The sequence below is a fragment of the Salipiger sp. ABF4_146 genome (genome assembly GCF_056161345.1).
Map to the genome: position 1 here is coordinate 54,076 of NZ_JBSWYX010000001.1, position 56,376 is coordinate 110,451.

The following is a 56,376-nucleotide window of genomic DNA, read 5'->3' on the forward strand; positions in this document are numbered from 1 at the left end:
GCTCTATGCGCGCATCTTGAAGGAGGTAGAGGCGCCTTTGATCGAGATTGCCCTAGAGGCAACCGGCGGGAATCAGGCGAAATGTGCCGATTTGCTTGGCATCAACCGCAATACCTTGCGTAAGAAGATCACTGATCTGGATATTCGCGTGACACGGCGCCGCAAACTGATGTAAAAGCGTCACAGGCATGTGGCCGCATTGCGCCGCCCTCCGGGGCGGCGTTTTCACTAGAAGCCACAGTCTTTGGCGGAGCTGCCACGAGCAGCGTATCAGTGTGAGGTGAATCTGTGGCCACCCGGGCACGGAGTTCGACGTGGGCGCGGCTGAGCAGGCTGCGACGGCAAAGGCGCGTTCAGAACGTGGCGACCCTTGGGCTTGTCCTGTTGGGGCCGGTTCTGGCGGTGATGACGTTCCTTGTGCTTGGCCCACTTGGCGGCGGCGGTCGCGCGACGCAGATGAGCCTGCGGCTCGTGCTGCTGGCGGATATGGTCTATGTGCTGCTGATCGCCACGCTGGTGCTGGCGCGGCTGGGGCGGATGATCGCCGACCGCCGCGCGCAATCGGCGGGCTCGCGGCTGCACCTACGGCTGACCGGGGTGTTCGCGCTGATGGCGCTGCTGCCCACCGTGACGGTCGCGGTCTTCGCCGTTCTCACCATCAACATCGGTCTTGAGACTTGGTTCTCCAGCCGCGTGCAGAACGTGGTCGGGGCATCGCTGGCCGCCGCCGAGGCCTATGAGGCGGAGCAGCGCGAGGGCCTTACCGAAGACGTACAGGCGCTGGCACGGTTCATCGACGGCGCGCGGCGGGCCAATTTTGCGCTCGACGATGGCGACGTGCGGCAGGTGCTGGGGCAGGGGCAGGGCCAGATTCAGCGCGGCCTGCGCGAAGCCTATGTGATCGACGGCGGTGGCGAGATCCGCGCCCGCGGCGATCGCTCTTACCTCTTTTACTACGAAGAGCCGACGCGCGAGCAGTTCAATCGCGCCCGCGCCGAGGGGCTGGTGCTGATCCCCGATTGGGACAATCACGAGCTGCGCGCGCTGGTGCCGCTTTCGGCCTTTGCCGATCGGTTTCTCTATGTCAGCCGCGCGGTGGACGGCAACCTTCTGAACCTGCTTGACGAAACGCAGGAAACCGCGCGCTTCTACCAGCAGCAGGAAAGCGAGCGGGGGCGTCGGCTCTTTGATTTTGCGCTGCTTTATCTGGGCTTTGCGCTGCTGCTGATCCTCGCCGCCACATGGCTTGGTCTGTGGTTCGCCGAACGGCTGGCGCGCCCCGTGGGCCGCCTGACCGGCGCGGCGCAGCGGGTCGGCGCGGGCGACCTCGACGTGCAGGTGATCGAGGGCGAGGGCGACGACGAGATCGCCATGCTGGGCCGCTACTTCAACCAGATGACCCGCCAGTTGAAGGGCCAGCGCGAGACGCTGCTGGAAAACACCCGCCAGATCGAACGCCGCCAACGGCTGTTCGATTCCGTACTGTCGTCGATCACCTCGGGTGTGGTCGGGCTCGACGCCGAGGGCAAGGTGACCTTCGTCAACCGTCCCGCCGAGCGGTTGCTTGGCTGGGAGACCCCGCGCGCCGATGTGCCGCTGACCGTGGCGGTGCCAGAGTTCGGCCCGCTCTATGATCGGCTGCGCGAGAACGGGTTGGAGATGGCGCAGGACGAGGTGAAGGTCAGCCGCGATGGCCGGCTCGAGCATCTGCTGGTCCGGCTCTCACCCCGGCGGCGCGAGGATGGCACGCTCGAGGGTTATGTGATTGCCTTTGACGATGTGACCGACCTTGTCAGCGCGCAGCGCATGGCCGCATGGGGCGACGTGGCGCGGCGCATCGCGCATGAGATCAAGAACCCGCTCACGCCGATCCGCCTGTCTGCGGAGCGCATCAAGCGCAAGTTCGCGCGGCAACTGGCCGAAGAGGATGCGCAGAAGCTCGACCAGATGACCGAGGTGATCGTGCGCCAGACCGAGGATCTGCGCCGCATCGTCGACGAATTCAGCAAGTTCGCCCGCATGCCCGAGCCCGAGCGCAAGCCCGAGGACGTGGTGGCGCTGTTGCGCGGCGCGGTGCTGCTGCAGGAGACCGGCCAGCCCGACATCCGCTTCGTCAGCGATCTGCCGGCGCATGAGATGCCCGCCGAACTGGATGCGACCATGGTCGGACAGGCGCTGACCAACCTGATCAAGAACGCCGGTGAGGCAATCGAGAGCCTGCGCGAGAAGGGCGCACCAGAGGGTCACCGGCCCGAGATCCGGGTCAGCCTCGTGGCAGAGGACGGGCGCGCGCTCATCCACATCATGGACAACGGCATCGGCCTTCCCGAAGACCGGGCGCGGCTGTTCGAGCCTTACGTGACCACCCGCGACAAGGGCACTGGCCTTGGCCTGCCCATCGTCAAGAAGATCATCGAAGAGCACGGCGGCACGCTGTCTCTCGAAGACGCACCGCTGTTTGGCGGTGCCACCCATGCCGGGGCCATGGCGGTGATCCGCCTGCCGCTCGGCACAACCGGCGCACTGCCGGAGAATTCGGAAAAGAACATTTCGGAACTGGAGAGGCAGATATGAGCGACATCCTGATCGTCGACGACGAGCGCGACATCCGCGAACTGATCGGGGACATCCTCGAGGATGAGGGTTACACGACGCGGTTGGCGGGCAACTCCACCGAAGCGATGAACGAGGTCAACTCCGAGCCTCCGGCGCTGATGATCCTCGATATCTGGCTGAAAGACAGCAAGATGGACGGGATCGACATCCTCAAGACCGTCAAGAGCGACAACCCCGATATCCCGATCATCATCATCTCGGGCCACGGCAATATCGAGATCGCCGTCGCGGCGATCAAGCAGGGCGCTTATGACTTCATCGAGAAGCCGTTCAACATCGACCAGTTGTTGGTGGTGATCCGCCGCGCGATGGAAACCTCGCGCCTGCGCCGCGAGAACAACCAGCTGCGCCGCCGCGAGACCGAAGTGGCTCAGATGATCGGCGACAGCGCCATGTTCCGCGGCCTCGTCAGCCAACTCGACAAGGTCACCAAATCCAATGGGCGTGTGATGCTGACCGGCCCGGCGGGCTCGGGCAAGGAAGTCGCCGCGCGCTTCATCCACGCCAATTCCGGGCGCGCCTCGGCGCCCTTCGTCACCGTCAACTGCGCCGGTGTCGCCCCGGAGAACATGGAGCAGATGCTGTTCGGCCGCGAAAGCGCCGAGCGCGGCATCGAGCCCGGGCTGCTGGAGCAGGCGCACGGCGGCGTGGTCTACTTCGACGAAGTGGCCGACATGCCGCTGGGGACCCAGTCGAAAATCCTGCGCGTGCTGGTCGATCAGAGCTTCACCCGTGTCGGCGGCGCCGACAAGGTGCGCGTCGATCTGCGGGTCATCTCCTCGACCAACCGCGACCTCGAGGCGGAAATCGCCGCCGGCAGCTTCCGTCAGGAACTGTATCACCGGCTCAACGTGGTGCCGATCGCCGTGCCGTCGCTGGAAGATCGCCGCGAAGATATCCCGATGCTGGCGCGGCATTTCATCGAGGGGTTCAACCGCGGGCAGGGCCTGCCGAAGCGCGAACTGTCGGACGACGCGGTGGCGCTGCTGCAGACCATGGTCTGGCCGGGCAACGTGCGCCAGCTGAAGAACCTGATCGAGCGGGTGCTGATCCTCGGCGACGGCACCGGTCCGATCGAGGCGCGCGAACTGCCGCAGGACGGACCGGCGGGCGAGGCCGAAGAGGGCCGCGTTGTGCTCTCGGGCACGCTGGCGACCTTGCCACTGCGCGAAGCGCGCGAAGCGTTCGAGCGTGAATACCTGCTGACCCAGATCAACCGTTTCGGTGGGAACATCTCGCGCACCGCGGCCTTCGTCGGTATGGAGCGCTCGGCGCTGCACCGCAAGCTGAAGTCGCTTGGCGTGGTCACCGGGGCCAAATCCGGCGGGCGCATCGCCTATGTGGAAGACGAGCAGGTGTCGAAGGTTTCCTGAGCACTCTGCCTGCGGGCCGGACAGGATGGCAACGCGCGCCGGGTGTCCGGCGCGCGCATTCATGCCCGCGGATTGACCGTTAGCGCCCGGCATGTCATGCCAGACGCAAACCCGGCCTCGGGCCAGCAGATTAGGCAGACGACATGAAGGTCATCATTTGCGGCGCCGGCCAGGTTGGCTGGCAGATCGCCCGCCATCTTTCGGGCGAGCGCAACGACGTCACCGTGGTGGACAACAACCCCGATCTGGTGCGCCGCGCCACGGATTCGCTCGACGTGCAGGGCATCGCGGGCTTTGCCTCTTACCCCGATGTGCTCGACAAGGCCGGCGCACGCGATGCCGACATGATCATCGCGGCCACCTATTCGGACGAGGTGAATATGGTCACCTGTCAGGTGGCGCATTCGATCTTCGCCATCCCGCGCAAGATCGCCCGCCTGCGCTCGCAGAGCTACCTGACCGCGATCTACTCCGACCTCTACCGCCGCGACCACCTGCCGATCGACGTGGTGATCTCACCCGAGAAAGAGGTGGCCGAGGCCGCGCTGCAGCGCCTGTCGGCGCCTGCCGCCTTCGACACCGAGCGCTTTCTGGAGGGCGGGGCACAGCTCTTGGGTCTGACTATCGAGGCCGATTGCCCGATCATCAACACGCCGCTGCGGCAACTGTCGGACCTGTTCTCGACGCTGCGCTCGGTTGTGGTTGGCATCCGCCGCGAAGGCACGCTCTTCGCGCCAGAGCCGCGCGACCAGATTTTTGCCGGCGACTCGTGTTACGTTCTGGTCCACGCCGAGGACATCCAGCGCACGCTGGAGATCTTTGGCAAGGCGCAGCGCAAGCAGGAGCGCATCGTGGTTCTGGGCGGTGGCAACGTCGGTCTGGCCGTGGCGCGGGCCCTCGAAAGCCGTCCCGAGCGCATCCGCGCCAAGGTGATCGAAAAGGACCGCCGTTCGGCCGAGCGCGCCGCCGACGCGCTGGAGCGGACCATCGTCCTGCACGGCGATGCGCTCGACACAGCGCTGCTGCGCGAAGCGGGGATCGGGCGGGCCGATGCGGTGCTGTGCGTGACCGACGACGAAAAGACCAACATGCTGGCCGCCGTGCGCGCCAAGGCCGAGGGCTGCCCCATGGCCATCACGCTGATCAACGATCCCACGCTGGTGCCGCTGATGGAGCCGATGGGCGTGGACGCGCACATCAACCCGCGCGCCACCACCGTCAGCTCGATCCTGCGTCATATCCGCCATGGCCGCGTGCGCTCGGTCTATTCCATCGGCGACGCCGAGGCCGAGGTGATCGAGGCCGAGGTGCTTTCGACCTCGTCGATCGCCGGACGGGTGATCCGCGAGATCGACTTCCCCGAGGGGGTGCTTGTCGGCGCGGTGATGAAGGATGGCGAGGTGGTGAAGATCACCGGCAACCTGCGCATCGAAGAAGGCGACCGCATCGTCATGTTCGCGCTGGCCAAGGACGTGCCGGAGGTCGAACGGCTTCTGCAGGTCTCGATCGATTTCTTCTGAGCCATGATCTCGCTCGCCCGCACGCCTCTTTTGCTGCTTCTGGCGGGGATCGCCAGCGCCTCGATGATCATCCCTGCGGGAGTGGCGCTGGCGGCGGAAGAATTCCACGACGCGCGCAGCTTCTTTTATGCCGGGGTCGTCGGCCTCGTGGTGACCAGCCTGATCACCATCGCGCAGTCGACGCGGACGCACTACCGCAGCGCCTCGCGGCAGTTGCTGGCGCTTCTTGGCGCGTTTCTGCTGCTGCCCGCGGTGCTGGCGGTGCCGTTCCACGAGGCGGTGCGCACCACGACCTTCCTCAACGCCTACGTCGAGATGGTGTCGAGCTTCACCACCACCGGCGCCACGCTTTTCGCGCCCGAGCGGCTTTCCATCGCCGAGCACCTGTGGCGGGCGCAGGTGGGCTGGCTTGGCGGGCTGCTGATCTGGGTTACCTCTGCGGCTCTGCTGGCGCCGCTGACGCTGGGCGGCTTCGAGGTGACCGCCTCGGGCGAGCCGGGTCAGAGCGTCGACGCCGGTGCGGCGCGGCGCGACACGTCGGACCCGGCGCAGCGCCTGTCGGCCTCGGCGCGGGTGCTGGTGCCGATCTACGCCGGTCTGACGCTGGCGCTGTGGATCATGCTGATGATGGCGGGCGATCAGCCAATCGTGGCGCTGAGCCACGCCATGTCGACGCTGTCGACCTCGGGCATCTCGCCGGTGGGCGGGCCGGAGCAGGCGCAGAGCGGCATGGCGGGCGAAATGCTCGTTTTCCTCTTCCTCTTCTTCGCGCTGTCGCGACTGACGTTTTCCGGCGACACCAAAGGGCTCGCCGGTTCGCGGCTGCAGAACGATCCAGAGTTCCGGCTGGGGCTGTTGATCATCTTCCTGCTGCCCGTGGCGCTGTTTTTCCGGCATTGGATCGGCGCCTTCGACATTGGCGCCGAAACTGATCTCACCGCGGGCGTGCGGGCGCTTTGGGGAGGCCTCTTCACCGCGCTGTCGTTCCTGTCGACCACCGGGTTTCAAAGCGCCGACTGGGCCGCGGTGCGCGGCTGGTCGGGGCTGCAGACGCCGGGGGTGATCCTGATGGGGCTGGCGATCATGGGCGGCGGCGTGGCGACCACCGCTGGCGGGGTAAAGCTGCTGCGAATCTATGCGCTCTACCTCGCGGGCGTGCGCGAGATGGAGCGGTTGGTGCACCCGCATTCGCTGGGGCGCTCGGGCGTCATGGCGCGGCGCATCCGGCGGCAGGGGGCGTTCGTGGCTTGGGTGTTCTTCATGCTCTTTGCCATGACCATCGCGGCCTTTTCCCTGCTCTTCGCGCTGTCGGGGTTGGATTTCGAAAACGCGATGGTAACCACCGTGGCCGCGCTGACCAACTGCGGGCCGCTGATCCGCGCCGCCGCCGAACAGCCGGTGCCGCTGAGCGAGATGGGCGATGCGGCCAAGGGGCTGTTCGTGGCGGCCATGGTGTTGGGGCGACTGGAAGTCTTGGGCATCATCGTGCTGCTGACGCCGGATATCTGGCGCGACTGACGCCACGATCACAAGCGTTTGCGCGGGGCTTGCGGGGGGGCTTGCGGGGGGCTGCCGAAAAGGCGAAATTTTTGCTCTGGAAGTTCCGGCACTTGCACTCCATACTCGCCCGGAACGAGGGAGTGCCCCAGAGCGGCAAAGGCAAGAAAAAAAGGCTAATTTAATGGCTTCGGACAGACAAAATCTACAGGACGCATTTCTTAATCACGTTCGGAAAACCAAGGTTCCGGTCACGGTTTTCCTTATCAACGGTGTGAAATTGCAGGGTGTTATCACCTGGTTTGACAATTTCTGCGTCCTTCTGCGCCGGGATGGCCAATCGCAGCTTGTCTACAAGCACGCGATCTCGACCATCATGCCGTCGCAGCCGATCAACCTCTATGATGGCGACGATAACGCTTGAACGAACATGACACGCATGTGACCCGCGCCTGGGTCCTGCACCCCGACATCAAGTCAGACCGCGATCGCCGCGATGCGGAGATGGCGCTTGAAGAAGGTGTGGCCCTGGCCGCCGCTCTCCCCGACCTGGAGGTCGTGGGGGGCGAAGTCGTGCCTTTGCGCGACCCGCACCCCGGCACGCTTTTCGGCTCCGGCAAGATCGCCGAACTGAAAGAGCGGATCAAAGAGGCCGAGGTCGAGCTGGTGCTCGTCGACGGCCCGGTGACGCCGGTGCAGCAACGCAATCTGGAAAAAGAGTGGAAGGTAAAGCTGCTCGACCGGACCGGGCTGATCCTCGAGATCTTCTCGGACCGTGCGGCCACCCGTGAAGGTGTGCTGCAGGTTGAGATGGCGGCGCTGAGCTATCAGCGCACCCGCCTCGTGCGCGCCTGGACCCACCTTGAACGGCAGCGCGGCGGGCTCGGCTTCGTCGGCGGCCCCGGCGAAACCCAGATCGAGGCTGACCGCCGCGCCATCGACGAGCAGCTGGTGCGCCTGCGCCGGCAGCTCGACAAGGTGGTGAAAACCCGCGCTCTGCACCGCAAGGCGCGTGCCAAGGTGCCGTATCCGATTGTCGCGCTGGTGGGCTATACCAACGCGGGCAAGTCGACGATCTTCAACCGCCTGACCGGCGCCGAGGTGATGGCGAAGGACATGCTCTTTGCCACGCTCGACCCGACCATGCGCGCGGTCAAGCTGCCGACCGGCATCGACGTGATCCTCTCGGACACGGTGGGTTTCATCTCTGACCTGCCGACGGAACTGGTCGCGGCCTTCCGCGCCACGCTCGAAGAGGTGCTGGCCGCGGACATCGTCCTGCACGTGCGCGACATCTCGCACCCGGGCACCGAAGAGCAGGCCGAGGACGTGCACGCGATCCTGCGCTCGCTTGGCGTGGCCGAGGACGTGGCGCAGATCGAGGTTTGGAACAAGATCGACCGGCTGGAGGCCGAAGAGCATGACGCCGCGCTGGCGCGGGCGTCACGCGACGAGGGCATCTTTGCCGTCTCGGCGCTGACCGGCGAGGGGCTTCAGGAGCTTCTCGAAGCGGTGACCGAAAAGCTGCAGGGCGCCTCGGTGGACGAGGACGTGCGGCTTGGCTTCAACGAGGGCAAGCGCCGTGCGTGGCTGTTCGACAAGGGGCTGGTGCTGGGCGAAGAGCAGGACGAGGATGGCTATCTTCTGCACCTGCGCTGGTCGGCCAAGGAGCGCGCTCAGTTCGAGACGATCTAGGGCCGCCCTCTTGCAGACATGTCGCGACGTCCTGCGAAGGACGTTGCTTCCTTCAAAGCAACGGTGTGTCGGCGGCGAGGATCATCTTCGCCGCCTCAAGGCGTGCGCGCTGATGCTGTGACGGCTCGACGGGCGTGCGGCACCACACCCCCAGAGCATAGGCGCGCTGCAGGAAAAGCCGCGCCAGCGGATCGGTGACGCTGTCGCCATAGCCGCGCGCCAGCGCCGCGCCAAAGCGCCGCGGATCGGGCGCCGGGCTGCGCGCCAGCGCGTCGACCAGCAGGCCCACCAGATCGCGATAGGGCTGGTCGGGCTGGTCGTTTTCAAGGTCCAGCCCCCAGAGCGCGCCCTCTGCGCTCACCAGATTTGACAGGTGCAGATCGCGGTGGGTGACAGCGCGGGTGGCCATGCGCCCGCGGGCCTGTGGAAACAGGTCCTGCAGGGACCCGAGGGCAAAGGCGAAATTCTCGCACTCCGCAAACCCGGTATCGGACTCGCGCGCGGCCTGAAGCTGCGCCTCCAGCCAGTTGACTTGGCCACGCGGGCGCAGCTTGCGGGGCACAAGCGTGGGCCGGTGCAAGGCTGCAAGCCAGCAGCCGGCGGCCACAAGGGGCACCTCGCGCTTGGCCAGAGGGATACGGGGCCACAGCTCGGCAAGGTTGGGTCCCGGCGCGTAACGCATCCCCAGAACCAGCCGCGCCTCGTCGAAGAACAGCACTTCCGGGCAGCGCCACGGCCCGGTCTGCATCTGCGCGGCGACGGCGCGCTGCCGGGTGGCCTGCGCGCGGGCTGTCTCGTGCTGCGCCGGGGCGTAGACTTTCACCACCAGGTGTTCGTCGGGGTGCGCCGCGCAGAACACCTGCGCGCGCATTGGCCGGTCCTTGTTCTTCAGGCAGCCAAGCCCGTACGCGAAACCCGGTCGCTGCTCGGCCAGTGCGGCGCGGGCCAGCGCCTGCGCCTCGGGCCGTGTGAGCCGGCTGCCACCGGTCACGGTTTGACCAGATGCGTCACCCCAACCGATGCGGCGCGGGCAAGCTCCTCGTCCAGCGACATCGGCAGGTACTCGCCGCGCCGCCACAGCGTGCCCATGTCGTCATAGTGGCGCGACAGCAGGTGGCCCGACTCGCCGGTGGCGATGATGAAGACCGAACTGTCGGGATCGGCGAAATCGTACACCCCGCGATAGGTGGCGCCATGCACATTGGCGAAGGGATCGGCACCATTGCCCGCCGTGACGCCACGCTGCAGGGTGAAATCGCCGCCCGAGGTGGTCTGGCGGATGTTCACGAAATAATTCAGCAGCGGCACGTCGCCCAGAACGCTGTGCTTGTGGGTGGCTTGGTGCGCATCGCCCCAGCGCAGGCTTTCCAACTGCGTGCCGTAGCGCTCGTCGATCCACACCAGCGCGTCATCAAGCGCCATGCGGGCGATGTCGGTGCAGGTTTCGATCGGGGCAGAGCGCAGCACGTCGCACCATCGTCCGGCCCCGTCGATGTCGCGGAAGACGCGCTCGATGAACAGCGGATCGACATGGGTGTAGGCATCCGCCAGCGGTCCGATCTCGTCGCGGATCAGACGGTCCTGCAGGGCGCGCAGCCACGCGGCGTAGATCAGCGGCTCGGGCAGGTGCTCGTTCATCTCACCGTTCCAGTTGGCCAGTAGATCGAGCGCGCGTTCGCGCTGGCGCAGCGGCGTGCCCTCGGGGGCGGCTTCGCCGGTGAACCACAGATCGCGACCGATCAGCGGCAGCAACGTGCGCGCGGCGGGCGAGACGGTGTCGAGCTGCGCCTCGATGAAGCTGTCCCGGGTGTGCACCTCGCGGCCCTGCATCAGCGCCCTCCAGCGCATCACCCGCTGGCTATCGCCCCAAGTGAAGCTGACATGCTCGGGGAAGGGGCGGTCGATGATCTTGTTGTTGGTGTTGCCGAGAATGCCGCCCCTTGGATCCTTGAACACGGGGTTCTGCGAGGCGGGGAACATGCCCTGCCAGCGGTTCGCCTCGATCCAGCCGGGGCTGGGCATGCGACCTTCGGTCTGGTGGTTCGGATCGCGTTCGGGCATGGCACCGATCAGCTTCATCGCGACGTGTTCATCGTCGATCAGCGTCAGCATCTGCGACGGTGCGACGAAGGCCTCGCTGGCCGCAAGTGCCTCGTCCACGCTCTGCGCCCGCATCAGGCCCATGGCGGCGGTCATCGAACTGTCTTCGTTGCTGAGCGCGGTCCAGCTGAGCGAGACCACGTCGCCGCGCGGGGTGATCTGGTCGAGATCAAAGGCGCGGCGCGGCAGCACGGGGCCGTTGTCGGTCCAGCGCAGGGTCAGCGTGACCGGGGCTTCGTCCTTGATGTTGATGATCGAGCGGCGGGTGCGGAAACTCTTGAAGCCATTGGGCGTGCGGTAGCGCTCGGAGTTCTCGGGGTCGAGCTCTTCGATGTGCAGGTCCTGATCGTCGAGGTACGACGAGGTCAGGCCCCACGCGACATGCTCGGAGCGGCCCAGCATGACGGCGGGCACCCCGGGGATCGTGGCGCCGATCACGTCGCCCGACGCCAGTTGCAGCCGCGCCAGATACCACGTCGACGGGGCGGTGAAGCCAAGGTGCGGATCGTTGGCCAGCAGCGTGCCACCCCCGGCGGAGCGGTCGGGGGCTGCGGCCCAGGCGTTCGAGGCCCCGGCAAGGCCGGGCTCGGCCACGGGCATCAGCGCCGGGCGCGGGGGCGAGGCGCTGGCATATTGCGGCAGGGCCTTGCCGGGAAAGAGCGCGGCATAGGCTGGCAGTTCGGCCACGCCCGGCCCGGGAATATCGGGCAGGATGTCGCGGATCATCTCGGGATCGGGCAGGGCGAGCGACGTTCGGGCGCGCAGGATCTCGTCGCGGAACTGTCCCGAAAGCTGCAGCGCCATCAGCTTGACCACCGCCAGCGAGTCAGCCGGCTGCCACGGCGCGATCGGTGCGTTGAAGATGAAGAACTCTGGCGCGCCGCGCCCAAGGCTTTCGGCGTTGATCTCCTGAATGCGCGCGTTGACCCCGGCGGCATAGGCTTCGAGCGCGTCGCGGGTCTCGGCGTCCTGCGCCTCCACCGAGCGGACGGCGTGGGTGTAGAGATCGAGCCGGCGCATCAGCGTATCGGTCTCCACGGTGCGGCGACCGAACAGCTCTGACAGCCGGCCCTGCACCGTGCGGCGCAGCAGCGTCATCTGCCACAGCCGGTCTTGCGCGTGGGCATAGCCCAGACCGAAGAACACGTCGCGATCCACCGGGGCAAAGATATGCGGCACGCCCGCGTTGTCGCGCACGATCTCGATGTCGCCGGTGGTGCCCGAGACCGCCAGCGTCTTGTCGTAGTCGGGCAGCGAGCGCGAGGCGAGGTAATAGACCAGCGCCACGGCAATCACCGCCAACAGGATCGCCGTGCTGACGAGCCTGAGGAGCCATCGGAAGATAAGTGCCATGATCTGTCCCGCGTCTTTCGGCTTTCGACGGGCTTACCCAAGACCCGCCCCCTTGCCAAGGGCCGGGTGAGGCGCGACAACTCCCGCAACAACAATCGTAACAGGAGGTTGATCCATGGCGAAATGCGCATTTCTGGGTCTGGGTGTGATGGGCTACCCGATGGCCGGGCATATGGCCAAGGGCGGTCATGAGGTGACGGTCTACAACCGAACCGCGGCCAAGGCCGAAAAATGGGTCGCCGAGTTTGGCGGTGCCAGCGCTGCCACCCCGCGCGAGGCCGCCGAAGGCGCCGATTTCATCATGTCCTGCGTTGGCAACGACGACGATCTGCGCGCCGTCTGCACCGGGGAAGACGGCGCGTTTGCCGGAATGAAAGAGGGCGCGATCTTTGTCGATCACACCACGGTGTCTTCGATGGTGACGACCGAGCTTTCGGCCATCGCCAAGGATCAGGGCTTTGGCTTCATCGACGCGCCGGTCTCCGGCGGGCAGGCGGGAGCCGAGAACGGCCAACTTGTGGTGATGTGCGGCGGTGATCAGGCGCAATACGATGCCGCGGCGCCGGTGATCGACGCCTATGCCAAGCTGTGCAAGCGCCTTGGCGAGAGCGGCGCGGGCCAGCTGTGCAAGATGGTCAATCAGATCTGCATCGCTGGTCTGGTGCAGGGCCTGTCGGAAGGTCTGGCTTTCGCCGAGAAGGCGGGCATCGACGGGCGCGAGGTTGTCGAGGTGATCGGCGGCGGTGCGGCCGGTTCGTGGCAGATGGTGAACCGCTTCGAGACTATGTTGGACGACAAGTTCGACCATGGCTTCGCGGTCGACTGGATGCGCAAGGACCTTGGCATCTGCCTTGCCACCGGCGACGAGATCGGCGCCTCGCTGCCGGTGACGGCGCTTGTGGATCAGTTCTACAAGGACGTTCAGGCGATGGGCGGCGGCCGTTGGGACACCTCCGCCCTGATCAAGCGTCTGAAGGCCTTCGACTGATCAGTAAGACGGCAGCGGGGCGGCTTCTGCGGTCTCCTCGCCCAGCTCTTTGGCGGCCTGCGCCTTGGCGGCGCGGGCGGCCCCGGCCAGCAGGCCGACGTCATTCGGCCCGACGATAAAGCCATAGCCCGCCTCGCGCAGTTCCGAATAGCTGCGGCCCGGCCCGGCGACGCCGGTGATCGTGCCCAGCATCAGCCCATTGGCGGTGGCGGTGCGCTCGACCTCTTCGATCTTTGCGCGGACCTCGGGGTGATCCATGTCTTCAAGGTGGTTCATCGAGGCGGCAAAGTCGTTGGGACCGACGAAGGCCATGTCGATGCCTTCGATGCTGGCGATCTCGGCGACCTCGGCCACAGTGTCGACGTGTTCGACCTGCGCCATGATCAGCAGTTCCTCATGCGCCATCGCGGCATAGCCGGGCAGGTTGCCCCAGTTTGTGGCGCGCACGATGGGCGCGGCATAGCCGCGGCGGCCGCGCGGGGCGTAAAGGCAGAAAGACGCGATCTCGCGCGCCATCTCGGCGCTGTGCACCATCGGCACCATGATCGAGCGCGCGCCACGGTCCAGCGCGCGCTTCAGCGTCGCCTCCGAAGAGTCTGGCACGCGGATCACCGCCTCGCCGCCAGCGCCTTCGACCGCGCGCAGCAGGTTCAGCCCCGCCTCAAGCCCGGCGCTGCCATGCTCGCAGTCGATCACCAGCACGTCCCAGCCACTGTAGACCAGCAGCTCCGCCACCTCGGGCGAGCCCAGCTCGAACCATGCCGCGGTGACCGTTTCACCGGCCTTGAGCCGCGCCTTGAGCCTGTTTCTTCCTGTCATCATATCCTCCTCGTCCTGGCGCGAGCCTGCGTGCCCGGGCCACCCGGACGAGTTGAATACCCTGCACGACGCGAGGTCAATATGAATGGTATACCAAATACTGAGTGGGGCCCGCAGCGATGGCCGTGCTTCGCGCAAGGTGCCAGCGGATGGGCCGCAGGAGTATTTGTGGAAAGATGAAAGGTGGGAGGAAGATCGCCCGGGAGGCATTCCGCAGGCATCGGGCAGGGCGCCCGAGAATTAAGGCCCGAAAATTAAGGCCGGGGAATTCATGCGCGCGTCATATTGGATATTGTCATTGGGGCCGCGATGCCCCTATGCTACCTGTCAGGCAATTGCGTTTCGCACATGGTTATCCACAGCCGGTAACCGCACTGCAGTTTCGCCAAAAGCCAAAGAGTTTCGCTGCTCCGGAGCCGTCCGTACAGGGACCCCGGGCAGACCGATCAGGCCGCAAGGCCGAGTACACCGTCCGGACATCCAACGCTCCGGGCCGCAACAAGGCACCCCGACGCGCACTGCGGCGGGGGTGTCGGAGAAGAAACGCGATGACGCGCGCGACGCAAGTGAGGCACCCGGGCGAAGACAGATTGTCTTCCCGTGCCTGCGCGCCGCTCAGCGCCCAGACAAGCCACGCCACATCCCCACGCAGCCCGGCGCCGCCCGGGCCCTTGGCGCATGTGCCGTGCATACGGAAAACATGGCAAAGAAAATGCTCATCGATGCCACCCACGCGGAAGAGACCCGCGTTGTGGTGGTCGACGGAAACAAGGTCGAGGAATTCGACTTTGAATCGGAAAACAAGCGCCAGCTAGCAGGCAATATCTATCTCGCGAAAGTCACGCGGGTCGAGCCGTCGCTTCAGGCCGCCTTTGTGGACTACGGCGGAAACCGCCACGGGTTCCTCGCGTTCTCCGAGATTCACCCCGACTATTACCAGATCCCCGTCGCCGACCGTCAGGCGCTGATGGAGGAAGAGGCGGCGCTCGCCGCAGAGGATGACGACGACGACAAGGAAAAGTCGCGCTCGAAATCCTCGCGTTCGCGCACCCGCCGCTCGCGCTCGCGCAGCAAGGCCGAGAAGGCCAGCACCGACGACAAGACGGTGACCGGCGAAGTGTCGGAAGTGTCCTCGGACATTACGGGCATGGAAACCATCGACCTTGGCGACGACACCGTCGAGCCGAGCGAAGGCGAAGGCCTGTCGCCGATGGAGACCGTGGCCGAGACCCCGGTCGAAGAGCCGAGCGACGCGGCTGATGCTGCGCCGGAGGCCGATCTGGTAGCGACCCCCGAGCAATCGAGCGCCGAGCCCGCGGCCGAAACCGAGGCGAAGGCCCCGGGTGACGAGGGCGACGACGACAGCGATGACGATCAGGCCGCGTCGAAATCCGACGACAGCATCGAGTCCGTTGCCGACGACGACACCGAAGAAGACATTCGCCCGGCGCGCAAACCGCGCCCGCGCAAGTACAAGATTCAAGAGGTCATCAAGGTCCGCCAGATCCTGCTGGTGCAGGTCGTCAAGGAAGAGCGCGGCAACAAGGGCGCAGCGCTGACCACCTATCTGTCGCTCGCCGGTCGCTATTGCGTGCTGATGCCGAACACCGCCCGTGGCGGTGGCATCTCGCGCAAGATCACCAATGCCGCCGACCGCTCGAAGTTGAAAGAGATCGCGCAGACCATCGACGTGCCGAAGGGCGCCGGTCTGATCATCCGCACGGCGGGCGCCAAGCGCACCAAGACCGAGATCAAGCGCGACTACGAATACCTGCAGCGCCTGTGGGAGCAGATCCGCGAACTGACGCTGCAATCGGTGGCGCCGGCGAAGATCTACGAAGAGGGCGACCTCATCAAGCGCTCGATCCGCGACCTCTACAATCGCGAGATCGACGAGGTTCACGTGGAAGGCGAGCGCGGCTACCGCATCGCCAAGGACTTCATGAAGATGATCATGCCGTCCCACGCGAAGAACGTGAAACACTACCTCGACCCGATGCCGCTGTTTGCGCGCTATCAAGTCGAAAGCTACCTCGGCGGCATGTTCAACCCGACCGTGCAGCTGAAATCCGGCGGTTACATCGTGATCGGCGTCACCGAGGCGCTGGTGGCGATCGACGTCAACTCGGGCCGGGCCACCAAGGAAGGCTCGATTGAGGACACCGCGCTGAAGACCAACCTGGAGGCCGCCGAAGAGGTGGCGCGCCAGCTGCGGCTGCGCGACCTTGCCGGTCTCATCGTCATCGACTTCATCGACATGGAAGAGCGCAAGAACAACGCCGCCGTCGAGAAGAAGCTGAAAGACAAGCTGAAGACCGACCGTGCCCGCATTCAGGTTGGCCGCATCTCGGGCTTTGGCCTGCTGGAGATGTCGCGCCAGCGTCTGCGTCCGGGCATGATCGAGGCCACCACGCAGCCGTGCCCGGCCTGCCACGGCACCGGTCTGATCCGCTCCGATGACAACATGGCGCTGAACATCCTGCGTCAGATCGAGGAAGAGGGCGTGCGCCGCCGCTCGCGCGAGGTGCTGGTGAAATGCCCGGTGGGCATCGCCAACTACCTGATGAACCAAAAGCGCGAGCATGTGGCTCAGATCGAGGCGCGCTACGGCATGGCCGTGCGCATCGAAGGCGATCTGCACCTCATCAGCCCCGACTTCACCATGGACAAGTTCAAGACAGCCACCCGCAATGTGCCCGAAGTGGTCGCGCCGGTGGTCTCGGCCACCGCCTCGCTGATGGATCAGGTCGACGAAGACGTGGCCGCCGAAGACGAAGAGGACGCGCCCGAACCCCAGACCCAGACCGGAGATCAGGACACGGGTGGCACGTCGGACGAGTCCGCTGCCGAAAGTGGCGGTGACAATGGCGCCGACGCTGGCAACGGGTCCGACGATGGCGACGCCAAGCCGAAGAAGCGCCGCCGCCGCCGCCGTCGTTCGCGGTCGAAGAACAAGGACGCGCAGAACGGCGAGAACGGAGAGACGTCCGACGCTGACGGCACCTCCGGCGGGCAGTCGCCGGCAGAGGCCGCAGAGGCTCCTGAGGCCGCCGCAGCAGAGACTGTCAGCGAAGCACCGGCGCAGGTGTCCGAAGATGCCGCGCCCGCAGAGGCCGAAGCGCCCGCTGCCGAGGAAGCGCCGGCCGAGAAGCCCAAGCGCACTCGCCGCTCGCGCAGCCGCAAAAAGGTCGAGCCCGAAGTGACCGAGGCCCCCGCCGCCGAAGCTCCGGCTGAGGCTCCTACGGGTGCCTCGGCATCGGAGGACGCGCCTGCAGGAGCGGCGTCTGAGAACGTGCAAGAGCCCGCACCCGTGGCCGAAACGGCGGCAGCGGAAGTGGCGGAAGAGCCCGCGCCCGCTGCCAAGGCTGCCGCAGAGCCCGTGACCGAGGCGGCGCCGGAAGTGCCCGCTGCCGAAGACGCCCCTGCAGATTCTGCGCCCGCCGAAGGCGCGCCTGCTGCAGAGGAGACCCCGGTGGAGCCCGAGCCGCAGCCGGAAGCCCAGCCGGAACCCCAGCCTGAGCCCGTGGCCGCAGAGCCGGTGCAGGACGAAGCGCCGAAGCCCAAGCGCCGGGGCTGGTGGAGCCGCTAAGCTCCACAAGCCGCCAAGCTCCACAAGATGTGAAACCCAAGGAAACGCCCCGGCAACGCGCCGGGGCGTTTTGCTTTTGCCGCAGCGGCATGCGGCGCCGAGGGCCGGACAGACGGGCGGCCGGGCCGTGGCGCTGTAACATCAGGCGGCATCTGGCAACGCAGACGTGACAAGCTGTCTGATGACGCGGCAGGCGTGATCGCCTATTCGGAAAGCATGTTCGGAATCGAGATCATCGACGCTAGCCTGCTCCCCGCCATGCTCGTGGCGCTTCTCGGGGGGGTGATTTCATTCCTCAGCCCCTGCGTGCTGCCCATCGTGCCGCCGTATCTGGCCTTTATGTCCGGCGTCAGCCTGCAAGAGATGCAGGCTGGTGGCAGCGCCCGCTGGCGCGCCTTCATCGCCGCGCTGTTCTTTGTGCTGGGGCTGTCGACGGTCTTCATCCTGCTTGGGTTCACGGCGTCCTGGCTGGGCACGTTCTTTTTGCAGAACCAGATCTTACTGGCGCGCATCTCGGGCGTGGTGGTGATCATCTTCGGGCTGCACTTTCTGCATGTCTTCCGCATTCCTTTTCTCGACCGCGAGGCGCGGATCGACGCGGGCGAGGCGGGCGGCTCGGCGTTTGGCGCCTATCTTCTGGGCCTTGCCTTCGCCTTCGGTTGGACGCCCTGCATCGGCCCGCAACTGGGCGCGATCCTGTCGCTGGCGGCCACCGAAAGCTCTGTGGCCCGCGGTACGGCGTTGCTGGGTGTCTACGCGCTGGGGCTGGGGCTGCCGTTCCTGCTGGCCGCGATGTTCCTAAGCCGCGCCATGGGCCTGATGAACCGCATGAAGCGCCACATGCGGACCATCGAGCGGATCATGGGCGTGCTGCTCGTCGCCGTGGGGCTTGCACTGCTCACCGGCGCCTTCTCGGCCTTCTCCTTTTGGCTGCTGGAAACCTTCCCGGCGCTGGGGCAACTCGGCTAAGCGCTTCTTTGTTCGTCAAATACGCATGGCGTTGCCGTTCGGGCCGCGCCGAACCGCCCGTCTGAAAAGCCATGAGGGGTGCCTTGCGATGGCCTCACTCTTGCCCTCGGGGCGTGCTAGAGGCATCGTCGCGACAGGCATGGGGGCAGGGGTATGAGTGCATTGCAGCCAGAGGTACGGCGCAGGCGGGTGTTCTATATACCCGGCTACGATCCCATTCATCCCCGGCGCTACCGCGAGCTCTACCGCAAGGAAGGGGCCGCGCAGGGCGCGATCTCGGGCTATGCGCTGGGGCTGACAGCCAAGACCAGCAAAGGCCCCTACGGCTGGCACGTCGCGGCCGAGATGGACGGTGCCCGCGTTGCCGCCGATGTCGATGTGCTGGTCTGGTCCGACATCGTGCGCGGCAGCATGTCGCGTTCCATCCCCGCGACCTACTGGCAGTTGCTGCGGACCGCGTGGACCTACATTTCGACCGGCGCGCTGTTTCGGCTGATGCGGCTGCGCAAGGGGCCAGTGATCGCGGCGCTTTATCCGGTGGGCGTGTTGCTGTTGCAGTTGGCGCTGGCCGTGCTTGCGGCTTGGGCGGTCTATGCGCTGGCGGGATTGCTGGGACCATGGCTGGGCGTCGCGGCGCAGGTGCTGGGATGGGGACTGGCGCTGGCGACGCTCTGGAGCATCTTGCGCTGGTTTCAGCGCAAGGACGGCAAGATCTTCGCCTACTACCTGATGCACGACTACGCCTATTCCGCCCGCAGTGGCGGCGCCAACGCGCCAGAGCTCGAGGCTCGCATGGCGACATTCGGCAAGACCATCGCCGCCGCGCTGCGCGACGATGTGGACGAGGTTCTGGTGGTCGGGCATAGTTCGGGCGCGCATCTGGCGGTCTCGATCCTCGCCGATCTCATCCGCGCGGGGCAGGTGCCCGAAGAGGGGCCGCGGCTGGCCTTCCTCAGCCTTGGTCAGGTGGTGCCCATGGTGTCATTCCTGCCGGGCGCGTGGCGGTTGCGGGCGGACCTTGCGTATCTGTCGACCCGCCGCGAACTCACATGGATCGACGTTACTGCGCCCGGCGACGGCTGCGCCTTTGCGCTGTGCGATCCGGTGGCGGTCTCGGGCGTGGCGCCCGAAGGCAAGCTTTGGCCGCTGGTGTTCTCGGCGCAGTTCACCCGCTCGCTCAGCCCGGCGCGCTGGAAAGAACTGCGCTGGCGGTTCTTCCGGCTGCATTTCCAGTATCTCTGCGCCTTCGACCGGCCGCGCGATTACGACTATTTCCGCATAACCGCGGGGCCGCTGACGCTCGCCACGCGCTACGCGCAGCGTCCGCCCTCGGCGAGCCGGCTGGAGGCGCCGGTGAACCGCTTCACCTCGACCACGCCCGACACCGAACCAGCCCGCGCCGCATGATCCCGCCGAAGCCGAAATCCCGACCCGATCGCGTGTCGCTGCTGCGTTACCTGCGGCTGTTCCGGGCCGACTTGCTGTCGGCCCAGCCCGCGCGGCTCTACCGGGCGCGGATGGCCGAGTTCCGCACGCCGTTCTTCCGCTCCTATCTGGTGAACCAGCCCGATCTGGTGAGAACCGTGCTGAAGGACCGGCCCATGGATTTCCCCAAGTCCGGGCGCATCGCCGAAGGGCTGCGGCCTTTGCTTGGCGAGTCTGTCTTTCTGACCAACGGAGAGACATGGCAGCGGCAGCGCCGGATCATCGACCCGGCGTTCGAGGGTGGGCGGCTGCGGGAAACCTACCCGGCGATGTGGGACGCGGCGCAGGCAGCGCTGGCGCGCCTGAAGGCCGAGGCAGGGGACGGCGCCGAGGTGGAGATCGAGGAACACACCAGCCACGCCGCCGCCGACGTGATCTTTCGCACGCTCTTCTCGCTGCCGATCGAGCATGCTGTGGCGCAGGCGGTGTTCCACGAGTTCCGCGCCTACCAGCGCACCCAGCCCATTCTCAACCTCGCCGCCTTCCTACCGCTGCCGCGCTGGATGCCGCGGTTTCATCGCCGCGGCACCAAGGCGGCGGCGAAGCGCATTCGCGGGCTGATCACCGAGCTGACGGCGCAGAGGCGGTCCGAGATCGCGGAGGGTCGGGCGCCCGATGATCTGGCGACGAAGATCATGACCACGCGCGACCCACAGACCGGCGAGACCTTCTCGACCGAGGAAATGGTCGATCAGGTGGCGATCTTCTTTCTGGCGGGGCACGAGACCTCTGCCTCGGCGCTGGCATGGGCGCTGTGGCTTGTGGCGGCGCACCCCGCGTGGCAGGCGCGGCTGGCCAAAGAAGCGCAGGTGCTTGGCGATACGCCGGAGTTCTCGGATATCGCCAAGCTGCGGCTCTCGCGCGATGTGTTCCGTGAGGCGCTGCGGCTCTATCCGCCGGTGCCGATGATGGTGCGCGAGACCACATGCCCCGAATATTTCCGCGATCGACAGCTTCCCAAAGGCGCGCAGGTGGTGCTGAGCCCGTGGCACCAGCACCGGCACACGCGGCTGTGGGACAATCCCGATGGCTTTGATCCCGCGCGCTGGGGCACGCAGAACGGCAAGGCCTGTGCGCGTGATGCCTATATGCCGTTTTCCGCCGGGCCGCGGGTCTGCACCGGGGCGGGGTTCGCCATGGTCGAAGGGGTGCTTCTGCTGTCGCTGATCCTGCGCGATTTGAAGCTGGAGATCGTGCCCGAAAAGACGCCGGAACCGGTGGCCTTCCTCACCGTGCGGGCGCGCAGCGGCATATGGCTGCGCATCTCTCGCCGCTAGCGCTAAAGGTAGCGTTAAACAGCGCCTTCGATCTATCCAATGCCGGGCGATTGGGCTAAGCCTTTGGCAACGCAATTTTACTGATCTTAAAGAGGATCCTCCATGGCACAGGACAAGGCCGTTTTTGCAAAGCAAAAAGACCAGATGGCATCGGGCAAGGGCTTCATCGCCGCGCTCGACCAGTCCGGCGGCTCGACCCCCAAGGCGCTGCTGCAGTACGGCGTCGAGGAAAACGAGTACAACGGCGAAGCGGAGATGTTCGGCGAGATCCACAAGATGCGCACGCGCATCATCACCGCGCCCGATTTCACCAACGACAAGGTGCTTGGCGCGATCCTCTTCGAGCGCACCATGCGCGGCGAGATCGACGGCCTGCCGACGGCGCAGTACCTGTGGGAAAAGCGCGGCGTGGTGCCCTTCCTGAAGATCGACAAGGGCCTTGCCGATCAGGAGAACGGCGTGCAGATGATGAAGCCGATGCCCGGCCTTGAGGATCTGCTGAACGACGCGGCGCAGAACTTCGGCATCTTCGGCACCAAGGAGCGTTCGGTGATCCACGAGGCGAACGCCGAAGGCATCGAGGCTGTGGTGGCGCAGCAGTTCGAAGTGGGCCGGGCGGTGATCGCCGCGGGCATGGTGCCGATCCTCGAGCCCGAGGTGAACATCCATTCGGAAAGCAAGGAAGAGGCCGAGGCGCTGCTCGAGGCGTCGCTGGCCAAGCATCTCGACACGCTGGCCGAAGGTGAGGACGTGATGATCAAGCTGACCATCCCCAGCAAGCCGGGCCTCTATGACGGTCTTGCCGATCACCCGCGCGTTGTGCGCGTGGTGGCGCTGTCGGGCGGCTACACCACCGATGACGCCTGCGAGCGCCTGTCGAAGAACACCAAGATGATCGCCTCCTTCAGCCGCGCGCTGGCAGAGGGGCTGTCGAAGAAGCAGTCGGACGGTGACTTCAACGCTCTGCTCGGCAGCAACATCGAGAAGATCTACCAAGCGTCGCTCTGAGCCGCCGCTAGTATCGCGCGGCCCTGATGGGCCAAGCACGCCCGGTCTCTGTTTCAGAGGCCGGGCGTTTTTTCGTGATTGTCCGTGAAACTGCCGACGGAACGCCAAAGGGCATCGCTGCGTTGACGGAGCAGAAAGAAAGGAGGACGCTATGTCTGAACGCAAGAGATCGCAGGACGGGCGCAGCGAGACCGCTGAGATCCTCAACGGTCAGCCGGAGACACCGGGCGCAACCGCACAAGAAGGCCGCAAGGGCGGCGAGATGGCCCGCAAGGTCGGCACGCGCGATGAGGAGAAGCGCGTGGATGAAACCTCGGCAGGCGCGACGCGGCCGCTGGCGCAGGATCAGGACGGCAGCGGCGACAAGGAAAAGGTGTAAGGAGGCACGACCATGGCGATTCTCAGCAATGGCACTTGGGTTTTGGTGGCGGACGGCGAAAAAGCGCTGTTCCTGCGCAACGATGTCGACGAGCAGGATCCCGACCTGAACGTCGTGCGCATCGAGGAACAGGAAAACCCCTCGGACCGCGAACAGTCGGCGAACCGTCCGGGCCGCATGCACGATGGAGGGCCGGGGCAGAAATCCGCGGTGCAAGACACCGATTGGCACGAACTTGCCAAGGAACGTTTTGCCGATGAGGTGGCCGAGATCCTCTACAAGCAAGCCCATAAGGGCATGTTCGAAAGGATCGTTCTGGTGGCTCCGCCGGCGACGCTTGGCGAGATCCGCGGCAAGCTGCACAAGGAGGTTTCCGACAAGGTGGTGGCCGAACTGGACAAGACGCTGACCAACCATCCTGTCGACAAGATTGAAAAGCTTCTGCGCGACGAGTTCGCCCCGGCTTGAAGGCTTTAATCTTGAATTAACGAAAAACGCCGCCTCACAATGGCGGCGTTTTTTATTTTATTTCAACCTATTGTGGTCGTTAATTTGCGTGATGTTTTACGTTAACTCACGGTTCAGGATGTCCATCACCCCCTCGGGGCTGTCGGCGCTCTGCACGAAATCCAGCAGCGAGGCTTCGGCGAAGCCCTTGTCGACCACGTGCTGCATCAGCGCCTTCAGCGGCTCCCAGAACCCTTCGGTGTCCAGCAGCACGATCGGCTTGGCATGCAGCCCCAGCTGGCGCCAGGTCAGCGCTTCGAAGAACTCGTCGAGGCTGCCCGCACCGCCGGGCATCAGAACCACGGCGTCGGCGTTCATCAGCATGACTTTCTTGCGCTCATGCATGGTCTCGGTGATCACAAAGCGGGTGAGGTCCGTCTTGCCTACCTCATGCGCCAAAAGGTGGGTCGGGATCACCCCGAATGTCTCGCCGCCGGCGTCCTGAGCGGCGCGCGCGACCTCTCCCATCAGCCCGACATCACCGGCGCCATAGACAAGCCGCCAGCCTTGTTGTGCAATGGAGGTGCCAAGTGTTTTGGCATCCGCAGCATACTTTGGCGTGCTGCCGTGGCGAGAGCCGCAATAAATGCAGACAGATTTGACGGGCATGTGGATAATCCAAAAAATGCTGTTTTGACCGGTGATAACGGCATTGTTATAGGTTCTCAACCGCGCTCGTGAGGGACAGCACAGGCGCCGTGATTGGGATTATGTAAAGATGAACGAGAAACTCTGGGTCTGGATCGGACTGGGCGCTGCCGCGGGTATCGGCGCGCTCTACGTCAGCGGTGTGATCGGCCCTCAGGACACGCCGCAAGGCAGTTCCGAAACGCCTTCGGTTGCCGAAGCACCGGCGCCCGAACCGGATGAGCCAGCCATAGCGGCGGTGACGGAGGGGGGCGCAAACACGGCCCCAGCGGCGGACAGCGCAGGCGCAGAAGAGACGGCGGACGCGGATGTGGGCGCGCCACAGCCCGAGGCTGGCGCACCGACGACAGTGGCAGATGGCACAGTCACCAAGCACAGCGTCTCGACCGATGCCGAGACTTCAGACGACCTGCTGGACGAAGCCGCGGCCACCCCAGAGGCCGGGGCAGCGCAGGGCGACACGGAGCTTGCGCTTTTGGCTCCCGATGACGCGGCCTCTGCGGCCGGAAGCGAGGCCGACCAGACCGGCACAGGTCTCCCCAGCTTCGATCTGGTGCGCGCCGAACCGGGCGGGCTCATCACCGTCGCGGGCCGCGCGGAGCCGGGCAGCGAAGTGTTTCTGATGCTCGACGGCAAGGAAGAGCTTTCCAGCCGCGTCGGCAGCGATGGCCGGTTCGCGGCGTTCTTCGATCTGCCCCCATCCACCGAGGCGCAGGTTCTACGGCTGAGGATGCTGTGGAACGGCGAAACCGTGGAGTCCGAGCAGGAGGTCATCCTCGCGCCGCCCACAGGCACCAGTGCACCGCTGGTCGCCGAAGGGGAAGCGCCAGAAGAGGGCGCGGCAGATTCCGAGCTTGCCAGCGTCGACGGCGGCGTCAGTGCCGCGCCGACGGTGCTGATGTCTGATGCGCGGGGGGTCGAGGTGATGCAGGGCGCGGCGCCGGTCGCGCCCGGCGGCGTTGCCATTGATGCGATCACCTATGACGATACCGGCGGCGTGGCGCTGTCGGGACGCGGGCGCGGGCAGGCGACCTTGCAGGTCTATCTCGACAACACTCCCGTCACCACGCTGCGTGTCGCCGCCGACGGGCGCTGGCAGGTGGCGCTGCCCGGTGTCGAGGCGGGCACCTACACGCTGCGCGTCGATCAGGTTGATGACGCCGGCGAAGTGACGGCGCGCGCCGAAAGCCCGTTCCGCCGCGAGCCGGCGGAAAAGCTGGCCGCTGTGAGCGAGACGATTGCCGCCGCCGAAGATGTCACCGCGATCACCGTGCAGCCGGGCAACACGCTCTGGGCCATCGCGCGCGAGCGCTATGGCGATGGTCTGGCCTACGTGCGTCTATTCGAGGCCAACAAGGCGCAGATCCGCGACCCCGATCTGATCTACCCCGGACAGGTCTTCGACTTCCCCGAATGAGCCGCGCAGCTATCGTTCTCTGCCAATCGCGCTTTGCCCGCCAAGCCGCCCGTGGATGTGGTGCACAGGGACCTGTGCGCCGCGCGGCACTGGCCTTCACCGGCCCGCCGCGATAAGGGCAGGTCCCGCCAAGCCAAGAGAGCCCAGCCATGCCTCCCGACACAGACCAGACCACCATTGCCGACGCCGAACGCCGCTCGGGCCTGCGCACCATCCGCCGTGTCGCGCCCTACCTGTGGCCCGAGGGGCAGGCATGGGTGAAGCGCCGCGTGGTGGTCGCGCTGGTGCTTCTGGTGATCGCCAAGCTGGTCGCAGTCGGCACGCCGATGCTCTACAAACAGGCGGTGGACTCGCTCGATGGCCAAGCCTCCGCGCTGCTTTTGGGCGCGGTGGGGCTGACGCTGGCCTATGGCATGGCGCGCATCCTCAACACCGGCTTTCAGCAACTGCGCGACGCGGTCTTCGCCAAGGTTGGCCAGCGCGCGCTGCGCAAGCTGGCGCTGCAGACCTTCACCCATATCCACCATTTGTCGCTGCGCTACCACATCACCCGCAAGACCGGCGGTCTGAGCCGGATCATCGAGCGCGGGGTGAAGGGCGTGGAATTCCTGCTGCGCTTCTTGCTGTTCTCCATCGGCCCGCTGGTGCTGGAACTGCTGCTGGTCGGCATCGTGCTCTTCTGGCTCTTCGACATCTGGTATCTGGTGGTCGTCGCGGTGACCATTGCGCTTTACGTATGGTTCACCTTCGCGGTGACCGAATGGCGCGTGCGTCTGCGCCGCAAGATGAACGCGCAGGACACCGACGCCAACCAAAAGGCGATCGACAGCCTGCTCAACTTTGAAACGGTGAAATACTTCGGCGCCGAGGCGCGCGAGGCGCAGCGCTACGATGACGCCATGCAGGGCTATGAGGAGGCGGCGGTGAAGACCGCGACCTCGCTGGCCATGCTCAACTTCGGGCAGGCGCTGATCATCAACGGCGGTCTGGTGGCGGTGATGGTCATGGCGGCGATCGGGGTGCAGAACGGCGCTCTGAGCGTCGGCGATTTCGTCATGGTCAACGCCTACATGATCCAGATCACCATGCCGCTCAACTTCCTCGGCACCGTCTACCGCGAGATCCGCCAGAGCCTCGTGGACATGGGCGAGATGTTCGATCTGCTGGACCAGCCCGCCGAAGTGTCGGACAGGCCCGCCGCGCCGAAGCTGCAAGTGTCGGGCGGCGCGGTCACCTTCGATCAGGTGCGCTTTGGCTATGACGCCGAGCGCGAGATCCTCAAGGGCATCTCGCTGACCGTCGGCGCGGGCGAGAGCGTGGCGCTGGTCGGGCCTTCGGGGTCGGGCAAGTCCACCATCGGGCGGCTGCTGTTCCGCTTCTATGACGTCTCGGGCGGCGCGATCCGCATCGACGGGCAGGACCTGCGCGACGTCACCCAAGACAGTTTGCACGGCGCCATCGGCGTGGTGCCGCAGGATACGGTGCTGTTCAACGACAGTATCCGCTACAACATCGCCTACGGTCGCGGCGGTGCCACCGAAGACGAGGTGATCGCCGCGGCGAAAAGCGCCCAGATCCACGAGTTCATCATCTCGCTGCCCGAGGGCTACGACACGATGGTCGGCGAGCGGGGGCTGAAACTCTCGGGCGGTGAAAAGCAGCGCGTCGGCATCGCGCGCACGCTGCTGAAGAACCCGCCGATCCTGCTGCTCGACGAGGCGACCTCGGCGCTGGACACCGAAACCGAAGCCTCGATCCAGACCGCGTTGCGCCGCGCCGGCGAGGGGCGCACCGTGCTGACCATCGCGCACCGGCTTTCCACCATCGCCGACGCCGACCGCATCGTGGTGCTGGAGAAGGGCGAGGTGGTCGAAGAAGGCACGCACGAGGCGCTGCTGGCGCGCGCTGGCCGCTACGCGCAACTGTGGGCACTGCAACAGGCCGAGGAGCGTGCGGCCTGATCGGTCTCAGGCGAGTATTTTTGGAAAGATGAAAAGAGGGCGTGCGCTGCGGCGGGCGCCCTTCTTTGTTCTGAAACTATGCAGTCCGCGAGTTTGGCCGGGCGTGAAGCGCAGGCACGGGCGCCGCGCTGATCGCTTGCGAGCGTGTTTTTTTGGTCACCTAGCTCAAGACGAATGACAGCCCTTGAGTATTGGCAAAACCTATCTGCGGTGGCTTGATTTGGTTAGCTTATCTGACCACGCGTGTTGCCTATCGGAAACTTGTTTCCTAAACGTGTCGCAACCACGATTCCGAAGGAGGCTCCCCATGAGCGCGCGTATCGAACGCCACGGTCTGCAGATCGACCCCGTTCTGTGCAATTTCGTCGAAGACAAGGCCCTGCCGGGCAGCAATGTCGAGGCTGATACGTTCTGGGCGGCGCTGTCGCAGCTGGCGCATGAGTTCGGCCCGCGCAATGCCGCGCTGCTGGCCAAGCGCGACGCCCTGCAGGAAAAGATCGACGCATGGCACAAGGCCAACCCCGGCCAGCCCGAGTTGGTGCCCTATACGGCGTTCCTTGAAGAGATCGGCTATCTGCTGCCCGAAGGTCCGGACTTCGAGATCGAGACCCAGAACACCGACCCCGAGTTCGCCTCGGTGCCCGGCCCGCAGCTGGTGGTGCCGATCACCAACGCGCGCTACGCGCTGAACGCCGCCAACGCGCGCTGGGGCTCGCTCTATGATGCGTTCTACGGCACCGACGCCATGGGCTCGACCCCGCCGAAGGGTGGCTTTGACGCCGCACGCGGCAAAGAGGTGGTCGCCAAGGCCAAGGCCTTCCTCGACGAGAATTTCCCGGTGGCGGGCGGCAGCCACGCCGAGGCAGCGGGCTACACCATCGAGGGCGGCGCGCTGCTGGTGGGCGGCAAGCCGCTGGCGACCCCCGCGCAGTTCGCGGGCTACCGCGGCGATGCGGCGTCCCCCGAAGCGGTGCTGCTGGTGAACAACGCGCTGCATGTCGAGCTGGTCATCGACCGCACACACTTCATCGGCAAGGACGATGCCTCGGGCCTCGCTGATGTGCTGATGGAATCCGCCATCTCGGCGATCATGGACTGCGAGGACTCGGTCGCCTGCGTTGACGGCGAAGAGAAGACGCAGGCCTATTCCAACTGGCTCGGCCTGATGAAGGGCGACCTGTCGGACACCTTCGAGAAGGGCGGCAAGCAGGTCACCCGCACGCTGGCCGATGACCGCGTCTACACCGCGCCGGACGGCGGCGAACTGGTGCTGAAGGGCCGGGCGCTCATGCTGGTGCGCAACGTTGGCCACCTGATGACCAACCCGGCGATCCTGCTGAAAGACGGCTCGGAGATCTTCGAAGGCCTGATGGACGCGATGATCACCACGCTTATCGCCAAGCACGATCTGGCCAAGGACAGCGGTCCGCGCAATTCCACCGAAGGCTCGGTCTACGTGGTGAAGCCGAAGATGCACGGGCCGGAAGAGGTCGCCTTCGCCGACGAGATCTTCAGCTTTGTCGAACAGGCGCTCGGCCTGCCGCAATACACGGTGAAGCTTGGCATCATGGATGAGGAGCGCCGCACCTCGGTGAACCTCAAGGAGTGCATCCGCGCCGCCAAGAGCCGCGTTGCCTTCATCAACACCGGCTTCCTTGACCGCACCGGCGACGAGATGCACACGGCGATGGAAGCGGGCCCGATGCTGCGCAAGGGCGACATCAAGGGCACCGCGTGGATCGCCTCTTACGAGGATCGCAACGTTGACATCGGTTTGGCCTGTGGGCTGCGCGGCAAGGCGCAGATCGGCAAGGGCATGTGGGCCATGCCCGACCTGATGGAAGCGATGCTCGAGGCGAAGATCGGCCATCCGAAAGCAGGCGCCAACTGCGCGTGGGTGCCGTCGCCCACCGCCGCCACGCTGCACGCGCTGCACTATCACATGATCGACGTTCTGGCGCGTCAGGCTGAGATCGCCGCCGGCGGGCCGCGTGGCACGCTTGAGGATCTGCTGACCATCCCTGTGGCCGCAGGCGCCAACTGGTCGAAAGAGGAAATCCGCGAGGAGATCGAGAACAACGCGCAGGGCATCCTTGGCTACGTGGTGCGCTGGGTGGATCAGGGCGTTGGCTGCTCGAAGGTGCCGGACATCCACGATGTTGGTTTGATGGAAGACCGCGCCACCTGCCGCATCTCGTCGCAGCATCTGGCCAACTGGCTGCACCACGGTGTCGTCTCGGCTGAAGAAGTGCGCGGCGTGATGGAGAAGATGGCCGCCGTGGTGGACCGTCAGAACGCCGGGGACGCCGCCTATATCCCGATGGCGCCGGGCTTTGACACCGTGGCCTACAAGGCCGCCTGCGATCTGGTGTTCGAAGGCCGCGTGCAGCCCTCGGGCTACACCGAGCCGGTGCTGCACAAGCGGCGTCTGGAACTCAAGGCGGGCTGATCCCTCTGGCGTGCGTGGGACGCGCGCCGCAACGAGGGGGCTGACGGCCCCCTCGTTCTACGAAGATATTTTCGTCTAGACGAAGAGCGGCGCGCCGTATGGGGCGTCGGAACGACAGGAAGGAATTACGACATGGCAGGTATTTCGCTGAGCCGCGCACGGACAATCATTCGCAAGGCGCTGGAAGCTGGCAAAGAGGCCGGCATGGCGCCGCTGTCGGTGGTGGTGCTGGACGAGGGCGGCCACGTGCAGGCGTTCGAGCGGCAGGACGGCGCGGCGCCCGGGCGCTTCGAGATTGCCTTCGGCAAGGCCTATGGCGCGGTGATGCTGGGCATGCCCGGGTCTGCTCAAATGGCGCGCGCCGAGTCCCAGGCCTATTTCATCGCCGCCGCGAACGGCGCCTTCGGCGGCAAGCTGATCCCCGTGCCGGGCGGCGTTTTGGTCAAGGATTCCAAGGGCCGGACGCTGGGCGCGGTGGGTGTCACCGGCGACAGTTCGGACAATGATGCGGCTGCCGCAAAAGCGGGCATCGAGGCGGTCGGTCTTACCGCGGTGATCTGAGCCACCTTTCACAGCGCCTCTCCGTGCCTTATGTTTCAGATGAACAGGCAAGGAGAGGCATGCAAATGACCCGTCCCACCGTCGGCATCATCGGCAACCAGCACATGCTCAATGAAACCTACCCGGCGCATGCCGGGGGGGTGATGAACACCGAGGCGGTGGCCTGTGTGTCGGGGTGTCTGCCGCTGCTGATCGCAGCCGATCCGCGCTTTGTCTCGGTCGAGGAACTGATGGAGACCTGCGACGGTTTCCTGCTCACCGGCGGACGGCCCAACGTGCACCCCGAGGAATACGGCGAAGAGGCGACAGAGGCGCATGGTGCCTTCGATCGCGCCCGCGACGCGATCGTGCTGCCGCTGGTGCGCGCCTGTGTCGAGCGCGGCCAGCCATTCCTTGGCATCTGCCGGGGCTTTCAGGAAGTCAACGTCGCCATGGGCGGCACGCTCTATCCCGAGATCCGCGACCTGCCGGGCCGGATGAACCACCGCATGCCCCCCGATGGCACGCTCGAGGAGCGCTTTGCGCTGCGCCACAAGGTGACGCTGACGCCGGGCGGGCGGTTCCACAAGCTTTTCGGCGCGCCCGAGGTGATGACCAACACGCTGCACGGGCAGGGGGTGAAGACCGCCGGTGCGCGCATCGAGATCGAGGGCCACGCCCCTGATGGCACGCCCGAGGCATTGTACGTCAAGGGCGCGCCGGGCTTCACCATGGCGGTTCAATGGCATCCCGAGTGGGATGCGGCGAACGACCCGGTGTCGCGGCCGCTGTTCGAAGCCTTTGGCGATGCGGTGCGGGCTTGGGCCGGAGGGTCCGAGGGACAGACCGCCCCGCGGGCCGTTTCCGCCTGATCAGGTGACGCGCTTGCGGCGCTGGTATTTGGGTTGATCCCAGATCGCGCCGCGCAGAATGCGCGCGAGAATTTCCACCGCCTCGCGGATCTCGTCCTCGCCGATGTAGAGCGGGGTGATGCCAAAGCGCATGATGTCCGGCGCGCGGAAATCACCGATCACTCCCTGATCGATCAGCGCCTGCATCGCCGCATAGCCATGCTCGAAGCGAAAGCTGACCTGACTGCCACGCTTTTCGTTCTCGCGCGGGGTGGCGAGCTTCAGGCCCGGGCAGTGGGTCTCGACCTCTTCGATCATCAGGCCGGTCAGTTCCAGCGAGCGCTGACGCAGGCTCTTCATATCGACCCGGTCCCAGACGTCGAGCGCCGCGTCGAGCGCCGCCATCTGCAGCACCGGCGGCGTGCCGACGCGCATCCGCTCGATCCCCGAGGCGGGGCGGTAGCTGCGTTCAAAGGCGAAGGGCGTGTCATGGCCGAGCCAGCCCGACAGCGCCGGTTCCGCATGGTCGGCATGGCGCGGCGCGACGTAGATGAAGGCCGGCGCGCCGGGGCCCGCGTTGAGATACTTATAGGTGCAGCCGACCGCGAAATCGGCGCCACCGCCGGCGAGGTCCACCGGCAGGGCGCCCGCCGAGTGGGCCAGATCCCAGATCGCCAGCGCGCCCATCTCATGCGCCTTTTGGGTGAGTTGCGCCACGTCGTGGCGGCGGCCGGTGCGATAGTCGACCTCGGTCACCAGCAGCACGGCGACCTCCTCGGTGATCTCCTCGGCCAGCCGGTGCGGCTCTGCAAGGCGCAGCTCGTACTCATCTCCCAGCAGCTCGATCAGCCCTTCGGCCATGTAGAGATCGGAGGGGAAGTTGCCGGTGTCCGACAGGATCACCTTGCGGCCCGGATTGAGTGACACCGCCGCCGCCAGCGCCTGAAACACCTTGATCGACAGCGTGTCGCCGACCACCGTGTGCCCGGCCTCGGCGCTGATCAGGCGCCCGATGCGGTCGCCCAACCGGCTGGGCATGCCCATCCACCCGCAGGCGTTCCAGCCGGTGATCAGATGCTCGCCCCATTCCTCGGTCATCATCTTCTGCACCCGCTCGGGCGTCGCCTTGGGTAACGGGCCCAGCGAATTGCCGTCGAGGTAGATGAGCCCGAGGGGCAGGTGGAACTGCTCTTTCGTCCAGCCAAAGAGCGCGTCGGGGTTTGTGGTCAAAACTGGCCTCCTGATATCTCGATGGCCTGACCGTTCACGCTGCCCGAGCCGGGACCGCAGAGCCACAGTACGGCGCTTGCGATCTCGTCCGGGGCGATCAGGCGATTATGGGGATTGGCGGAATGAACGAGCGCGGTGGCCTCGCCGTCCGTCAGACCCTCGCGGGCCATGACGCGTTCGATATTGCGCGGGGCGATCTCTGTCTCGACATAGCCGGGGCAGAGCGCGTTGAAGGTCACCGGCTGTCCGGCATGGTCGGCGGCGAGCGCGCGGATCAGCCCCACCAGCCCGTGTTTCGAGGCGACATAGGGCACGGCGCGGCGCATCCCGCGCAGCCCGGCGACAGAGGAAATGGCGACAACCCGGCCCCAGCCCGCGTCCAGCATCGCGGGAAGCGTCTCGCGGATGGTCAGGAACGCCCCGTCGAGGTTGATGGCCGTGGTGCGCCGCCATGTTTCGAGGTCGGTTGTGGCGATCTCGGACGGCTCGGCAAGGCCGGCGTTTGCCACGACGATGCCGAACGGGCCGCGGGCCGCGATGGCGGCCGCGATGCCCTGCTGCACGGATGCCTTATCCGCCACGTCCATCACCAGCGGATGCAGACGCGGTGCGGCGGCGGCCTCCAGAACCTCGGCGCGGCGCCCGGCGATGGTGACCTCGGCGCGCGCCCCTGCGAGCGCCACGGCAATGGCATGGCCGATGCCCGTGCCGCCGCCAGTCACCAAGGCGTGCGTTCCGCTGAGCATGGCATCCTCCTCTCGTTCCGTGCGAAACTGGCCGGGAAATCCGCCAGTGGCAAGACAGGGCTGCGGCATATCGCGCAGGGTAAAGGCGGAAACCCTTGCGGTAGGAGTGGTTGAAAGGGGCGCTGCCCCTCGGCGCTGCGCGCCTCACCCCGGAGTATTTAGGGAAAGATGAAGGAGCCTGCGATGCCGCGCACCATCGATCTGCCACCGGTCTGGCTATTGGGCTTTCTGGTGCTGGCCTGGATGCAGGCGCGGCACCTGCCCATGGGGCTGGGATTCGGGCCGGTCTGGGCCGATTTGCTGGGGGGTCTTCTGGTGGGCGGCGGCGTGCTTCTGGCGGCGCTGGCGCTGACCGAGATGCGGCGCCAGCGCACCACCTTCATGCCGCACGCCGAGGCCGACCGGCTGGTGACCTCGGGGGTGTTTCGGGTGTCCCGCAACCCGATCTACCTCGGGGATGTCATGATTCTGACCGGGCTGATCCTGTACTGGGACGCGGTGCCATCGCTGGCGCTGGTGCCGGTTCTGGTCTGGGTTCTGGAAAAACGTTTCATCGTGCCAGAGGAGGCGCGACTGCGTCGCAAGTTTGTTGCCGAGTTTCGGAAATATGAGCAACAAACCCGCCGGTGGCTTTGAATCCGCCGCACTATGTGGTTAACACGTTCGACCCGGTTGTGAGCACGGCGCCGCAAAGGTAGACCATACGTCAACCGGAGGACGACAAACCTAGAAGCAAGGGCCTTCGGAACGGCCTATAAGGGGGACCAATTACGTGAAGATCGGAACGCCGACAGAGATTTTCGAGGGTGAGGCGCGCGTCGCCATGACCCCGGACTCGGCGCTGCAACTGCAGAAGCTGGGTTACGATTGCCTGATACAGTCAGGCGCCGGCGCGAAGGCAGGCTTTGCCGACGCGGCCTATGAGGCCGCTGGCGTGACCGTGGTGGCAGATGCCGACGCTCTGTGGAGCCAGTCGGACGTCGTCGCCAAGGTGCGCCCGCCGAGGGAAGAGGAAGCGGCGCGGCTGACGCCCGAGAAACTGCTGATCTCCTTCTTCTACCCGGCGTCCAACGAAGCGCTGATGCAGCAGGCCGCCGATCTGGGCGCCAGCGTCATCGCGATGGACATGGTGCCGCGTATCTCGCGCGCGCAGAAGATGGACGCGCTGAGCTCGATGGCCAACATCGCCGGCTACCGCGCGGTGATCGAGGCAGGCAACAACTTCGGCCGCTTTTTCACCGGCCAGGTGACCGCTGCCGGCAAGGTGCCGCCCGCCAAGGTGCTGATCGTCGGCGCCGGTGTGGCAGGGCTTGCCGCGATTGGCACCTCGACCTCGCTGGGCGCCATCACTTACGCCTTCGACGTGCGCCCAGAAGTCGCCGAGCAGGTCGAATCCATGGGCGCCGAGTTCGTCTACCTCGACTTCGAGGAAGAACAGGAAGACGGCTCCTCGACCGGCGGCTACGCCTCGGTCTCCAGCCCCGAATTCCGCGAAGCCCAGCTTGCCAAGTTCCGTGAACTTGCGCCCGAGATGGACATCGTCATCACCACCGCCCTAATCCCCAACCGGGAAGCGCCGGAACTGTGGACCGAGGACATGGTGCAGGCGATGAAGCCCGGCTCGGTGATCATCGACCTCGCGGCAGAGCGCGGCGGCAACTGCAAGCTGACCGTCAAGGACGAGAAGATCGTCACCGACAATGGCGTGACCATCGTCGGCTACACCGACTTCCCCTCGCGCATGGCGACGCAGAGCTCGGCGCTCTACGCCACCAACGTGCGCCACATGATGGCTGACCTGACCCCCGAGAAGGACGGCACGGTCAACCACAATATGGACGACGACGTGATCCGCGGCGCGACCATCGCGCACGAGAAGGAAGTCACCTTCCCGCCGCCGCCGCCGAAAACCAAGGCGATCGCGGCCGCGAAGCCGAAGGAAAAGGCGCCCGAACTGACGCCGGAAGAAAAGCGCGCGCAGGAAGTGGCCGCCTTCAAGGCGCAGACCAAGCAGCAGGTGACCCTGCTGACCGTCGGTGCCGTGCTGCTGCTCGGCGTGGGACTTGTCGCGCCCGCCAGCTTCATGCAGCACTTCATCGTCTTCGTGCTTTCGGTCTTCGTCGGCTTCCAGGTGATCTGGAACGTCTCGCATTCCCTGCACACCCCGCTGATGGCCGTCACCAACGCCATCTCCTCGATCATCATCCTTGGCGCGCTGATGCAAATCGGCTCGGGCAACTGGCTGGTGATCATCCTAGCCGCGCTTTCGGTCTTCATGGCCGGGATCAACATCTTCGGCGGCTTCCTCGTGACACGGCGCATGCTCGCCATGTTCCAGAAATCGTAAGGAGAGGTGGGGACTATGGAATTCGGATTCACGACGGCGGCCTATGTGGTCGCGGCCGTTCTGTTCATCCTGTCGCTGGGTGGCCTCTCGGGGCAGGAAAGCGCCAAGCGCGCCGTGTGGTACGGCATCGTTGGCATGGGCCTTGCGGTCTTTGCCACGCTGATCGGCCCGGGCTCGGGCCTGTGGCTGCTGTCGATCATCCTGATCGCGGCGGGCGGCATCATCGGCATGTATGTGGCCAAGAAGGTCGAGATGACCGAGATGCCGCAGCTGGTGGCCGCGATGCACTCTCTGGTCGGCCTCGCGGCGGTCTTCGTCGGCTTCAATGCGCATTTCACCATGCGCACGGTCGAAAAGGCCCACGCCGCCGGTGAGGCGGTGCACGGTGCCTTTGCCGAACTGGTGGCGCACAAGACCCCGGTCGAGCTGAGCATCCTGCAGGTCGAACTCTTCCTTGGCATCTTCATTGGTGCGGTGACCTTCACCGGCTCGGTCATTGCCTATGGCAAGCTGGCGGGCAAGGTGACCTCGAAGGCCGAGAAGCTGCCCGGCGGGCACATCCTGAACGCCTCGGCAGCGGCGCTCTCGGTGATCTGCCTGATCTGGTACATGAGCACCGGCGGGCTCTTCCCGGTGCTGATCATGACGCTCTGCGCGCTGTTCATCGGCTACCACCTGATCATGGGCATCGGCGGCGCCGACATGCCGGTGGTGGTCTCGATGCTCAACAGCTACTCGGGCTGGGCCGCGGCGGCCATCGGCTTTTCGCTGTCGAACGATCTGCTGATCGTCGTCGGTGCGCTGGTCGGCTCCTCGGGGGCGATCCTGAGCTACATCATGTGCAAGGCGATGAACCGCTCGTTCATTTCGGTGATCCTCGGCGGCTTCGGCGGCTCGGCGGGTCCGGCGATGGAAGTCGAGGGCGAGCAGGTGGCGATCGACGTCGACGGCGTGGCCAACGCGCTGGAAGAAGCCGACAGCGTCATCATCGTGCCGGGCTACGGCATGGCCGTGGCGCAGGCGCAGCAGAACGTCGCGGAACTCACCCGCAAGCTGCGCGGCAAGGGCAAGGAGGTGCGGTTCGCCATCCACCCCGTCGCGGGCCGTCTGCCGGGTCACATGAACGTTCTGCTGGCCGAGGCGAAGGTGCCTTACGACATCGTTCTGGAAATGGACGAGATCAACGAGGACTTCCCCGAGACCGACGTGGTCATCGTCATCGGCTCGAACGACATCGTGAACCCTGCGGCGCAGGAAGACCCGAACTCGCCCATCGCTGGCATGCCGGTGCTGGAAGTGTGGAAAGCCAAGCAGGTCTTCGTGTCGAAGCGTGGTCAGGGCACCGGTTACTCGGGCATCGAAAACCCGCTGTTCTACAAGGACAACACGCGGATGTACTACGGTGACGCCAAGCAATCGATCGGCGATCTGCTGAACAAGCTCGGCTGACGTCGCCGAGCGCACAAAACCTGAGGGCCCCGTCGGAAACGGCGGGGCCCTTTGTGTTGGCGCCGCCCGCCCGCCCGCCCGCCCGGCGCGGCGTGGGCGGCGAGCCCTGAATGCGTATTTTCAAAGAGAAGAAGCGGCCTGCGCGGACACCAGCGGCTTCTTCTCTTTGCCAAATACGCATGGCGAAGCGGCGCCGCGGCGCGGCATCGGGGCGGGGCGGCGCGCGCCGGGCAGGCGGCTTCGTTGCGAAATCGGGGATTTGTGGCCATCGCGGTGCCAGAGCCTGCCATATAGGGCGTTTCCGCCTTGCAAGGGCCCTCCGGGGCGCATAGAAGACCGCAAATTCGAATTTCGCGGTGGGCCGGATTCCGCGCCCTCGCATCACGACCACAAGGGAATTGGCATGCAGGTCAACGAGACGCTGAACGAAGGTCTGAAGCGCGCGTACGAGCTCATCCTCACCGCCGAAGAGCTGGACGCGAAGGTGAACGAGAAGCTCGCCGAGGCGCAGCCTGAGATCGAGATGAAGGGCTTCCGCAAGGGCAAGGTCCCGATGCCGCTGCTCAAGAAGCAGTTCGGCCAGCGTCTGCTGGGCGAAAGCATGCAGGAAGCCATCGACGGCGCGATGAACGAGCACTTCGAGAAGTCGGGCGACCGCCCGGCGCTCCAGCCGCAGGTCAAGATGACCAATGAGGACTGGAAAGAAGGCGAAGACGTCGCCGTCGAGATGAGCTACGAGAAGCTGCCGGAAGTTCCGGACGTCGACGCGTCGAAGATCACCCTCGAGAAGCTCGTGGTGAAAGCCGATGACGCGGCCGTGGACGAGGCGCTGGCACAGCTGGCCGAAAACGCGCAGGACTTCAAAGACCGCCGCAAGGGCTCGAAGGCGAAAGACGGCGACCAGGTCGTCATCGACTTCGTCGGCAAGGTCGACGGTGAAGCCTTCGAAGGCGGCTCGGCGGAAGACTACCCGCTGGTGCTCGGCTCCAACTCCTTCATCCCCGGCTTCGAAGAGCAGCTGGTTGGCGTGAAGGTCGAGGAAGAGAAGGCCGTCGAGGTCACCTTCCCCGAGGAGTACGGCGCAGAGAACCTCGCCGGCAAAGCCGCCGTCTTTGACGTGACCGTCAAGGCCGTGAAAGAGCCCGTCGCCGCCGAGATCGACGACGAGCTGGCGAAGAAGTTCGGTGCCGAAGACCTCGAAGGTCTGAAGGGCCAGATCCGTGAGCGTCTGGAAGCCGAATACACCGGCGCATCGCGTCAGGTGATGAAGCGCGCCATGCTCGACGCGCTGGACGAGCAGGTCTCGTTCGAGCTGCCGCCGAGCCTCGTCGAAGCCGAAGCCAAGCAGATCGCGCACCAGCTCTACCACGAAGAGCACCCGGACGATCACGGCCACGACCACGGCGAGATTGAGCCCACCGACGAGCACAACAAGCTTGCCGAGCGCCGCGTGCGCCTTGGCCTGCTGCTCGCCGAGATCGGCCAGAAAGCCGAGATCGAGGTGACCGATCAGGAGATGACCCAGGCGATCATGATGCAGGCGCGTCAGTACCCGGGTCAGGAGCGCGCGTTCTTCGACTTCGTGCGTCAGAACGCCCAGATGCAACAGCAGCTGCGCGCGCCGATCTTCGAAGACAAGGTCATCGATCACATCGCCGAAGGCGCGACCGTGAACGAAAAGGAAGTCACGAAAGAAGACCTCCAGAAGGCCGTCGAAGAGCTCGACGAAGAGTAATTTCCGGCGCCACTGGCGCAGGAGAAAGGGCCGCCCTTCGGGGCGGCCCTTTTGCGTTGGGGCATGGACGCGCTTGGGGGGGCTCGGGGGCTGGTCCTAAGGGTTGGTTCTGAGGGGAGGTTTAGGGTTTGGGCGATTTTTCTTGCCCAGGCAGGGGGCTGCGTGTGATCTTGAGAGCCCGGAGGAGATCATGGACGGACCCGAGCCCCGTGCCGCGCAGGAGCCGCGCAAGATGCTCGACAGCTCGGAGATTACCGCGCTGTCGCATCTCTATCGCGGCGAGGTCTATCGTTCGACCATCTGGCGCACCCGGCTCGACACCACCACCAACTGGGCGGTGGTGACCTTGGGCATCGCGCTGTCGATCTCCTACAGCTCGCCCGCCGCCTCACCGCTGCCGCTGATCCTCGTCGGAATTCTGATCCTGTTCTTCCTGATGCAGGAGGCGCGGCGCTACCGCTACTTCAACGTCTGGCGCGCGCGCTGCCGCTGGATGGAGACGCATTTCTTCGCGCCGATGCTGCATGATGGCGATCTGCACATGGAGGAGGGCTGGCAGCAGACGCTGGCCGACGACTATTGGAAGCCGCGCTACCACGTCTCGCTCTGGGTGGCGATCGGGCGGCGCATCCGGCGCAACTACGTGTGGATTCTGCTGATCCAGAGTGTCGCCTATATCGGAAAGCTGCTGGTGCACCCCGAGCCGCTGACCGCGGCGGTGCAACTGGTCGAGCGCGCCTCGGTCGGGCCGATCCACGGTGGTCTCGTATTGGCGGCGGGGGCGATCTATTGCCTTGCGTGGGGCGTTGCGGCGCTGGTCAGCTGGCGCGATGACCGCCGGCGCGCGCAGACCCGCCGGGACCGCACCAGCATGGGCTGACCCAATAGCGAAGCGCATAAAGAAAAGCCGCGCCGGAGTGCTCCGGCGCGGTTTCGACTTTGCGATGATCCGAAAGGGATCAGGCTTTGTCTTCGGTCTCTTCGGCTTCGGCGGGGGCCGGAGCGTCTTCGTCGTCCGATGCGGCGCTGCCGATGTCGTCGAACAGTTCCGAGATTTCGAACTCGGCCTGTGCTTCTTCTTCGGCGGCCAGTTCTTGGATCGACTTGCCCGACGCCTGCAGTTCGGCCTCTTCGGGCGAACGTGCGACGTTGAGGTTGATGACAACCATCACCTCGGGGTGCAGGTGAACTTCCACCTCGTGCAGGCCGAGCTCTTTGATCGGCTGACGGATGATGACCTGCTTGCGGTCGACCGAGAAACCTTCCTCGGTGGCGACGTCTGCGGCGTCACGGGTGGTGACCGAGCCGTAGAGGTTGCCGCCATCGGACGCCTGACGAATCACGACGAACTGCTGGCCGTCGAGCTTCTCGCCAAGGGCTTCGGCTTCTTTCTTGGTTTCGAGGTTCCGCGCTTCGAGCTGAGCTTTTTGCTCTTCGAACTGCGCGATGTTCTCTTTCGACGCGGTCAGTGCCTTGCCCTGCAGCAGCAGGTAGTTGCGCGCGAAGCCGGGCTTCACGTCAACGACATCGCCCATCTGGCCGAGCTTGGCCACGCGTTCCAGAAGAATGACTTGCATGGGTCTCTCTCCTTATTTCACGGCGTAGGGCAGCAGGGCGAGGAAGCGGGCGCGCTTGATGGCACGGGCCAGTTCACGCTGCTTCTTTGCCGACACTGCGGTGATGCGGGACGGGACGATCTTGCCGCGCTCAGAGATGTAGCGCTGCAGAAGACGGGTGTCCTTGTAGTCGATCTTGGGTGCGTTGTCGCCCGAGAAGGGGCAGACTTTGCGGCGGCGGAAAAACGGTTTTGCAGCCATTGGTTTAGCTCCTCTCGTTCAGATCAGTTACGACCACGGCGGTCGCCGCGGCCTTCGCGCTCGTCGCGCTTCTGCATCTGCACCGAGGGGCCCTCGGCGTGCTCTTCGACCTTGATCGTCAGAACGCGCATGACGTCGTCATGCAGGCGCATCAGACGCTCCATTTCCTGAACCGCGGTCGCCGGAGCGTCGGTTTTCAGGAAGGCGTAGTGGCCCTTGCGGTTCTTGTTGATCTTGTAGGCCATGGTCTTCACGCCCCAGTACTCGGATTCGACGACTTTGCCGCCGTTGTCCGAAAGGACGGTGCCGAAGTGCTCGACGAGGCCTTCGGCCTGCGCGTTGGAAAGATCCTGACGCGCGATGAATACATGCTCATAAAGCGGCATGTGTGCTCCATTTCTGTCCGGGCGCATTTCATAGGGCAGGCGTACCACTCCGCTCCTGCCCACGAGAGACTGCGCGGTTCACGTGATCTCGCGGAGGGATGGCGCTCTATACACCCTTGGGCGAGGGATTCAACCCTTTCCGGGCCGAGTTCATCTTCGCGCAAGACCTGTGGCGCGTGCCCCTACGGCAGAGCGCGAAATTGCCCACTCCCGTCCGCGGTCGCGCCCAAATCCTGACGCGTTTCGGCATCAACACTAGGTGCCGTGGAAGACAGTGACGAGTAGGAGGATGCACGATGTCGATGGGGGACCCTCGCTTTACCGAAACAGATGATCTGGTGGCTATGGGCGTGCGCGTGCTGGCGCAGGCGGTCGGATTTGTCATGGCGCTGTCGGCCTTCGCGCTCTGGCTGATGCCGCAGGCGGGCGAGGGGCTGTCGCTCTCCCGGCTGGCGCTGTCGCTGCTGTTGCTGCTCGTCGGGCTGTGCTCGGTCTTTGGGCTTGGACGGAAGGGCTGACCGCGCGCCGGCTGACCGCTGTGCTTTGCTGGAATGACGAGCGCCCCCGCAGGGAACTGCGAGGGCGTTTTGCTTGCTCATGTCCCGGTGCGTCGGGGCGCCGGGCGTGGCGCGTCAGGCGTTGGCCAGCTTGGCTTCGCGGGCTTGGCGCAGACGGGCGAAATCATCGCCGGCGTGATAGCTGGAGCGGGTCAGCGGTGTCGCCGAGACCATCAGGAAGCCCTTGCCGAACGCCGCCTTTTCGTAGGAGGCGAACTCATCGGGCGTGACAAAGCGATCGACGCGGTGGTGCTTCGGGGTCGGCTGCAGGTACTGGCCGATGGTCAGGAAGTCGATGTCTGCCGCGCGCATGTCTTCCATCACCTGAATGACCTGCTGACGCTCTTCGCCGAGGCCGACCATGATGCCCGACTTGGTGAAGATATGCGGGTCCATCTCCTTCACGCGCTGCAGCAGGCGCAGCGAGTGGAAGTAGCGGGCACCGGGGCGCACCGACGGGTAGAGGCCGGGCACCGTCTCGAGGTTGTGGTTGAATACGTCGGGACGCGCCTCGACCACCGTTTCCAGCGCGCCGGGCTTGGACTTCAGGAAGTCGGGCGTCAGGATCTCGATGGTGGTCTCGGGCGAGCGGTGACGGATTGCGCGGATGGTCTGGGCAAAATGCTCGGCGCCGCCATCGTCGAGGTCGTCGCGGTCCACCGAGGTGATCACCACGTGGTTCAGCCCGAGTTTCTGCACCGAGTCGGCAACCCGGCCCGGCTCGAACACGTCGAGCGTGTCGGGGCGCCCGGTGGCGATGTTGCAGAAGGTACAGCCGCGGGTACAGATGTCGCCCATGATCATCATGGTGGCGTGGCCCTGGCTCCAGCATTCGCCGACGTTGGGGCAGCCCGCCTCTTCGCAGACGGTGACCAGCCCATGCTCGCGCATGATGCGGCGGGTCTCGTTATAGCCCGCGCCGCCGGGTGCCTTGACGCGGATCCAGTCCGGTTTCTTGGGCTGGGCGTTGTCGGGCCGATGCGCCTTTTCCGGATGGCGCTGCGCCGGGATCTTCAGGTCTCGCAAAGCGTTTCCCCCGCGATGTGGGTCAGATGTCCCGCAAGATAGACCGTTGTCCGCGCAGGTTCCACCCCTGCGCCCGGGCCCGGTCCCGCTGCGGGACGGCAGTTACGTTCCGTCCCCCTACGCCGATCCGCGGCAAAGCGCAATTGCTGAGCAGGCGGCGCGGCTTGCGCGCGGCGGCGGGCCGCAGTGGGTCGATCAGCGGTTGCGTCTCGGCGGCGGCGAATTTATCTCGGCGTCAGGGAGGAAATCTAGGTGCCAGATACATGAAAGGACCTGTGCCATGAAAGCCGGTGTCGCTCTTCCCAACGTGACCTTCCGCACCCGCGTGCGTGACGAATCCATCGAAGGTCCGAACCCCTTCCGCTGGCAGGACATGACCACTGCCGACTACTTCAAAGGCAAGCGGGTCATCCTGTTCTCGCTGCCGGGCGCCTTCACGCCCACCTGCTCGACCTATCAGCTGCCGGGCTTCGAAAAGAACGCCGAGACCTTCCGCGAGCACGGCATCGACGCGATCTACTGCATGTCGGTGAACGACAGCTTCGTGATGAACCAGTGGGCGAAGTCGCAGAACCTCGAGAACGTGTCGGTGATCCCCGACGGCTCGGGCGAATTCACCCGCCGCATCGGCATGCTGGTGAACAAGGACAACCTCGGCTTCGGCATGCGCTCGTGGCGCTATGCGGCGATCATCAACGACGGTGTTGTCGAGGCATGGTTCGAAGAGCCGGGCCTGTGCGACAACCACGGCGAAGACCCCTATGGCGTCTCCAGCCCGGAAAACCTGCTGGAGTATCTGGCAAACGCGAAGGCCGAAGCCGCGGCCTGATCACGCAGCGGTCGTTGAGGCAAAAGAAAACGGGCCCTCGGGCCCGTTTTTTCATGTCTGGTCTTCCACGCCGGCGCGGCGCCATGCGGCATCAATTGCCCTGCGCCCCGGAAGATTTCTCTTCTTCCGCCGTCGCCTCTTCTTCCGCGGCGGCCTCGGCGTACCACTCATAGGCGGCACCGACGGCGACAGTCGAGGAGTTGGGCAGAACGTTGAGATAGGCCGACCCATCGCCATCCGCCGCCTGACGGCGTGTCATGCGCCAAGCGGTATAGATCGCGATCATCGCGAACAGCACGGTGAGCACCGCCCAGAAGCTTTGCGGCCCGGCCAGATCCATGGCCTGACCGGTGACCAGCGGGCCGGCGATCGCGCCGACACCGTAGATGAACACCATGCCGCTGGCCGCCGCGGGCATGTCCTCAAGCTCAAGGTAGTCGTTGGTGTAGGCGATGAACAGCGAATAGAGCGGGCTGGCCATGCCGCCCATGATCAGGCCAGCCACCAGCAGGGCGGTCAGCGAATGGCTGTAAAGGAACGCGACTGCGCAGGTCACAGAGCCCACCGCCGCCAGCGACAGGATCATCACCCGGCGGTCCATCAGGTCCGACAGCCAGCCCACCGGGAACTGGAACAGGAACGAGCCCATGAAGAGCGCCGCGACGAAGGCCGAGATTTCGGTCACCGAGAGTCCGACCTTGGCGCCATAGACCGAGGCCATGCCCATCTGCGCCGAGAAAACGCCGCCGAGGATCAGCGTCCCGACGGTGCCCAGTGGCGAACGGTCGTAGAGCTGGCGCAGGCTCATCGGTTTGATCGATTCCACCGCCGGGATCGGCACCGCCGACAGCAGCACCGGGGTGAAGGCCACAGAGACGAGGATCGAGGCGACGACGAACAGCGAGAACCCCGCTGCGTCGCCGAAGTTCAGCAGCCCCTGCGCCGCCACCATGCCCAACGTCTGCGCCACCATATAGGCCGACAGCAGCGTGCCGCGCGTCTGGTTGGTGGCACGGTCGTTCAGCCAGCTTTCAGAGGTCACGTAGAGCCCCGACAGGCAAAAGCCCAGCAGCACTCGCAGCGCCGTCCAGCTCCACGGGTCGGACAGCAGTGGAAAGGCGATCAGCAGCGCCGACATCATCGAGCCGAGCGCCGCGAAGACCCGCACGTGGCTGACCTTGCGGATCATCTTCGGCGTCAGCCGCGAGCCGACGAGGAAGCCGAGAAAATAGCCCGAGGTGATCAACGACAGTTCGAAGGTCGAGAACCCTTCGATGTCGCCGCGCACGCCCATCAGCGTCGCCTGCATGCCATTGCCGATCATGATCAGGAAGACGCCAAGAAGAAGCGACCAGACGCTGGTGACAAGCTGGAACATGCGGGCCTCCGGGGCGAAGATGGGGCAGAGATGGGGCAGCGGTATGGGCAGGAAAAAAACTGCGAATCCTTGTCGCTCGATGCCTGCTGCCGGCCTTTGCGTCAATCGCCGAAACGCCGCTCAGAACGGCGTTTCGCGGCGAATTTTACTCGGCGGCGCGCGTCGGCGCCGCGGGGCGGGTCAGCAGCACACCGGGGCCCTGTGCAGCCTGCCCGGCGAGCCGCGCCAGATGCCACGCCAGAACGCTGTTGCTGGCCAGCACCGGCAGGCCGGTGGCTGCCTCCAGCGGCGCGATGGCGGGCAGGGCGCGCAGGTTGGTGCACGACAGGAAAAGCGCGTCCACGGGCGCGCCGCCCTGCGCGATCAGCGCCGCGCCGGCGTCGATGATCGAGCCTGCCGAAATGCGCACCGCGCGCGCTTCTTCCTCGATCTCGAAGCTGCCGAAGACCGGCGTGTCGATGCCCGCGCCAGCCAGAACCTCGCGCAGCCGCCCCGAGACCTCGGGCAGATAGGGCGAGAGCATCGCCAGACGTCTGACCCCAAGACTGCGGCAGGCGGCGATGAGAGCCGAGACCGGCTCTGTCACATGCGGCACATCGATGGCCTTGCGGATGCGCTCTGCGACCTGCGTCGGGCCGATCTGCGCGGTCCCGGAGGTGCACCCGTAGCCCACCGCCGCCAGCGGCGCGCCATGCGGGAACAGCGCGGCAGAGGCGGTCATATAGCCCTCCATCGCCGCCAGCGTTTCGGGGGTGACCTCGGCGCCGGAGGGGATGCGGCTGACCAGAAGCTCCAGTTCCGGCGGCATCAATTGGCGGAAGTCGGTCTCGATGGTCTCATCCGACTGCAGCACGATCAGCCCCACCTGCGCCGCGCGGGCGGGATCGATCGCGTGGGGGAAATGCAGCCCGGCGCCGCTCATAGCGGCAGCTCCGGCAGGCTGGTGGCGGGCGTGGTCAGCCATTCGGCCCCGGTTTCGGTGATCACGATGTCCTCCTCGTGCACGAGCATGCGATTGGCCGAGAGCGCGATGCCCGGCTCCAGCGTCAGCACCATGCCCGGCTCCAGCCGCGTGTCGTCGGCGGCGATAAGCGAGGGCGGTTCGGTCAGTTGCATGCCAAGCCCGTGGCCCAGCCGTCCGACATCGGACCCGCCGGTGATCCCCGCCATGGCGCGGAAGAGGTCATGCGCACGGGCGCCGGGTTTCGCGGCCTCGAACCCGGCGTGCACCGCGTCGAGCAGCCGGTCATGCGCGTCCAGCACGGCGGGCGCAGCCGCTCCGAGCGCGATGTTGCGGTCGAAATCGCAGAAATAGCCATCGCGCATCAGACCGGTGTCGAGCATCACCACGTCGCCCTCGCGCAGCGGCGTATCGCTGGCCGGAGAGATCACATCGCCATAGCCGTCGGGGCCTGCGCCGCCAGCCAGATAAGGCACCCAATCGGCGCCTTCCTCGAGCGCGAGTATCTGGAAACGCCGGAACACCTGCGCCAGAGATACGCCGGGCTGAAGGATTTCGGGCAGGCGGGCGAAGGCGCGGGTGCCCACGTCGCAGGCGGCGCGGATGCAGGCGATCTCGGACTCGGATTTCACCATGCGCAGCTTGCGCATGATCCCGGCGTCGGGGCCAAACAGACGGTCGGGCAGCCGGTGCTTCAGCGCCTCCCAGTCGGTGAGCGGCATGCGCAGATGGGTCTCGGCACCGCTTGGCACGCCGATCCATTCGCCCGGCGGCACGGCCTCGGCCAGCGCCTCGGCCAGCAGCGAGATGCCGTCGTCCTCGTAGTCAGGAGAACTCCAGCAGCGGATGTCGGTGATCCAGCTTTGCGCCATCAGATGCGCGCCGATCGAGGGGATCACCGCCACCGGAGCGCCCTCGGCAGGCACCACAAGAAACCACGGACGCGTCGGGCTCTCCCAGAACCGGGTCAGAAAGCCTGTGAAGTAGCGCACCTCGGGTTCCGTGGTGAGCAGCAGCGCAGCGATACCGGACATCGCCATGCGCGCCTGCGCCCGTTCCAGACGGCTGTGGTACTCGGAGGGGAAAAAGCCCCGTGTGGCAACGCTCTGATCCATAACACAGCGTCACCGCGCCGGTGCCCTTCGGTCAAGCGTGAAGCACGGTCAGCGGGCCTGCGCCCGGTAATCGGCGAGGCTCTTGCCCGGTTCATCGACGAAGAGGCCGGGCAGGGGCGTCACGGCGCTCACCTGATCGATGCGGATGGTCTCGAAATCGCGGGCCGTCTCGTTCCAAGTGATGCAGGTCCAGATGCGGCCCCAGTAGTCCATGTGCAGGGGGCGCAGTTCCTGCGGCGCGTCGCGCCCTTTCAAAGTGACCCGCAGCTTTTGCCGGGCGCGGATCGCGGCGCGGAACTTGGGCATGAAGCGAAATCCCTCGGCGGCCTCGCGAAACGGGTAGGTGGCAAAGCCAAAGGCGCCCTGCGTCTCGCCATCCTCCGGCAACAGCGCGTCGATGCGGGCCGAGAGGGTTTCGGCGGCCTGCGCCAGATCGGCCATCCCGCCTTGGCCAACCGCGGCAAGGCCAAGGTGCAGCGCCTCCAGTTCCAACTCGGTCAGATTGAGCGGGGGCAGGGTGAAGGCGGCGCGCGCGGTGTAGCCGCGCCCGCGCTCGCCCTCGATCGGCACGCCCGAGGCGGCCAGCGTGTCCATGTCGCGATAGATGGTGCGCACCGACACGCCCAATTCGTCGGCCAGCGCTTCGGCAGTGTGCAGCGCCCCGTCCTTCAGCCGCTGCATCAGCGCATAGAGGCGGTCGGTCTTCTTCATCGGGCGGGCTCCACGAAAGCGGCGATTCGTCGCTGTGGCGACTCGCTGCGAGCGCCCCAACTGACAAGAAAATGGCACCTGACAGAATACTGTCATAAATGCGAAAGAAAACCCCCGTCGCCGCGGCGCTCGTCCGGCTTTGACGCTTTCGCGCGGCCCGGAAGGATCCTAGAACCCGGGAACAAAGTGCGACGTGCCGCCCGGGGGCCGATGGTCCGGGACAGGGGGCGGCGAAATGGAGACTAAGGACATGCTCAACAACATCGGCCTTCCCGGCCTTCTTCTGATCGCGGTCGTGGTGCTGGTACTGTTCGGCCGCGGCAAGATCTCCAGCCTCATGGGCGAGGTCGGCAAAGGCATCACCGCCTTCAAGAAGGGCGTGAGCGAGGGCGGCAAGGAGCTTGAGGACGACAAGGCCGAAGAGGCCAAGGACGTCACCCCCGCCGAGAGCGAAAAAGACAAGGTCTGATCCATGTTCGATCTTGGCTGGTCGGAACTGATGGTGATCGGCATCGTTGCGCTGATCGTCGTTGGTCCGAAGGATCTGCCCGTGCTGTTCCGCAATGTGGGCCGCTTCATGGGCAAGGCGCGCGGCATGGCGCGCGAGTTCAGCCGTGCGATGAACGATGCCGCTGATGAGTCTGGCGTGCGCGACGTGGCCAAGACGCTGAAGACGGCGACCAACCCGGTGAACTCGGCGATGGACGGGGTGCGCGATGCGGCCAAGTCGATGGCCGACCCGACGCCGCCGAAGAAGTCCGCGGGGCTGAAGGAAGACCCCGGTGCGCTCGAAGCCGAGCGCGCCGAGAACAAGCAGAAGATCGAGGCCAGCGCCGCCCGCGCCGCCGCCGAGCGCCAGAAGCGCGAAGCGGAGGCCGCCGCGAAACAGGCCGAAGACGCCGCCAAGAAGGCCGAAGAGCTGGAAGCGGCGATGAAGAAAGACGGTGAGGCATGAGCCAGATCGACCACGACGAGATCGAGGACAGCTCGGCCCCGCTGATCGAGCATCTGGCCGAGCTGCGCACCCGGCTTATTCGCGCGGTGGCGGCGTTCATCGTCGGCATCGTGCTGGCCTTCACCGTGGCCGAGCCGATCCTGCAGTTCCTGCTCGGCCCGATCGAAGAGACGCTGCGCTCGCTGGGCGATCCGTCGCCCACCATGCAGTACACCTCGCCGCAGGAATATCTGTTCACGCTGTTCCGCATTTCGATGGTGTTCGGCTTCGGGCTGGCCTTCCCGGTGATCTCGTTCCAGCTCTGGCGCTTCGTTGCGCCGGGGCTCTACAAGTCCGAGAAGAACGCGTTCCTGCCGTTCATGATCGCCTCGCCGATCATGTTCCTGCTGGGCGCCAGCTTTGCCCATTTCGTGGTGACGCCGCTGGCGATGCAGTTCTTCCTCGGCTTCGCCGACGTCAGTTCGATCTTCGCCAACCTGCTGGCGCAGGCCACCGACGGCATGCCGACGGACCTGCCGGCGGATACGGCGGTGGTGCCCGAGACGGCGGAGGGGATGAAGATCACCTTCTTCGGCAAGGTGAACGAAAGCCTCGATATCACGCTCAAGTTCATCGTCGCCTTCGGCCTGTGCTTCCAACTGCCGGTGCTGTTGACGCTGATGGGCAAGGCCGGTCTGGTCTCTGCCGCCGGCCTCGGCTCGGTGCGCAAATACGCCGTGGTGGCCATCCTCGTGCTGGCTGCGCTGGTGACCCCGCCGGATGTGACCACGCAGGCGATTCTCTTCGTGGTGGTCTACGGGCTTTACGAAGTGTCGATCTTCCTTGTGCGCATCGTCGAGAAGAAGCGGGAAAAGGAACTGCGGGCGCAGGGCCTCTGGTTCGATGACGACGAGACCGAAGACGAGGACGGTCAGGAGGACAAGACCCCGTGACGAGTAACGCGTTGAAACGCATCGCGGCGGCGCTGGAGCGTATGGCTCCGGCGCCGCTTGCCGCGCCCGACCTTGGCGCGGCGGATGCCTTTGTATGGCACACCGAACCCGACCGGCTGGAGCCGGTGCCGCAGGTCAACCGCGTGGCGCTGGACCTGCTGCTGGGCATCGACCGCTCGCGCGACACGCTGCTGTCGAACACCCTGCAGTTTGCCCGTGGCCTGCCGGCCAACAACGCGCTGCTTTGGGGGGCGCGGGGCATGGGCAAGTCGAGCATCGTCAAGGCGGTGCACGCCGAAGCGCTGCGGCGGGGCGAGGCACTGAAACTGGTGGAACTGCAGCGCGAGGACCTGCCGTCGGTGGGCCGGCTGCTGAACGTCCTGCGCGGCGCACCGCATCGCTTCGTGCTGTTCTGCGACGACCTGTCGTTCAGCCACGACGACCAGCACTACAAAAGCCTGAAGGCGGTGCTGGACGGCGGCATCGAGGGGCGGCCCGAGAACGTGCTGTTCTACGCCACCTCCAACCGCCGCCACCTGATGCCGCGCGACATGATCGAGAACGAGCGGTCGAGCTCAATCAACCCCTCCGAGGCGGTCGAGGAGAAGGTCTCGCTGTCCGACCGCTTCGGCCTGTGGCTTGGGTTCCACCCATGCTCGCAGGACGAATACCTCGACATGATCCGCGGCTATTGCGCGGCGCACGGGCTGAGGATCGACGAAGAGCGCCTGCGCGCCGAAGCGATCGAATGGCAGGCCACGCGCGGCGCGCGCTCGGGCCGGGTCGCGTGGCAGTTCTTCCTCGATCTGGCAGGGCGCGAGGGCGTGGCGCTCGGCTGAGGCCGTTGCTTGAGTATTTCTGGAAAGATGAAAGGGCCGGGATCATCCTCGGCCCTTTGTCTTTCTTGGCGGGCTTTCATCTTTCCACAAATACTCGATTACACGGTTGCCGCCGGGCGCGGCTTCTGTCGTAATGTTGACATAACGAGGGGGCAGGCGTGACACAGCCGATAGAGCTGGTGCTTTTCGATTTTGACGGCGTGGTGGTGGACAGTGAGATCATCTCGCTGCGTATGCTGGTGGCCGAACTGGCGCAGCATGGGGTGCGCGTCGACATCCCCTATGTGTCGCGGCATTTCCTTGGCCGCAGCTACCCGGTGGTGCTGGCGCAGATCCGCGAAGAGTTCGGCATCGCGCTGCCCGAGGGGTTCGAGGCCGAGTATCGCGCCCGGCTGCTGGCGGCCTTCGAGGCCGAAGGACTGCGGGTGATGCCGCATCTGCGGGACGTTCTGCAATCGCTGTCGGTGCCCTATTGTCTGGCGACAAGTTCAAGCCCGTCGCGGGTGGCGTCCAGCCTTGCGTTGACCGGGCTCACCGACGCGTTCGAGGGGCGCATCACCACAGCCTCGGAGGTGGCGCGCGGCAAGCCTGCGCCGGATCTTCCACTGCACGCCGCCAGCAAGTTCGGCGCAGCGCCAGAGCGCTGCCTGCTGATCGAGGATTCACTGGCCGGCATCGCCGCCGGGTTAGCGGCGGGCATGCAGGTCTGGCAGTTCACCGGCGGCAGCCACATGCTGCAGGGGGCGGCGCAGGATCCCGAGACCGTGCCGCATCGGCAATTTGCAAGTTTCGCGGAGCTTCCGCATCTGGCACCACAGGCGTTTATCAGGGGGGAGTGATCATGGCCGTGCGCAGCATCGATGAGGGCGAAGCCTCGCCGCAGGACATGTCGGCGCGCGCCGCGTGGCTCTACTACGTGGGCGGGCTGCGGCAGGACCAGATCGCCGAAGAGCTTGGTATCTCGCGCCAGCGGGCGCAGCGGCTGGTGGCGCGGGCCATGGCCGAGGGGCTGGTGAAAGTGCGCATCGACCACCCGATCGCCGAATGTCTCGAGCTTGAACAGAAGCTGCGCCAGCGCTTTGGTCTGCTGCGCGCGCGGGTTGCGCCGCGTGCCGATGGCGGGCAGGACGCTCTGCGCGCCATCGCCCCCTTCGCCGCCGCCGAGATGGAGCGCATCTTTGCCAACCCCACGCCGCAGCTGATCGCGCTTGGCACCGGGCGGACCTTGCGCGCGATGATCGAGCAGATGCAGACGATCAACGCCGGGCATCACCGCATGGTCTCGCTGATCGGCAATGTGGCACCCGACGGCTCGGCCTCGTTCTACGAGGTCATCATGCGCATCGCCGACAAGACTGGCGCGCCGCATTATCCGATGTCGGTGCCGGTGATGGCGCGTGACGCCGAGGAATTTGCCACCTACCGCAGCCTGCCGCATGTGGTCAGCTCGCGCGCACTGGCCAAGGAGGCGGATGTCACGGTGGTCGGAATCGGCCAGATGGCCGATGACGCGCCTCTGTTCGTCGATGGTTTCATCACAGCGGACGAGCTGAGCAGCCTGTGCTCTGCGGGCGCGGCGGGCGAGCTTGGTGGCCATGTCTTCGATGCCGAGGGGCGTTATCTCGATCATCCGGTCAATGAATTCATGGTCGGCGTGCGCGTACCGCAAAACCAGAATCCGGTGATCTGCGTGGCCGGAGGTGTAAGTAAAATCAAAGCCTTGCGCGCTGCTCTTAAGGGGCGTCTGGTGCAGGGGCTGGTCACCGATGAACTGACGGCTGCCGAAATCCTCAGCACGTCCTGACGCGTTTGGCGTTAAATTGAGCTTGACAAGACTCACGACCTAATGTGAGCATTTGCCCATCACTCGGGCAGTTGCTCAGCCGAAGGAGAGCGGCCGATCTGCCCTGTGTCGGAATCAGGGAGGATTTCTCATGTCAGTTACCATTCGCGCGCTCATGGGCGCCTGCGCCCTCGGTGCGCTTTCCACGGCGGCCATGGCCGAGACCACCATCACCGTCGCGACGGTGAACAACGGCGACATGATCCGCATGCAGGGTCTGATGGACGCCTTCAACGCGCAGCACCCCGACATCAAGGTCGAGTGGGTGACGCTGGAGGAGAACGTGCTGCGCCAGCGCGTGACACAGGACGTGGCCACGCAAGGTGGCCAGTTCGACGTGATGACCATCGGTACCTACGAGGTTCCGATCTGGGGCGAGCGCGGCTGGCTGGTCAGCCTCGACGATCTGCCCGAGAGCTATGACGCTGATGATCTGCTGCCCGCCATTCGCGGCGGCCTGACGGTAGATGGCTCGCTCTATGCCGCGCCGTTCTATGGCGAGAGCTCGATGGTGATGTACCGCAAGGACCTGATGGAGCAAGCCGGGCTGGAGATGCCCGAGGCGCCGACCTGGGAGTTCATCAAAGAAGCCGCGGCGGCGATGACCGACAAGGAATCCGAAGTCTACGGCATCTGCCTGCGCGGCAAGGCCGGCTGGGGCGAGAACATGGCCTTCCTGACCGCCATGGCCAACTCCTACGGGGCGCGCTGGTTCGACATGGACTGGCAGCCGCAGTTCGACAGCGAGGCATGGAAGGCGGCGCTGACCGACTATCTCGAGCTGATGAACACCTACGGCCCGCCGGGGGCCTCGTCGAACGGCTTCAACGAAAACCTCGCGCTGTTCCAGTCGGGCAAATGCGGCATGTGGATCGACGCTACCGTGGCGGCCTCCTTCGTGACCAACGAAGAGGAGTCGAACGTGGCCGATCAGGTCGGCTTCGCGCTGGCGCCGGACAACGGGCTTGGCAAGCGCGGCAACTGGCTGTGGGCGTGGAACCTCGGCATCCCGGCGGGCACCCAGAAGGAAGATGCGGCGAAAGCCTTTGTCGAATGGGCGACTTCGAAGGAGTACCTTGAACTGGTGGCGGAAGAAGAGGGCTGGGCCAACGTACCGCCGGGCACCCGCACCTCGCTTTATGAGAACCCCGAGTATCTTGAGGCGGCACCCTTCGCGCAGATGACGCTGGAGTCGATAAACGCCGCCGACCCGCAGAACCCGACGGTGGACGAGGTGCCCTATGTCGGCGTCCAGTTCGTCGCGATCCCCGAGTTCCAAGGCCTCGGCACCGCCGTCGGCCAGCAGTTCTCGGCGGCGCTTGCCGGGCAAGTGACGGCGGATCAGGCGCTGCAGTCGGCGCAGATGCTCACCGAGCGTGAGATGATGAAAGCCGGCTACATCAAGTAAGCCTCGAAGCTGGCGGGCCCCGGTCCGGGGATGGAGTTCCCTTCGGGGACCGGGGCCCGCCACCTCCACAGTTTCGGAGGCTTCACCGGTTCGGACCGCAGCGGGAGCGCGCCGCCAGAGCGTGCCCCGCAGCGGGGGTCTCACCTCACCGGGACCCGCGTCACGCATCGAACCAACCTTCTTCCGGAGAGATGACGGCTTCCCCCTCTGCCGCATCGCTCCGGAAGGTTTCATTCCTCTGAATTCACAGTTCTCGGAGACAGGCCATGGCCACCAAAGCTTCGCGTGCCGCCGCAAGGCTGATGATCTCGCCCGCAGTGCTGCTGCTGCTGGGCTGGATGATCATCCCGCTGTCGATGACGCTCTACTTCTCGTTCCTGCGCTACAACCTTCTGATGCCGGGCATGGAAGAGTTCACCGGCTGGACCAACTATCGCTTCTTCCTGACCGATCCGGCGTTCTCGGCGGCGCTGTGGAACACGCTGCTGCTGGTGGGGGGCGTGCTGCTGATCACCACCGTCGGCGGCACCTTGTTGGCGCTGCTGATGGACCAGCCGTTCTGGGGGCAGGGCATCGTGCGCATTCTGGTGATCGCGCCGTTCTTCGTCATGCCGACCGTTTCGGCGCTGGTCTGGAAGAACATGTTCATGAACCCGGTGAACGGGCTGTTTGCCCATCTTGCGAAGTTCTTTGGCCTGCAGCCCTATGATTTTCTGGCGCAGGCGCCCTTGGGCTCGATCATCTTCATTGTCAGCTGGCAATGGCTGCCCTTCGCGACTCTGATCCTGCTGACCGCGCTGCAATTGCTGGATCAGGAACAGCTGGAGGCCGCCGAGATGGACGGCGCCGGGCCGCTGTCGCGCTTCTTCTACATCATGGTGCCGCATCTGGCGCGCGCCATCACCGTGGTGATCCTGATCCAGACCATCTTCCTGCTGTCGGTCTTCGCCGAGATCCTCGTGACCACCAACGGCGGGCCGGGCGTGGCGTCGACCAACCTGACGTATCTCATCTACATGCAATCGCTGCTGCAATTCGACGTCGGCGGCGGCTCGGCCGGGGGCGTGGTGGCGATCATCCTCGCCAATATCGTGGCGATCTTCCTGATGCGGATGATCGGCAAGAACCTGGAGGCCTGAGCGATGACGGACCGCAGCACAGAGCGGCCTTCGGCCGCGGACGCCTCCGGCGGGAGTACTTTTGGAAAAATGAAAGGGAGGGGCTGAGATGGCGCGCGCAGTGACAACCCGGCGCAAGGCGGTGGTGACCGTTCTGGCGTGGCTGGTGGGGATCGCGATCTTTTTCCCGATCCTGTGGATCGTCATCCTGTCGTTCAAATCCGAGGGCGACGCGATCAAGACGCCCTTCGAGGTGATCTTCTCGAGCTGGACCTTCGACAGCTACGCCACGGTACAGGAGCGCTCGAACTACTTCCGGCACTTCTGGAACTCGGTGGTGATCTCGCTGGGCTCGACCGTCATCGGCCTTGCCATCGCCATCCCGGCGGCCTGGGCCATGGCCTTTGTGCCCGGCAAGCGCACCAAGGACGTGCTGATGTGGATGCTCAGCACCAAGATGCTGCCGCCGGTGGGCGTGCTGGTGCCGATCTACCTGCTGTTCCGCGATGCGGGGCTGCTCGACACGCGGCTGGGTCTGGTGATCGTGCTGACGCTGATCAACCTGCCGATCATCGTGTGGATGCTCTACACCTACTTCAAGGAGATCCCCGGCGAGATCCTCGAGGCCGCGCGCATGGATGGCGCGTCGCTGAAGAACGAGCTCATTCACGTGCTGACCCCGATGGCGGTGCCGGGGATCGCCTCGACCCTGCTGCTCAACATCATCCTAGCGTGGAACGAGGCCTTCTGGACGCTCAACCTCACGGCGGCCAAGGCGGCGCCGCTGACGGCCTTCATCGCCAGCTACTCATCCCCCGAGGGCCTTTTCTACGCCAAGCTCTCGGCGGCCTCGACCATGGCCATCGCGCCGATCCTCATCATGGGCTGGTTCAGCCAGAAGCAACTTGTCCGCGGCCTGACTTTCGGCGCGGTGAAATAAGATAGGAGCCAGACATGGGACGCATCACCCTCGACAAGGTGACCAAGAGCTTCGGCGATGTGAACGTCATCCCGCCGCTGGATCTGACCATCAACGACGGCGAGTTCGTGGTCTTCGTCGGCCCTTCGGGCTGCGGCAAGTCCACGCTGCTGCGGCTGATCGCGGGGCTTGAGGATGTGACCTCGGGCCAGATCCGCATCGACGGCGAGGACGCCACCAATATGCCACCGGCCAAGCGCGGACTGGCGATGGTGTTCCAGAGCTACGCGCTTTATCCGCATATGTCGGTGCGCAAGAACATCGCCTTCCCGATGAAGATGGCGGGGGTGCCGCAGGACGAGCAGACGCGCCGCATCGAGGCGGCGGCGAAATCGCTCAACCTGACGGATTATCTCGACCGGCGGCCCGGGCAGCTTTCGGGCGGCCAGCGTCAGCGGGTCGCCATCGGGCGGGCCATCGTGCGCGAGCCTTCGGCCTTCCTCTTTGACGAGCCGCTGTCGAACCTCGATGCGGCGCTGCGGGTGAACATGCGGCTGGAGATCTCCGAGCTGCACAATGCGCTGCAGACGACGATGATCTACGTGACCCACGATCAGGTCGAGGCGATGACCATGGCCGACAAGATCGTGGTGCTGCGGGCTGGCAATATCGAGCAGGTGGGCTCGCCGCTGGATCTCTATCACACGCCGCAGAACGAGTTCGTCGCGGGCTTCATCGGCTCGCCGAAAATGAACCTCATTCGCGGCGCCGAGGCCGACAAGCACGGCGTGGCGACCATCGGCATCCGGCCCGAGCATCTGGCCGCCTCGACCGAGAGTGGGCAATGGCAAGGCACCGTGGGCGTCGCCGAGCATCTAGGCTCGGACACCTTCCTGCACGTGCATGACCACGGGCTGGGCGATGAGCCGCTGACCGTGCGTGTGGATGGCGAAATGCCGGTGCGCCATGGCGACCGCATTTTCCTGACCCCTGACGAAAGCAAACTGCACCGCTTTGACGCGCAGGGGCTGCGG

51 protein-coding genes (2 of these 51 cut by a window edge) are annotated in these 56,376 nt (G+C 65.5%); 37 read left to right on the forward strand and 14 right to left on the reverse strand.

Annotated elements, in window-relative coordinates:
- The 7 genes from ACXAJT_RS00290 to hflX all read left to right on the forward strand — a co-directional run.
- Nucleotides 1-175 carry the 3' portion of a response regulator gene (locus tag ACXAJT_RS00290; protein WP_066100390.1) on the forward strand. Its footprint begins 1,199 nt before the window's first position, so 175 of the gene's 1,374 nt are visible here — the last part of the coding sequence; its start codon lies off the left edge, out of view; its stop codon occupies nt 173-175.
- A 230-nt stretch (nt 176-405) separates the two neighbouring features.
- Nucleotides 406-2,574: a sensor histidine kinase gene (locus ACXAJT_RS00295; RefSeq protein WP_475232737.1), complete on the forward strand. Its 2,169-nt coding sequence runs from the start codon at nt 406-408 to the stop codon at nt 2,572-2,574.
- Complete coding sequence (ntrX, locus tag ACXAJT_RS00300; RefSeq protein ID WP_475231736.1) at nt 2,571-3,989, forward strand: nitrogen assimilation response regulator NtrX; 1,419 nt, start codon at nt 2,571-2,573, stop codon at nt 3,987-3,989. The genes ACXAJT_RS00295 and ntrX overlap by 4 nt, the downstream gene beginning before the upstream one ends.
- 143 nt (nt 3,990-4,132) lie before the next feature.
- Nucleotides 4,133-5,509, forward strand: a complete 1,377-nt coding sequence (trkA, locus tag ACXAJT_RS00305; protein ID WP_475231740.1) for a Trk system potassium transporter TrkA — start codon at nt 4,133-4,135, stop codon at nt 5,507-5,509.
- A 3-nt stretch (nt 5,510-5,512) separates the two neighbouring features.
- On the forward strand, nt 5,513-7,027 hold the full coding sequence (locus ACXAJT_RS00310; protein WP_475231742.1) for a TrkH family potassium uptake protein: 1,515 nt from the start codon (nt 5,513-5,515) through the stop codon (nt 7,025-7,027).
- A gap of 163 nt (nt 7,028-7,190) precedes the next feature.
- Nucleotides 7,191-7,430 (forward strand): RNA chaperone Hfq, encoded by a 240-nt coding sequence (gene hfq / locus ACXAJT_RS00315; RefSeq protein ID WP_066100377.1) that lies wholly within the window; start codon nt 7,191-7,193, stop codon nt 7,428-7,430.
- 17 nt (nt 7,431-7,447) lie between these two features.
- The gene (hflX, locus tag ACXAJT_RS00320; RefSeq protein ID WP_475232739.1) at nt 7,448-8,701 is read left to right on the forward strand and encodes a GTPase HflX; all 1,254 of its coding nucleotides are present in this window, start codon (nt 7,448-7,450) and stop codon (nt 8,699-8,701) included.
- Between the two features lie 52 nt (nt 8,702-8,753).
- Here hflX and ACXAJT_RS00325 read toward each other — a convergent pair whose 3' ends face one another.
- Both ACXAJT_RS00325 and ACXAJT_RS00330 read right to left on the reverse strand, forming a co-directional pair.
- Nucleotides 8,754-9,692, reverse strand: a complete 939-nt coding sequence (locus ACXAJT_RS00325) for an aminoglycoside phosphotransferase family protein (protein ID WP_475231744.1) — start codon at nt 9,690-9,692, stop codon at nt 8,754-8,756.
- Entirely contained in the window at nt 9,689-12,154 is a 2,466-nt protein-coding gene (locus ACXAJT_RS00330) for a penicillin acylase family protein (RefSeq protein WP_475231746.1), read from the reverse strand. Before ACXAJT_RS00330 ends, ACXAJT_RS00325 begins: the two co-directional genes overlap by 4 nt.
- Before the next feature lie 115 nt (nt 12,155-12,269).
- Between ACXAJT_RS00330 and ACXAJT_RS00335 the strand changes: the two genes are divergently transcribed.
- Nucleotides 12,270-13,142 (forward strand): NAD(P)-dependent oxidoreductase, encoded by an 873-nt coding sequence (locus ACXAJT_RS00335; RefSeq protein WP_475231748.1) that lies wholly within the window; start codon nt 12,270-12,272, stop codon nt 13,140-13,142.
- Here ACXAJT_RS00335 and ACXAJT_RS00340 read toward each other — a convergent pair whose 3' ends face one another.
- Complete coding sequence (locus tag ACXAJT_RS00340; protein ID WP_475231750.1) at nt 13,143-13,961, reverse strand: HpcH/HpaI aldolase family protein; 819 nt, start codon at nt 13,959-13,961, stop codon at nt 13,143-13,145.
- 700 nt (nt 13,962-14,661) lie between these two features.
- Between ACXAJT_RS00340 and ACXAJT_RS00345 the strand changes: the two genes are divergently transcribed.
- The 7 genes from ACXAJT_RS00345 (at nt 14,662) to ACXAJT_RS00375 (ending at nt 23,136) form a co-directional block, all read left to right on the forward strand.
- Nucleotides 14,662-17,550, forward strand: a complete 2,889-nt coding sequence (locus ACXAJT_RS00345; protein ID WP_475231752.1) for an Rne/Rng family ribonuclease — start codon at nt 14,662-14,664, stop codon at nt 17,548-17,550.
- Between the two features lie 216 nt (nt 17,551-17,766).
- Nucleotides 17,767-18,519: a cytochrome c biogenesis CcdA family protein gene (locus ACXAJT_RS00350; protein WP_475232741.1), complete on the forward strand. Its 753-nt coding sequence runs from the start codon at nt 17,767-17,769 to the stop codon at nt 18,517-18,519.
- Nucleotides 18,520-18,672: 153 nt separating this feature from the next.
- On the forward strand, nt 18,673-19,926 hold the full coding sequence (locus tag ACXAJT_RS00355; RefSeq protein ID WP_475231754.1) for a hypothetical protein: 1,254 nt from the start codon (nt 18,673-18,675) through the stop codon (nt 19,924-19,926).
- The gene (locus ACXAJT_RS00360) at nt 19,923-21,281 is read left to right on the forward strand and encodes a cytochrome P450 (RefSeq protein WP_475231756.1); all 1,359 of its coding nucleotides are present in this window, start codon (nt 19,923-19,925) and stop codon (nt 21,279-21,281) included. The genes ACXAJT_RS00355 and ACXAJT_RS00360 overlap by 4 nt, the downstream gene beginning before the upstream one ends.
- 102 nt (nt 21,282-21,383) lie before the next feature.
- A complete protein-coding gene (locus tag ACXAJT_RS00365; protein ID WP_475231758.1) occupies nt 21,384-22,289 on the forward strand; it encodes a fructose bisphosphate aldolase in 906 nt (301 codons plus the stop codon).
- A gap of 151 nt (nt 22,290-22,440) precedes the next feature.
- Nucleotides 22,441-22,668, forward strand: coding sequence for a hypothetical protein (locus tag ACXAJT_RS00370; protein WP_475231760.1), 228 nt, complete (start codon nt 22,441-22,443; stop codon nt 22,666-22,668).
- 12 nt (nt 22,669-22,680) lie between these two features.
- Nucleotides 22,681-23,136 carry a baeRF12 domain-containing protein gene (locus ACXAJT_RS00375; RefSeq protein WP_475231764.1) on the forward strand — a complete coding sequence of 152 codons (456 nt, stop codon included), beginning with the start codon at nt 22,681-22,683 and terminating at the stop codon, nt 23,134-23,136.
- Nucleotides 23,137-23,232: 96 nt separating this feature from the next.
- Here ACXAJT_RS00375 and ACXAJT_RS00380 read toward each other — a convergent pair whose 3' ends face one another.
- Nucleotides 23,233-23,784, reverse strand: a complete 552-nt coding sequence (locus ACXAJT_RS00380) for an LOG family protein (RefSeq protein WP_475231766.1) — start codon at nt 23,782-23,784, stop codon at nt 23,233-23,235.
- A 109-nt stretch (nt 23,785-23,893) separates the two neighbouring features.
- Between ACXAJT_RS00380 and ACXAJT_RS00385 the strand changes: the two genes are divergently transcribed.
- The 5 genes from ACXAJT_RS00385 (at nt 23,894) to ACXAJT_RS00405 (ending at nt 31,062) form a co-directional block, all read left to right on the forward strand.
- Entirely contained in the window at nt 23,894-25,240 is a 1,347-nt protein-coding gene (locus ACXAJT_RS00385) for a LysM peptidoglycan-binding domain-containing protein (protein WP_475231768.1), read from the forward strand.
- 149 nt (nt 25,241-25,389) lie between these two features.
- Nucleotides 25,390-27,201 (forward strand): ABCB family ABC transporter ATP-binding protein/permease, encoded by a 1,812-nt coding sequence (locus tag ACXAJT_RS00390; RefSeq protein ID WP_475231771.1) that lies wholly within the window; start codon nt 25,390-25,392, stop codon nt 27,199-27,201.
- A 307-nt stretch (nt 27,202-27,508) separates the two neighbouring features.
- Complete coding sequence (locus ACXAJT_RS00395; RefSeq protein WP_475231775.1) at nt 27,509-29,650, forward strand: malate synthase G; 2,142 nt, start codon at nt 27,509-27,511, stop codon at nt 29,648-29,650.
- 132 nt (nt 29,651-29,782) lie between these two features.
- Nucleotides 29,783-30,211 (forward strand): GlcG/HbpS family heme-binding protein, encoded by a 429-nt coding sequence (locus ACXAJT_RS00400; protein ID WP_475231777.1) that lies wholly within the window; start codon nt 29,783-29,785, stop codon nt 30,209-30,211.
- A gap of 65 nt (nt 30,212-30,276) precedes the next feature.
- Complete coding sequence (locus tag ACXAJT_RS00405) at nt 30,277-31,062, forward strand: gamma-glutamyl-gamma-aminobutyrate hydrolase family protein (RefSeq protein ID WP_475231780.1); 786 nt, start codon at nt 30,277-30,279, stop codon at nt 31,060-31,062.
- Here ACXAJT_RS00405 and kynU read toward each other — a convergent pair whose 3' ends face one another.
- Together kynU and ACXAJT_RS00415 are read right to left on the reverse strand one after the other, a co-directional pair.
- Complete coding sequence (kynU, locus tag ACXAJT_RS00410) at nt 31,063-32,271, reverse strand: kynureninase (protein ID WP_475231783.1); 1,209 nt, start codon at nt 32,269-32,271, stop codon at nt 31,063-31,065.
- On the reverse strand, nt 32,268-33,017 hold the full coding sequence (locus ACXAJT_RS00415; protein ID WP_475231785.1) for an SDR family NAD(P)-dependent oxidoreductase: 750 nt from the start codon (nt 33,015-33,017) through the stop codon (nt 32,268-32,270). The genes kynU and ACXAJT_RS00415 overlap by 4 nt, the downstream gene beginning before the upstream one ends.
- Nucleotides 33,018-33,200: 183 nt before the next feature.
- On the opposite strand from ACXAJT_RS00415, the gene ACXAJT_RS00420 reads away from it, so the two are divergent.
- From ACXAJT_RS00420 to ACXAJT_RS00440, 5 genes are all read left to right on the forward strand, one after another.
- Nucleotides 33,201-33,653 carry a methyltransferase family protein gene (locus ACXAJT_RS00420; RefSeq protein WP_475231787.1) on the forward strand — a complete coding sequence of 151 codons (453 nt, stop codon included), beginning with the start codon at nt 33,201-33,203 and terminating at the stop codon, nt 33,651-33,653.
- A gap of 136 nt (nt 33,654-33,789) precedes the next feature.
- On the forward strand, nt 33,790-35,364 hold the full coding sequence (locus ACXAJT_RS00425; RefSeq protein ID WP_475231789.1) for a Re/Si-specific NAD(P)(+) transhydrogenase subunit alpha: 1,575 nt from the start codon (nt 33,790-33,792) through the stop codon (nt 35,362-35,364).
- A 15-nt stretch (nt 35,365-35,379) separates the two neighbouring features.
- Nucleotides 35,380-36,813 (forward strand): NAD(P)(+) transhydrogenase (Re/Si-specific) subunit beta, encoded by a 1,434-nt coding sequence (locus tag ACXAJT_RS00430; RefSeq protein WP_475231793.1) that lies wholly within the window; start codon nt 35,380-35,382, stop codon nt 36,811-36,813.
- A gap of 403 nt (nt 36,814-37,216) precedes the next feature.
- The gene (gene tig / locus ACXAJT_RS00435; protein ID WP_475231795.1) at nt 37,217-38,548 is read left to right on the forward strand and encodes a trigger factor; all 1,332 of its coding nucleotides are present in this window, start codon (nt 37,217-37,219) and stop codon (nt 38,546-38,548) included.
- Between the two features lie 190 nt (nt 38,549-38,738).
- Nucleotides 38,739-39,428: a DUF2270 domain-containing protein gene (locus ACXAJT_RS00440; RefSeq protein ID WP_475231797.1), complete on the forward strand. Its 690-nt coding sequence runs from the start codon at nt 38,739-38,741 to the stop codon at nt 39,426-39,428.
- A gap of 79 nt (nt 39,429-39,507) precedes the next feature.
- Here the strand turns inward: ACXAJT_RS00440 and rplI are convergent, their stop codons facing one another.
- Genes rplI through rpsF form a run of 3 tightly spaced genes read right to left on the reverse strand, consistent with a single transcriptional unit; the run spans nt 39,508 to nt 40,751 of the window.
- Entirely contained in the window at nt 39,508-40,125 is a 618-nt protein-coding gene (rplI, locus tag ACXAJT_RS00445; protein WP_475231799.1) for a 50S ribosomal protein L9, read from the reverse strand.
- 12 nt (nt 40,126-40,137) lie between these two features.
- Nucleotides 40,138-40,365: a 30S ribosomal protein S18 gene (gene rpsR / locus ACXAJT_RS00450; protein ID WP_005982441.1), complete on the reverse strand. Its 228-nt coding sequence runs from the start codon at nt 40,363-40,365 to the stop codon at nt 40,138-40,140.
- A gap of 23 nt (nt 40,366-40,388) precedes the next feature.
- Entirely contained in the window at nt 40,389-40,751 is a 363-nt protein-coding gene (rpsF, locus tag ACXAJT_RS00455; RefSeq protein ID WP_475231802.1) for a 30S ribosomal protein S6, read from the reverse strand.
- Nucleotides 40,752-41,047: 296 nt separating this feature from the next.
- Between rpsF and ACXAJT_RS00460 the strand changes: the two genes are divergently transcribed.
- The gene (locus tag ACXAJT_RS00460) at nt 41,048-41,269 is read left to right on the forward strand and encodes a hypothetical protein (RefSeq protein ID WP_475231804.1); all 222 of its coding nucleotides are present in this window, start codon (nt 41,048-41,050) and stop codon (nt 41,267-41,269) included.
- Nucleotides 41,270-41,383: 114 nt separating this feature from the next.
- On the opposite strand, the gene lipA is transcribed toward ACXAJT_RS00460, so the two are convergent.
- Complete coding sequence (gene lipA / locus ACXAJT_RS00465; RefSeq protein ID WP_475231806.1) at nt 41,384-42,334, reverse strand: lipoyl synthase; 951 nt, start codon at nt 42,332-42,334, stop codon at nt 41,384-41,386.
- A gap of 280 nt (nt 42,335-42,614) precedes the next feature.
- Between lipA and ACXAJT_RS00470 the strand changes: the two genes are divergently transcribed.
- Nucleotides 42,615-43,163, forward strand: coding sequence for a redoxin family protein (locus ACXAJT_RS00470; protein WP_475231808.1), 549 nt, complete (start codon nt 42,615-42,617; stop codon nt 43,161-43,163).
- Between the two features lie 91 nt (nt 43,164-43,254).
- On the opposite strand, the gene ACXAJT_RS00475 is transcribed toward ACXAJT_RS00470, so the two are convergent.
- The 4 genes from ACXAJT_RS00475 to ACXAJT_RS00490 form a co-directional block, all read right to left on the reverse strand.
- Complete coding sequence (locus ACXAJT_RS00475) at nt 43,255-44,541, reverse strand: MFS transporter (protein ID WP_475231812.1); 1,287 nt, start codon at nt 44,539-44,541, stop codon at nt 43,255-43,257.
- Between the two features lie 145 nt (nt 44,542-44,686).
- Nucleotides 44,687-45,463, reverse strand: a complete 777-nt coding sequence (locus tag ACXAJT_RS00480; protein WP_475231814.1) for a maleate cis-trans isomerase family protein — start codon at nt 45,461-45,463, stop codon at nt 44,687-44,689.
- Nucleotides 45,460-46,617 carry a M24 family metallopeptidase gene (locus ACXAJT_RS00485; protein WP_475231816.1) on the reverse strand — a complete coding sequence of 386 codons (1,158 nt, stop codon included), beginning with the start codon at nt 46,615-46,617 and terminating at the stop codon, nt 45,460-45,462. The genes ACXAJT_RS00480 and ACXAJT_RS00485 overlap by 4 nt, the downstream gene beginning before the upstream one ends.
- Before the next feature lie 48 nt (nt 46,618-46,665).
- Entirely contained in the window at nt 46,666-47,328 is a 663-nt protein-coding gene (locus ACXAJT_RS00490; protein WP_475231818.1) for a helix-turn-helix transcriptional regulator, read from the reverse strand.
- A 250-nt stretch (nt 47,329-47,578) separates the two neighbouring features.
- Between ACXAJT_RS00490 and ACXAJT_RS00495 the strand changes: the two genes are divergently transcribed.
- The 10 genes from ACXAJT_RS00495 to ACXAJT_RS00540 form a co-directional block, all read left to right on the forward strand.
- Nucleotides 47,579-47,797, forward strand: a complete 219-nt coding sequence (locus ACXAJT_RS00495) for a twin-arginine translocase TatA/TatE family subunit (protein ID WP_475232742.1) — start codon at nt 47,579-47,581, stop codon at nt 47,795-47,797.
- A gap of 3 nt (nt 47,798-47,800) precedes the next feature.
- Complete coding sequence (gene tatB / locus ACXAJT_RS00500) at nt 47,801-48,283, forward strand: Sec-independent protein translocase protein TatB (RefSeq protein WP_475231820.1); 483 nt, start codon at nt 47,801-47,803, stop codon at nt 48,281-48,283.
- Nucleotides 48,280-49,215 (forward strand): twin-arginine translocase subunit TatC, encoded by a 936-nt coding sequence (gene tatC / locus ACXAJT_RS00505; RefSeq protein WP_475231823.1) that lies wholly within the window; start codon nt 48,280-48,282, stop codon nt 49,213-49,215. The genes tatB and tatC overlap by 4 nt, the downstream gene beginning before the upstream one ends.
- Nucleotides 49,216-49,256: 41 nt before the next feature.
- Nucleotides 49,257-50,054, forward strand: coding sequence for an ATP-binding protein (locus tag ACXAJT_RS00510; RefSeq protein ID WP_475232744.1), 798 nt, complete (start codon nt 49,257-49,259; stop codon nt 50,052-50,054).
- A 158-nt stretch (nt 50,055-50,212) separates the two neighbouring features.
- Nucleotides 50,213-50,893: an HAD family hydrolase gene (locus ACXAJT_RS00515; RefSeq protein WP_475231825.1), complete on the forward strand. Its 681-nt coding sequence runs from the start codon at nt 50,213-50,215 to the stop codon at nt 50,891-50,893.
- Between the two features lie 2 nt (nt 50,894-50,895).
- Complete coding sequence (locus ACXAJT_RS00520; RefSeq protein ID WP_475231827.1) at nt 50,896-51,858, forward strand: sugar-binding transcriptional regulator; 963 nt, start codon at nt 50,896-50,898, stop codon at nt 51,856-51,858.
- Between the two features lie 130 nt (nt 51,859-51,988).
- The gene (locus ACXAJT_RS00525) at nt 51,989-53,305 is read left to right on the forward strand and encodes an ABC transporter substrate-binding protein (RefSeq protein ID WP_475231829.1); all 1,317 of its coding nucleotides are present in this window, start codon (nt 51,989-51,991) and stop codon (nt 53,303-53,305) included.
- Nucleotides 53,306-53,571: 266 nt separating this feature from the next.
- On the forward strand, nt 53,572-54,444 hold the full coding sequence (locus ACXAJT_RS00530) for a carbohydrate ABC transporter permease (RefSeq protein ID WP_475231831.1): 873 nt from the start codon (nt 53,572-53,574) through the stop codon (nt 54,442-54,444).
- Between the two features lie 88 nt (nt 54,445-54,532).
- Nucleotides 54,533-55,363 (forward strand): carbohydrate ABC transporter permease, encoded by an 831-nt coding sequence (locus tag ACXAJT_RS00535; protein ID WP_475231833.1) that lies wholly within the window; start codon nt 54,533-54,535, stop codon nt 55,361-55,363.
- 14 nt (nt 55,364-55,377) lie between these two features.
- On the forward strand, nt 55,378-56,376 hold the 5' portion of the coding sequence (locus ACXAJT_RS00540) for an ABC transporter ATP-binding protein (RefSeq protein WP_475231836.1). Its footprint extends 6 nt past the window's final position; the window shows 999 of its 1,005 coding nt (coding positions 1-999); the start codon lies at nt 55,378-55,380; its stop codon lies off the right edge, out of view.

What these genes read in the sequence shown, in the direction of transcription:
- ACXAJT_RS00365 (WP_475231758.1), top strand. Translation starts at nt 21,384, where the DNA reads ATGGCACAGGACAAGGCCGTTTTTGCAAAGCAAAAAGACCAGATGGCA.
- rplI (WP_475231799.1), bottom strand. Translation starts at nt 40,125, where the DNA reads ATGCAAGTCATTCTTCTGGAACGCGTGGCCAAGCTCGGCCAGATGGGC.
- ACXAJT_RS00480 (WP_475231814.1), bottom strand. Translation starts at nt 45,463, where the DNA reads ATGAGCGGCGCCGGGCTGCATTTCCCCCACGCGATCGATCCCGCCCGC.
- hfq (WP_066100377.1), top strand. Translation starts at nt 7,191, where the DNA reads ATGGCTTCGGACAGACAAAATCTACAGGACGCATTTCTTAATCACGTT.
- ACXAJT_RS00345 (WP_475231752.1), top strand. Translation starts at nt 14,662, where the DNA reads ATGGCAAAGAAAATGCTCATCGATGCCACCCACGCGGAAGAGACCCGC.
- ACXAJT_RS00510 (WP_475232744.1), top strand. Translation starts at nt 49,257, where the DNA reads ATGGCTCCGGCGCCGCTTGCCGCGCCCGACCTTGGCGCGGCGGATGCC.
- ACXAJT_RS00415 (WP_475231785.1), bottom strand. Translation starts at nt 33,017, where the DNA reads ATGCTCAGCGGAACGCACGCCTTGGTGACTGGCGGCGGCACGGGCATC.
- ACXAJT_RS00335 (WP_475231748.1), top strand. Translation starts at nt 12,270, where the DNA reads ATGGCGAAATGCGCATTTCTGGGTCTGGGTGTGATGGGCTACCCGATG.
- rpsF (WP_475231802.1), bottom strand. Translation starts at nt 40,751, where the DNA reads ATGCCGCTTTATGAGCATGTATTCATCGCGCGTCAGGATCTTTCCAAC.
- ACXAJT_RS00340 (WP_475231750.1), bottom strand. Translation starts at nt 13,961, where the DNA reads ATGACAGGAAGAAACAGGCTCAAGGCGCGGCTCAAGGCCGGTGAAACG.
- tatB (WP_475231820.1), top strand. Translation starts at nt 47,801, where the DNA reads ATGTTCGATCTTGGCTGGTCGGAACTGATGGTGATCGGCATCGTTGCG.
- ACXAJT_RS00375 (WP_475231764.1), top strand. Translation starts at nt 22,681, where the DNA reads ATGGCGATTCTCAGCAATGGCACTTGGGTTTTGGTGGCGGACGGCGAA.
- ACXAJT_RS00535 (WP_475231833.1), top strand. Translation starts at nt 54,533, where the DNA reads ATGGCGCGCGCAGTGACAACCCGGCGCAAGGCGGTGGTGACCGTTCTG.
- tatC (WP_475231823.1), top strand. Translation starts at nt 48,280, where the DNA reads ATGAGCCAGATCGACCACGACGAGATCGAGGACAGCTCGGCCCCGCTG.
- ACXAJT_RS00490 (WP_475231818.1), bottom strand. Translation starts at nt 47,328, where the DNA reads ATGAAGAAGACCGACCGCCTCTATGCGCTGATGCAGCGGCTGAAGGAC.
- ACXAJT_RS00405 (WP_475231780.1), top strand. Translation starts at nt 30,277, where the DNA reads ATGACCCGTCCCACCGTCGGCATCATCGGCAACCAGCACATGCTCAAT.
- ACXAJT_RS00355 (WP_475231754.1), top strand. Translation starts at nt 18,673, where the DNA reads ATGAGTGCATTGCAGCCAGAGGTACGGCGCAGGCGGGTGTTCTATATA.
- ntrX (WP_475231736.1), top strand. Translation starts at nt 2,571, where the DNA reads ATGAGCGACATCCTGATCGTCGACGACGAGCGCGACATCCGCGAACTG.
- ACXAJT_RS00520 (WP_475231827.1), top strand. Translation starts at nt 50,896, where the DNA reads ATGGCCGTGCGCAGCATCGATGAGGGCGAAGCCTCGCCGCAGGACATG.
- rpsR (WP_005982441.1), bottom strand. Translation starts at nt 40,365, where the DNA reads ATGGCTGCAAAACCGTTTTTCCGCCGCCGCAAAGTCTGCCCCTTCTCG.
- ACXAJT_RS00495 (WP_475232742.1), top strand. Translation starts at nt 47,579, where the DNA reads ATGCTCAACAACATCGGCCTTCCCGGCCTTCTTCTGATCGCGGTCGTG.
- ACXAJT_RS00295 (WP_475232737.1), top strand. Translation starts at nt 406, where the DNA reads ATGACGTTCCTTGTGCTTGGCCCACTTGGCGGCGGCGGTCGCGCGACG.
- ACXAJT_RS00470 (WP_475231808.1), top strand. Translation starts at nt 42,615, where the DNA reads ATGAAAGCCGGTGTCGCTCTTCCCAACGTGACCTTCCGCACCCGCGTG.
- ACXAJT_RS00360 (WP_475231756.1), top strand. Translation starts at nt 19,923, where the DNA reads ATGATCCCGCCGAAGCCGAAATCCCGACCCGATCGCGTGTCGCTGCTG.
- ACXAJT_RS00430 (WP_475231793.1), top strand. Translation starts at nt 35,380, where the DNA reads ATGGAATTCGGATTCACGACGGCGGCCTATGTGGTCGCGGCCGTTCTG.
- ACXAJT_RS00350 (WP_475232741.1), top strand. Translation starts at nt 17,767, where the DNA reads ATGTTCGGAATCGAGATCATCGACGCTAGCCTGCTCCCCGCCATGCTC.
- trkA (WP_475231740.1), top strand. Translation starts at nt 4,133, where the DNA reads ATGAAGGTCATCATTTGCGGCGCCGGCCAGGTTGGCTGGCAGATCGCC.
- ACXAJT_RS00390 (WP_475231771.1), top strand. Translation starts at nt 25,390, where the DNA reads ATGCCTCCCGACACAGACCAGACCACCATTGCCGACGCCGAACGCCGC.
- ACXAJT_RS00330 (WP_475231746.1), bottom strand. Translation starts at nt 12,154, where the DNA reads ATGGCACTTATCTTCCGATGGCTCCTCAGGCTCGTCAGCACGGCGATC.
- ACXAJT_RS00400 (WP_475231777.1), top strand. Translation starts at nt 29,783, where the DNA reads ATGGCAGGTATTTCGCTGAGCCGCGCACGGACAATCATTCGCAAGGCG.
- ACXAJT_RS00380 (WP_475231766.1), bottom strand. Translation starts at nt 23,784, where the DNA reads ATGCCCGTCAAATCTGTCTGCATTTATTGCGGCTCTCGCCACGGCAGC.
- ACXAJT_RS00525 (WP_475231829.1), top strand. Translation starts at nt 51,989, where the DNA reads ATGTCAGTTACCATTCGCGCGCTCATGGGCGCCTGCGCCCTCGGTGCG.
- ACXAJT_RS00460 (WP_475231804.1), top strand. Translation starts at nt 41,048, where the DNA reads ATGTCGATGGGGGACCCTCGCTTTACCGAAACAGATGATCTGGTGGCT.
- ACXAJT_RS00395 (WP_475231775.1), top strand. Translation starts at nt 27,509, where the DNA reads ATGAGCGCGCGTATCGAACGCCACGGTCTGCAGATCGACCCCGTTCTG.
- ACXAJT_RS00420 (WP_475231787.1), top strand. Translation starts at nt 33,201, where the DNA reads ATGCCGCGCACCATCGATCTGCCACCGGTCTGGCTATTGGGCTTTCTG.
- ACXAJT_RS00310 (WP_475231742.1), top strand. Translation starts at nt 5,513, where the DNA reads ATGATCTCGCTCGCCCGCACGCCTCTTTTGCTGCTTCTGGCGGGGATC.
- ACXAJT_RS00385 (WP_475231768.1), top strand. Translation starts at nt 23,894, where the DNA reads ATGAACGAGAAACTCTGGGTCTGGATCGGACTGGGCGCTGCCGCGGGT.
- ACXAJT_RS00475 (WP_475231812.1), bottom strand. Translation starts at nt 44,541, where the DNA reads ATGTTCCAGCTTGTCACCAGCGTCTGGTCGCTTCTTCTTGGCGTCTTC.
- ACXAJT_RS00530 (WP_475231831.1), top strand. Translation starts at nt 53,572, where the DNA reads ATGGCCACCAAAGCTTCGCGTGCCGCCGCAAGGCTGATGATCTCGCCC.
- ACXAJT_RS00370 (WP_475231760.1), top strand. Translation starts at nt 22,441, where the DNA reads ATGTCTGAACGCAAGAGATCGCAGGACGGGCGCAGCGAGACCGCTGAG.
- ACXAJT_RS00485 (WP_475231816.1), bottom strand. Translation starts at nt 46,617, where the DNA reads ATGGATCAGAGCGTTGCCACACGGGGCTTTTTCCCCTCCGAGTACCAC.
- tig (WP_475231795.1), top strand. Translation starts at nt 37,217, where the DNA reads ATGCAGGTCAACGAGACGCTGAACGAAGGTCTGAAGCGCGCGTACGAG.
- ACXAJT_RS00440 (WP_475231797.1), top strand. Translation starts at nt 38,739, where the DNA reads ATGGACGGACCCGAGCCCCGTGCCGCGCAGGAGCCGCGCAAGATGCTC.